General features: G+C 61.7%; 52 protein-coding genes (2 of these 52 cut by a window edge). 34 read left to right on the top strand and 18 right to left on the bottom strand.

Going from position 1 to position 57553, the window contains the following annotated elements:
* The 8 genes from rsmB to O0879_RS27090 all read left to right on the top strand — a co-directional run.
* Positions 1-9: the 3' end of a 16S rRNA (cytosine(967)-C(5))-methyltransferase RsmB gene (rsmB, locus tag O0879_RS27125; protein WP_289919720.1), read on the top strand. It extends 1413 nt beyond the left edge of the window; 9 of the gene's 1422 nt are visible here — the last part of the coding sequence; its start codon lies beyond the left edge, outside the window; the stop codon is at positions 7-9.
* 97 nt (positions 10-106) lie between these two features.
* The gene (locus O0879_RS27120) at positions 107-613 is read left to right on the top strand and encodes a DUF4390 domain-containing protein (RefSeq protein ID WP_251350982.1); all 507 of its coding nucleotides are present in this window, start codon (positions 107-109) and stop codon (positions 611-613) included.
* Positions 613-2910: an ATP-binding protein gene (locus O0879_RS27115; protein WP_099665532.1), complete on the top strand. Its 2298-nt coding sequence runs from the start codon at positions 613-615 to the stop codon at positions 2908-2910. Before O0879_RS27120 ends, O0879_RS27115 begins: the two co-directional genes overlap by 1 nt.
* A gap of 98 nt (positions 2911-3008) precedes the next feature.
* A complete protein-coding gene (locus tag O0879_RS27110; RefSeq protein ID WP_034784724.1) occupies positions 3009-3728 on the top strand; it encodes a response regulator in 720 nt (239 codons plus the stop codon).
* Positions 3725-4126 (top strand): GTPase, encoded by a 402-nt coding sequence (locus tag O0879_RS27105; protein WP_289919718.1) that lies wholly within the window; start codon positions 3725-3727, stop codon positions 4124-4126. Before O0879_RS27110 ends, O0879_RS27105 begins: the two co-directional genes overlap by 4 nt.
* A 153-nt stretch (positions 4127-4279) precedes the next feature.
* Positions 4280-4537 (top strand): DUF3567 domain-containing protein, encoded by a 258-nt coding sequence (locus O0879_RS27100; RefSeq protein WP_077399469.1) that lies wholly within the window; start codon positions 4280-4282, stop codon positions 4535-4537.
* Between the two features lie 77 nt (positions 4538-4614).
* Positions 4615-5394, top strand: coding sequence for a class II glutamine amidotransferase (locus tag O0879_RS27095; protein ID WP_099668254.1), 780 nt, complete (start codon positions 4615-4617; stop codon positions 5392-5394).
* A gap of 137 nt (positions 5395-5531) precedes the next feature.
* Positions 5532-6812, top strand: coding sequence for an EAL domain-containing protein (locus O0879_RS27090; protein ID WP_077399474.1), 1281 nt, complete (start codon positions 5532-5534; stop codon positions 6810-6812).
* Positions 6813-6884: 72 nt separating this feature from the next.
* Here the strand turns inward: O0879_RS27090 and O0879_RS27085 are convergent, their stop codons facing one another.
* Entirely contained in the window at positions 6885-7256 is a 372-nt protein-coding gene (locus O0879_RS27085) for an SPW repeat protein (protein ID WP_099665530.1), read from the bottom strand.
* Positions 7257-7376: 120 nt separating this feature from the next.
* Positions 7377-11171 carry a methionine synthase gene (metH, locus tag O0879_RS27080; RefSeq protein WP_289919717.1) on the bottom strand — a complete coding sequence of 1265 codons (3795 nt, stop codon included), beginning with the start codon at positions 11169-11171 and terminating at the stop codon, positions 7377-7379.
* 641 nt (positions 11172-11812) lie between these two features.
* Here metH and O0879_RS27075 point away from each other — a divergent pair.
* Complete coding sequence (locus O0879_RS27075) at positions 11813-14284, top strand: IPT/TIG domain-containing protein (protein WP_289919715.1); 2472 nt, start codon at positions 11813-11815, stop codon at positions 14282-14284.
* 87 nt (positions 14285-14371) lie between these two features.
* Here the strand turns inward: O0879_RS27075 and fmt are convergent, their stop codons facing one another.
* Positions 14372-15328 (bottom strand): methionyl-tRNA formyltransferase, encoded by a 957-nt coding sequence (gene fmt / locus O0879_RS27070; protein WP_289906774.1) that lies wholly within the window; start codon positions 15326-15328, stop codon positions 14372-14374.
* Positions 15329-15435: 107 nt separating this feature from the next.
* Positions 15436-15978, bottom strand: coding sequence for a peptide deformylase (def, locus tag O0879_RS27065; RefSeq protein WP_034784735.1), 543 nt, complete (start codon positions 15976-15978; stop codon positions 15436-15438).
* 305 nt (positions 15979-16283) lie between these two features.
* On the opposite strand from def, the gene dprA reads away from it, so the two are divergent.
* The 3 genes from dprA (at position 16284) to O0879_RS27050 (ending at position 20906) form a co-directional block, all read left to right on the top strand.
* The gene (gene dprA / locus O0879_RS27060) at positions 16284-17387 is read left to right on the top strand and encodes a DNA-processing protein DprA (RefSeq protein ID WP_289913576.1); all 1104 of its coding nucleotides are present in this window, start codon (positions 16284-16286) and stop codon (positions 17385-17387) included.
* Between the two features lie 94 nt (positions 17388-17481).
* Positions 17482-17946, top strand: a complete 465-nt coding sequence (locus O0879_RS27055) for a DUF494 domain-containing protein (protein ID WP_099665525.1) — start codon at positions 17482-17484, stop codon at positions 17944-17946.
* A 293-nt stretch (positions 17947-18239) separates the two neighbouring features.
* Complete coding sequence (locus O0879_RS27050) at positions 18240-20906, top strand: DNA topoisomerase III (protein WP_077399489.1); 2667 nt, start codon at positions 18240-18242, stop codon at positions 20904-20906.
* A gap of 69 nt (positions 20907-20975) precedes the next feature.
* On the opposite strand, the gene O0879_RS27045 is transcribed toward O0879_RS27050, so the two are convergent.
* From O0879_RS27045 to O0879_RS27035, 3 genes are all read right to left on the bottom strand, one after another.
* On the bottom strand, positions 20976-21704 hold the full coding sequence (locus O0879_RS27045; RefSeq protein ID WP_251350988.1) for a hypothetical protein: 729 nt from the start codon (positions 21702-21704) through the stop codon (positions 20976-20978).
* Between the two features lie 74 nt (positions 21705-21778).
* Positions 21779-23203, bottom strand: a complete 1425-nt coding sequence (locus O0879_RS27040; protein ID WP_289919711.1) for an alkaline phosphatase — start codon at positions 23201-23203, stop codon at positions 21779-21781.
* Between the two features lie 29 nt (positions 23204-23232).
* Positions 23233-24633, bottom strand: a complete 1401-nt coding sequence (locus O0879_RS27035) for an alkaline phosphatase (protein WP_257219058.1) — start codon at positions 24631-24633, stop codon at positions 23233-23235.
* A gap of 320 nt (positions 24634-24953) precedes the next feature.
* Between O0879_RS27035 and O0879_RS27030 the strand changes: the two genes are divergently transcribed.
* The 4 genes from O0879_RS27030 to O0879_RS27015 all read left to right on the top strand — a co-directional run bounded on the left by O0879_RS27030 (position 24954) and on the right by O0879_RS27015 (position 28611).
* A complete protein-coding gene (locus O0879_RS27030; protein ID WP_289919709.1) occupies positions 24954-25823 on the top strand; it encodes an MBL fold metallo-hydrolase in 870 nt (289 codons plus the stop codon).
* A gap of 20 nt (positions 25824-25843) precedes the next feature.
* Positions 25844-26500: a DsbA family protein gene (locus tag O0879_RS27025; protein ID WP_289919707.1), complete on the top strand. Its 657-nt coding sequence runs from the start codon at positions 25844-25846 to the stop codon at positions 26498-26500.
* 93 nt (positions 26501-26593) lie between these two features.
* Positions 26594-28057, top strand: a complete 1464-nt coding sequence (locus O0879_RS27020) for a catalase (protein ID WP_289919706.1) — start codon at positions 26594-26596, stop codon at positions 28055-28057.
* Between the two features lie 170 nt (positions 28058-28227).
* A complete protein-coding gene (locus O0879_RS27015; RefSeq protein ID WP_251350992.1) occupies positions 28228-28611 on the top strand; it encodes a hypothetical protein in 384 nt (127 codons plus the stop codon).
* 52 nt (positions 28612-28663) lie between these two features.
* Here the strand turns inward: O0879_RS27015 and O0879_RS27010 are convergent, their stop codons facing one another.
* The 4 genes from O0879_RS27010 to O0879_RS26995 form a co-directional block, all read right to left on the bottom strand.
* Positions 28664-32242, bottom strand: coding sequence for a M1 family aminopeptidase (locus tag O0879_RS27010; protein ID WP_289919703.1), 3579 nt, complete (start codon positions 32240-32242; stop codon positions 28664-28666).
* Between the two features lie 10 nt (positions 32243-32252).
* A complete protein-coding gene (locus O0879_RS27005; RefSeq protein ID WP_035824559.1) occupies positions 32253-33146 on the bottom strand; it encodes an ABC transporter ATP-binding protein in 894 nt (297 codons plus the stop codon).
* A 203-nt stretch (positions 33147-33349) separates the two neighbouring features.
* Positions 33350-34546, bottom strand: coding sequence for an ABC transporter permease (locus O0879_RS27000; protein WP_289919699.1), 1197 nt, complete (start codon positions 34544-34546; stop codon positions 33350-33352).
* A gap of 3 nt (positions 34547-34549) precedes the next feature.
* The gene (locus O0879_RS26995; RefSeq protein ID WP_289919697.1) at positions 34550-35329 is read right to left on the bottom strand and encodes an ATP-binding cassette domain-containing protein; all 780 of its coding nucleotides are present in this window, start codon (positions 35327-35329) and stop codon (positions 34550-34552) included.
* Between the two features lie 148 nt (positions 35330-35477).
* On the opposite strand from O0879_RS26995, the gene O0879_RS26990 reads away from it, so the two are divergent.
* Positions 35478-35909 (top strand): hypothetical protein, encoded by a 432-nt coding sequence (locus O0879_RS26990; RefSeq protein ID WP_077399521.1) that lies wholly within the window; start codon positions 35478-35480, stop codon positions 35907-35909.
* Positions 35910-35994: 85 nt separating this feature from the next.
* Complete coding sequence (gene coq7 / locus O0879_RS26985) at positions 35995-36639, top strand: 2-polyprenyl-3-methyl-6-methoxy-1,4-benzoquinone monooxygenase (RefSeq protein WP_035824568.1); 645 nt, start codon at positions 35995-35997, stop codon at positions 36637-36639.
* Between the two features lie 160 nt (positions 36640-36799).
* On the opposite strand, the gene O0879_RS26980 is transcribed toward coq7, so the two are convergent.
* Complete coding sequence (locus O0879_RS26980; protein WP_070278278.1) at positions 36800-37228, bottom strand: OsmC family protein; 429 nt, start codon at positions 37226-37228, stop codon at positions 36800-36802.
* A 225-nt stretch (positions 37229-37453) separates the two neighbouring features.
* On the opposite strand from O0879_RS26980, the gene rplM reads away from it, so the two are divergent.
* The 5 genes from rplM to erpA all read left to right on the top strand — a co-directional run bounded on the left by rplM (position 37454) and on the right by erpA (position 40428).
* Positions 37454-37882: a 50S ribosomal protein L13 gene (gene rplM / locus O0879_RS26975; protein ID WP_010393282.1), complete on the top strand. Its 429-nt coding sequence runs from the start codon at positions 37454-37456 to the stop codon at positions 37880-37882.
* A gap of 9 nt (positions 37883-37891) precedes the next feature.
* Entirely contained in the window at positions 37892-38284 is a 393-nt protein-coding gene (gene rpsI / locus O0879_RS26970; RefSeq protein WP_010393285.1) for a 30S ribosomal protein S9, read from the top strand.
* Between the two features lie 169 nt (positions 38285-38453).
* Complete coding sequence (gene argC / locus O0879_RS26965) at positions 38454-39491, top strand: N-acetyl-gamma-glutamyl-phosphate reductase (protein WP_251350997.1); 1038 nt, start codon at positions 38454-38456, stop codon at positions 39489-39491.
* Positions 39492-39581: 90 nt separating this feature from the next.
* Complete coding sequence (locus O0879_RS26960) at positions 39582-39971, top strand: polymer-forming cytoskeletal protein (protein ID WP_077408960.1); 390 nt, start codon at positions 39582-39584, stop codon at positions 39969-39971.
* A 94-nt stretch (positions 39972-40065) separates the two neighbouring features.
* Positions 40066-40428 carry an iron-sulfur cluster insertion protein ErpA gene (erpA, locus tag O0879_RS26955; RefSeq protein ID WP_029496047.1) on the top strand — a complete coding sequence of 121 codons (363 nt, stop codon included), beginning with the start codon at positions 40066-40068 and terminating at the stop codon, positions 40426-40428.
* Between the two features lie 185 nt (positions 40429-40613).
* Here the strand turns inward: erpA and O0879_RS26950 are convergent, their stop codons facing one another.
* Entirely contained in the window at positions 40614-41741 is a 1128-nt protein-coding gene (locus O0879_RS26950) for an anhydro-N-acetylmuramic acid kinase (RefSeq protein WP_289919696.1), read from the bottom strand.
* 120 nt (positions 41742-41861) lie between these two features.
* On the bottom strand, positions 41862-43229 hold the full coding sequence (locus O0879_RS26945) for a M23 family metallopeptidase (protein WP_099403330.1): 1368 nt from the start codon (positions 43227-43229) through the stop codon (positions 41862-41864).
* A 154-nt stretch (positions 43230-43383) separates the two neighbouring features.
* Here O0879_RS26945 and tyrS point away from each other — a divergent pair, with 154 nt between their 5' ends.
* The 11 genes from tyrS to O0879_RS26890 all read left to right on the top strand — a co-directional run bounded on the left by tyrS (position 43384) and on the right by O0879_RS26890 (position 52458).
* On the top strand, positions 43384-44649 hold the full coding sequence (tyrS, locus tag O0879_RS26940; protein ID WP_289919690.1) for a tyrosine--tRNA ligase: 1266 nt from the start codon (positions 43384-43386) through the stop codon (positions 44647-44649).
* Positions 44646-45095 (top strand): D-aminoacyl-tRNA deacylase, encoded by a 450-nt coding sequence (gene dtd, locus O0879_RS26935; protein WP_034784767.1) that lies wholly within the window; start codon positions 44646-44648, stop codon positions 45093-45095. The genes tyrS and dtd overlap by 4 nt, the downstream gene beginning before the upstream one ends.
* 18 nt (positions 45096-45113) lie before the next feature.
* Positions 45114-45746 carry a YbhB/YbcL family Raf kinase inhibitor-like protein gene (locus O0879_RS26930; protein ID WP_289919687.1) on the top strand — a complete coding sequence of 211 codons (633 nt, stop codon included), beginning with the start codon at positions 45114-45116 and terminating at the stop codon, positions 45744-45746.
* Between the two features lie 3 nt (positions 45747-45749).
* The gene (locus O0879_RS26925; protein WP_289919685.1) at positions 45750-46394 is read left to right on the top strand and encodes a histidine phosphatase family protein; all 645 of its coding nucleotides are present in this window, start codon (positions 45750-45752) and stop codon (positions 46392-46394) included.
* A gap of 105 nt (positions 46395-46499) precedes the next feature.
* Positions 46500-47552 (top strand): tRNA dihydrouridine synthase DusB, encoded by a 1053-nt coding sequence (dusB, locus tag O0879_RS26920; RefSeq protein WP_289919683.1) that lies wholly within the window; start codon positions 46500-46502, stop codon positions 47550-47552.
* Positions 47553-47722: 170 nt separating this feature from the next.
* Positions 47723-47956 carry a helix-turn-helix domain-containing protein gene (locus O0879_RS26915; RefSeq protein ID WP_008445162.1) on the top strand — a complete coding sequence of 78 codons (234 nt, stop codon included), beginning with the start codon at positions 47723-47725 and terminating at the stop codon, positions 47954-47956.
* 102 nt (positions 47957-48058) lie between these two features.
* Entirely contained in the window at positions 48059-49645 is a 1587-nt protein-coding gene (gene purH, locus O0879_RS26910; RefSeq protein WP_077399554.1) for a bifunctional phosphoribosylaminoimidazolecarboxamide formyltransferase/IMP cyclohydrolase, read from the top strand.
* A gap of 99 nt (positions 49646-49744) precedes the next feature.
* On the top strand, positions 49745-50284 hold the full coding sequence (ruvC, locus tag O0879_RS26905; protein WP_289919679.1) for a crossover junction endodeoxyribonuclease RuvC: 540 nt from the start codon (positions 49745-49747) through the stop codon (positions 50282-50284).
* Positions 50285-50326: 42 nt separating this feature from the next.
* The gene (gene ruvA / locus O0879_RS26900; RefSeq protein ID WP_034784779.1) at positions 50327-50905 is read left to right on the top strand and encodes a Holliday junction branch migration protein RuvA; all 579 of its coding nucleotides are present in this window, start codon (positions 50327-50329) and stop codon (positions 50903-50905) included.
* Positions 50906-50911: 6 nt separating this feature from the next.
* Positions 50912-51967: a Holliday junction branch migration DNA helicase RuvB gene (gene ruvB, locus O0879_RS26895; RefSeq protein ID WP_034749202.1), complete on the top strand. Its 1056-nt coding sequence runs from the start codon at positions 50912-50914 to the stop codon at positions 51965-51967.
* 32 nt (positions 51968-51999) lie between these two features.
* Positions 52000-52458, top strand: a complete 459-nt coding sequence (locus tag O0879_RS26890) for a YaiI/YqxD family protein (protein ID WP_099668247.1) — start codon at positions 52000-52002, stop codon at positions 52456-52458.
* Positions 52459-52512: 54 nt separating this feature from the next.
* On the opposite strand, the gene O0879_RS26885 is transcribed toward O0879_RS26890, so the two are convergent.
* From O0879_RS26885 to O0879_RS26870, 4 genes are all read right to left on the bottom strand, one after another.
* Positions 52513-53652, bottom strand: coding sequence for an OmpA family protein (locus tag O0879_RS26885; protein WP_289919677.1), 1140 nt, complete (start codon positions 53650-53652; stop codon positions 52513-52515).
* Between the two features lie 13 nt (positions 53653-53665).
* Positions 53666-55183, bottom strand: a complete 1518-nt coding sequence (locus O0879_RS26880) for an ice-binding family protein (protein WP_289919675.1) — start codon at positions 55181-55183, stop codon at positions 53666-53668.
* Between the two features lie 274 nt (positions 55184-55457).
* Positions 55458-55925, bottom strand: a complete 468-nt coding sequence (locus O0879_RS26875; protein WP_099665508.1) for a DUF2147 domain-containing protein — start codon at positions 55923-55925, stop codon at positions 55458-55460.
* A 114-nt stretch (positions 55926-56039) separates the two neighbouring features.
* On the bottom strand, positions 56040-57553 hold the 3' portion of the coding sequence (locus O0879_RS26870; protein ID WP_289919673.1) for a valine--tRNA ligase. Its footprint extends 1294 nt past the window's final position; only the last 1514 of its 2808 coding nucleotides appear in the window; its start codon lies off the right edge, out of view; the stop codon is at positions 56040-56042.

Here is a 57553-nt window from a genome sequence, read left to right as displayed (position 1 = left end):
GCGGCTTGAGCGATTCGTCGAACCTTATCTTACGGACACTACCGGCACACTTGTGACAACACGACTCTTCCGACTCCTGGCCCTGCTGCTGATGCTGGCATGTACCATGCCACGCGCGCATGCCGCCGACATGGTCGAGATCACCCGTGCCTATATCGAGTCGGGCGAAGAGGGCTACAAGCTGGCCGCCACGTATTCCTTCGAGCTCAATCACGACCTCGATGATGCAGTACAGCATGGCGTGCCGCTGTATTTCACGACAGAAATCGAACTGACCCGGCCCCGCTGGTACTGGTTCGATGAAAAAGCCATCGTGGCGCGCCAGACCAGCAAGCTGTCCTATAACGTGCTGACGCGCCAGTATCATGTGTCGGGCGGCGGCTTGCAGCAAAGCTTTCCCACGCTCGATGATGCGCTGTTCCTGATCCGCCGTCCCAGCCGCTGGCTGGTGGCGCGGCGCGGCGAGCTGAAAGTGGGGCAGACGTACAACGTCACCTTGCGCATGGGCATGGACCGCGACTACCTGCCCAAGCCGATACAGGTCAATGCCTTCAATAACAGCGACTGGCGCCTGGCTTCGAATAAAAAAACCTTCTTGTATACGGCGGAGTAGTGAGTCAAGCATTGCGCTATTTGCTGGTGGTGGGCGGCGGCATTGTCAGTATCCTGCTGTTCCTGCTGGCGTCGGCTTCCGACAATTCCGGCTTTTTCGACCGCTATTACACTTGGCTGCTGGGCCTGAACGCGGCCGTCGCCGTGTCCCTGCTGGCGCTGGTGGGCATTTCCCTGGCGCGCCTGTACGCGCGCTACAAGAGCGGCAAGTTCGGCTCCAAGCTGATGACGCGCCTGGTGATGCTGTTCGCCGCCGTCGGCATCCTGCCGGGCCTGGTGATTTTCCTTGTCTCAGTGCAATTCGTCTCCCATTCCATCGAATCCTGGTTCAACGTCAAGATCGAAGCGGCGCTGGAATCGGGGATTGAGCTGGGCCGTGCCGGCCTCGATGCGGCCCTGGTCGAGCTCGACCACCGGGGCCACAAAGCCGTCGAAGAACTGGGCGCCGACCCGGTGGCCGGTCCGGCCGTGCTGACGAGCCTGCTGCGCGAAGAGGGCATGCAAAATGTCATGCTCGTCAGCGGCGACGGCGTGCTGCTGGCCAGCGCCGGGCCGCACAGCGCGGCCGACTTGCCGACGCCGCCCATGCTGGTGCAGGCGGCCTTGCCGGCCGGCTATGCCTCCGCCGAGGGCGGACTGGAGCTGCACGACGATGGCACGGAGTCGGGCGGCGGCGGTTTCCGCTCGGGCCTGCCGGCGTCGCTGGAAACGGCGGCCAGCCTGCGCCTGCGCGTGCTGGTGGCCGTGCCGGGGCCTTCCGTCTCGCCCCGCTATTTGCAACTGCTGCAATCGGTGCCGCCCAAGCTGGCGACGAATGGCGAAGTGCTGCGCGCCGCCTACAGCGAATACAAGGAACGTTTCGTCGCGCGCGTGGGACTGCGCAAGATGTACATGGAAATCCTCACCCTGACCTTGCTGCTGGCCATTTTCGGCGCCATCGGCAGCGCTTTCCTGATCGCCGGCAATTTGGCCCAGCCCCTGCTGCTGCTGGCCGAAGGCACGCGCGCCGTGGCCGAGGGCGATCTGTCGCCGCGGCCCATCGTCGCCACCAAGGATGAACTGGGCACCCTGACGCAGTCGTTCAACATCATGACGCGCCAGTTGCTCGATGCGCGCACGGCCGTGGAAAGCAACCGCGCCGCCTTGCAAAACGCCAAGGCCCACCTGGAATCGGTGCTGGCGAACATGTCGGCCGGCGTGATGGTGCTCGACGGCGACTTTAAACTGGTGACCTGCAATGAGTCGGTCGAGCGCATCCTGCAGCATTCGGGCATGAGCATGGTGGGCCAGCCGCTGGCGAATATTGCTGGAATGGAAGAGTTTGGCGGCGCCATCATCAGCGCCTTCACGGCGCAAAGCGCGCAATCGGCATCGGGCCGCAACCAGCAGCGCCTGCACTGGCAGCGCCAGATCGAGATTCCGCGCCGCCTGGGCAGCAGTGCCGACGAGCATGACATCACCTTGCTGGCGCGCGGTTCGCGCCTGCCGCTGGAGTCCGGCAGCGGCTACATCGTCGTTTTCGACGATATTTCCGACGTGATTTCCGCGCAGCGCTCGATCGCCTGGGGCGAGGTGGCGCGCCGCCTGGCGCATGAAATCAAGAATCCGCTCACGCCCATCCAGCTGTCGGCCGAGCGCCTGCAGATGAAGCTCGAAGGCAAGCTGGAGCAGCCTGATGCCGACCTGCTCAGCCGCGCCACCACCACCATCGTCAAGCAGGTCGATGCGATGAAGCGCATGGTCGACGACTTCCGCGACTATGCGCGCACGCCGCCGGCCGTGCTCACGCCGCTGCGCTTGAACGAGCTGATCGAAGAGATACTGAACCTGTACCTGCGCGGCGACGATGGCGACATCATCCACCCGCTGCTGGCGCCGAACCTGCCGATGGTGATGGGCGATCCGACCCAGTTGCGCCAGGTGATACACAACTTGCTGCAGAACGCGCAGGACGCCATGGCCGACCTGCCGCCGGACTCGCCGCATCCGCGGATTGACGTAAGGACGGAAGCAATTCATTATCGCAGTGCGGACGGCGGCGTGAATATCGCCGTGCGGCTGGCCATCAGCGACAATGGCCCTGGTTTCGCGCCAAAAATCCTGGCGCGGGCCTTCGAGCCGTATGTGACCTCGAAGGCGCGCGGCACGGGATTGGGCCTGGCGATGGTCAAGAAAATTATCGATGAACACGGCGGACGCATCGATATCGAGAACCGGGTCGACGGCAATGGCGCTTCGGTGGTCATTTTGCTGTTAAAGTTAGCTCCCGACACTCCTGCCCAGGAATTCCTGGCGTGAGGGTCTGGTTTAGTATTTAAAACACTAATAAAATCATAGTTGTCCGCCGTGTGCATCTTGTGCGCGACGGCCGGCGAAATGAGGAAGGCAAGACACGAATGGCAAACATACTCGTAGTGGATGATGAAATGGGTATCCGTGAGTTGCTCTCGGAAATTTTGGGCGACGAAGGACATGCTATCCAGCTGGCCGAAAATGCGCAGCAGGCGCGCGAAGCGCGTGCCGCCGGTGCGCCGGATCTGGTATTGCTGGATATCTGGATGCCCGACACCGATGGCGTCACCCTGCTCAAGGAATGGCAGCGCGACGGCTTGCTGACCATGCCGGTGATCATGATGTCGGGCCACGCCACCATCGATACGGCGGTCGAGGCGACGCGCATCGGCGCCATGAACTTCCTGGAGAAACCGATTGCCCTGCAAAAACTGCTGAAGGCAGTCCAGCAAGGCTTGACGCGGGCACAGGAAACCGTGCGCGCGCCGAGCGTGGCGCCGCGTCCCGTGGCGCCCGTGGTGGCCGAGGAAAGCAGCCATCCCGTACCGAGCTTTGGCGGCAGCGCGCCGCAACAGCTGATGGTGCGCCCAGGCATCGCCGTACCGGCGGTGGCCGAAGGCCATGGCTACAACCTGTCGTTCGACTTGCCGCTGCGCGAGGCACGCGACGCGTTCGAGCGCATGTATTTCGAACATCACCTGGGACGCGAAGGCGGCAGCATGACCCGCGTGGCGGAAAAAACGGGCCTCGAGCGCACCCATTTATATCGCAAGCTGAAACAGCTGGGCGTCGAACCGGGCAAGTTGGCCAAGAAAAGCCTGTGACGGCAGCCGTGCGGCGTCCGACGCCGCTGACCCTGGTCAGCGGTGGACGCGCCGCCGGGCGCGAAGCGGCCATCGCGCAAGCCTTGCCGCCTGGCCAGCCGGCCGCCGTGATCCTGGAAGGATTGGCTGACGGCAACGCCATCCTGGCGGACCTGGCCGGGCAAGTTTCTCCTCCTTCATCATTTCCATTGCAACTGTTGCGCATCGCGCCAGGTTGCCTGTGCTGCAGCGGCAATCTCGTATTGCGTGTAACATTGAATCGTCTGCTGCGCCATCCACCCGCACACTTGTTCATCAGCCTGGCCGACGCCACGCACATCGACCAATTGCGCACCTGGCTCACCGCCAGTCCCTACGATGCCCTGCTGGCGCTGCAAGCAGACATGGTGGTTTCCTGACGATTTCTTGATCGCCTTACCGCAGTCGTAGTTTGCATCTCGTTACAACTCTGTAGCCCGCAGGGTGGCATGGCCGCTTGAAATGGCGCCGTGTGAACCCCACCTCTGTTCTGACACCGCAGGAGCTTCTCCTGCTTGAGCGAAGGATGCAAAATGAACCTGATCTATAACAGCGAACAATACAGCGTCGTGGAGTTCGGCGTCGACGGCGACCTCGAAGCCCTGCGCTTTGGCGGCTATGAAATCGTCGACAAGGGGGGCAAGCGGGAAACGTTTATCGCGGGCATCCTTGCGCAACACTTCCGCCGCGACGTCACGGAGCTGATCGCCAGCGAACCCAGCATGGAAGAGATCGATGAATTTTTGGGCAGCTATGATTCCCTCATGAGCCAGCCCGTCCTGTTGCACTGACCGGATGGCTATCGCCACCATACCAATCCGTCTGACGGCATGGTATGGTGGTTGTGTTATCCAGCTGCAAACAGACCATGTGCCAACTTCTCGGAATGAATTGCAATGTCCCCACGGACATTGTCTTTAGTTTTACCGGCTTCGCCATGCGCGGCGGCCATACCGATACCCACCATGACGGCTGGGGTATCGCCTTTTTCGAAGGCGCCGGCGTGCGCCATTTCGTCGACCACCAGGCGGCCATCGCCTCGCCCGTGGCCGAACTGATCAAACGCTACCCGATCAAGTCGCGCAATGTCATCGCGCATATCCGCAAGGCGACGCAAGGCCAGGTGGCACTGGAAAATTGCCACCCCTTCGTGCGCGAACTGTGGGGCCGCTACTGGGTCTTTGCCCACAATGGCGATTTGAAGGATTTCAACCCCGTGCTGACGGGCAGTTACCGCCCCGTCGGCTGCACGGACAGCGAACGGGCTTTCTGCTACCTGCTGCAGGAACTGCACGCGCGCTTTGGCGATGCCCCGCCGGCATTGCCGCAACTGCATGCGGCCCTGGCGGAGTTGCTGCCCAGCATCGCGGCCCACGGCACTTTCAACATGATGCTGTCGAGCGGCGAGGCGCTGTTTGCCCATTGCTCGACCAGCTTGCACTATCTGGTGCGACAACATCCGTTTCCAACTGCTAAACTCTCCGATGAAGACCTGAGCGTGGACTTTTCCCAGGTGACGACACCCCAGGACCGCGTGGCCGTGATTGTTACCCAGCCGCTGACGACGAATGAGCAATGGACGGCGTTTGCGCCGGGTGAATTGAAATTATTTGTCGACGGGATGGTGCAAGACACGCCAGTCGCCTAATTTGTTGACGACAATAAACTGGATTGCTGCCAAAATACCCACAGCGCGGGCGGAATTCAGCTAAAGTATTGTCAATAGTGAACCTTGATGCGGGCGCGGCGCGGCCGGTGTCACTCGACGTGATTGATGAAGAGTTAATGATCGATATTTCCAGCAACGACATCACCCCGAAACCCTTGCGCGTGCGCGAGTTCTATCTGGGGCGACAACCTATCCTTGACCGCAATCAAGCCCTGTTTGGCTATGAGTTGCTATTCCGCAACGCTCCGGTCGGTCCCGCCAACATTACCAGCGATCTGTCCGCCACGGCCTCCGTCATCGCCCACGCTTCCCAGCTGGGCATGGAAAAGGTCATCGGCGACGCGCTTGGCTTCGTCAACGTCGATGCCGACGTGATCATGAGCGACATCTTCGTGTTCCTGCCGCGTGAAAAAGTCGTGCTGGAAATCGTCGAATCGATGCCCGTCACGCCGGAAGTGCGCGCGCGCATCAGCGAGCTGGTGGGTCATGGCTTCACTTTCGCGCTGGAAAACGTCGTGTCCGACACGGCGCAAGTGCAGGAACTGCTGCCGCTGGTGCAGTACGTCAAGATGGACATGAGCACGGTCGACCCGAAAGTGCTGGCAGCCTTGGCGCCCCGTTTCAAGCAGGAAAACAAGAAACTGGTGGCGGAAAAGGTCGAGACGCGCGAAGAATTCAAGTCGGGCCTGGACCTGGGCTTCGATTACTTCCAAGGTTATTACTTTGCCAAGCCCGCCATCATGACGGGCAAGAAACTGTCGCCGTCGCAACTGGCCGTCATGGAATTGATGACCCTGGTGACGTCGGATGCCGACAATATGGACATCGAGCGCGCCATCAAGCGCGACGTGTCGCTGGCCCTGAACTTGCTGCGCCTGGTCAATACACCTGCCGTGGGCGCGCGCCAGCGCATCGATTCGCTGAGCCAGGCCGTGACCGTGCTGGGCCGCCGCCAATTGCAGCGCTGGCTGCAAATCATGCTGTACGCGGAACCAAGCAAGCGCGGCCATAGCATGACGCCGCTGCTGATGCTGGCCACCACGCGCGGCCGCCTGCTGGAATTGCTCGCGCACAAACTGCGCCCGAACCACGCCCATTCGGCCGATATCGCCTTTACGGTCGGCATCATGTCGCTGATGGATACCCTGTTCGGCGTGCCGATGTCGGAAATCCTCGGCCAGATCGAAGTGATCGACGAAGTGGCCGAAGCGCTGCTGTCGCGCGAAGGCTTCTACGGCGACCTGCTGCGCCTGGCCGAGTGCATCGAGCGCATCGAAGACATGGAAGGCGAGATCGTGCCAACCTTGCGCGACCTGGCCATGTCGCCGGACGACCTGGTGGAGCTGGAAATGGCCGCCTACGAATGGAGCGATAACGTTGTCAGATACGCCCTGTAATTGGCATAGCTAGCCATATCAAGAACCCCGCCCGGCAGTGCCCGGCGGGGTTTTTTTACGCCGGTAGCTGCACTACGCCGCGGCGCCGGGCCAGTGCTTGTGCAGTTCGGGGTCGGTGCGCAGTTCCCACAGGGCCAGCACGACGACGGCGATACCGACGACGAGCTCGTTCCACAGGACGACGCGCTGTTCGGCCAGCCGCAGTATCCACGGCGAGGCGGCGACCCAGACGCCCACCAGCAGGTTGACGACGACGGCCCAGAAATACGTCTTGTACAGGTCGAAGGCGGCCAGGATGGCGATCACGAGGCCCGAGACAAAGGCGTTGATCATCTGCGGCGAGCCTTCGGGGTAGGAAAACGCCCAGGGCGAGACGACGAGCCACAGGCCCAGCAACAGGATCACCTGATCCTGCCAGCGTTTCAGTTTGAAATTGGTTGCCATATATCCTCCTTGCCGGTTGGGAACGGGCCGGAGCGGGCATGCAGCATGCCGGCCGGCATACTGCGTTAGTGCGCTTCGGCGCGCGATAAGTTCCGCGCGCCTTGTGCTTATATTATGGCATTACGACAGGTTCGGCGCCAGCCAGCGTTCCACGTCCTCGATGCTGACGCCACGGCGCTTGGCCATGTCTTCCACCTGGTCCATGCCGATCTTGCCGACGACGAAGTATTTCGACTCCGGGTGGGCAAAATAGAAGCCGGACACGGCCGCGCCGGGGAACATGGCATACGATTCCGTCAACTGCATGCCGATTTCCTCGGCTTGCATGACTTCGAACATCTCTTTCTTGACGGTATGCTCGGGGCAGGCAGGGTAGCCGGGCGCCGGACGGATGCCGACGTATTTCTCCGCGATCATGTCGTCGTTGCCCAGGTGCTCGTCCGGCACATAGCCCCACAAATCCTTGCGTACGCGCTCGTGCAGGTATTCGGCGAACGCTTCGGCCAGGCGGTCGGCCAGGGATTTGAGCATGATGGACGAGTAATCGTCGTGCGCATCCTCGAAGCGTTTTTCGTATTTCTCGATGCCCAGGCCGGACGTCACGGCGAACATGCCGATGTAATCCTTCACGCCCGATGCCTTCGGCGCGATGAAGTCGGCCAGGCACTGGTTCGGACGCTGCACGCCGTCGACCACGGGTTTCACGCCCTGCTGACGCATGCCGTAATACGTGAACGCCACGTTACTGCGCGTATCGTCGGTGTACACCTCGATATCGTCGTCATTGACGCTGTTGGCTGGCAGCAAGGATACGACGCCGTTGGCCGTCAGCCAGCGTCCGTCGATGAGTTTTTTCAGCAAGGCCTGGCCTTCCGCGTAGACCTTGGTGGCCGCGTCGCCCACCACTTCATCCGTCAGGATGGCGGGGAAGGGGCCGGCCAGGTCCCAGGTCTGGAAGAACGGGCCCCAGTCGATGTAGTTGGCCAGGGTGGCCAGGTCGACGTTTTTAAAGACGCGGCGGCCGATGAACTTCGGTTTCACGGGCGTGCACGGGCCGTCGAAGGGCACGAACATCTTGTTGGCGCGCGCCTGCGCCAGCGGCAAAATCGGCAGCGCCTTTTTGTTGGCGTGCTGTTCGCGGATGCGCGCGTAGTCGAGTTCGATGTCTTCCACGTATTTGTCGCGCTGTTCCGGCGTCAGCAAGGATTGCGCCACGGACACGGAACGCGAGGCGTCCGGCACGTAGATCACGGGGCCTTCGTAGTTGTGGGCGATTTTCACGGCTGTGTGGGCGCGGCTGGTGGTGGCGCCGCCGATCAGCAGGGGAATCTTCAGCATGCGGAAGTGTTCGTCGCGCTGCATTTCCTTGGCGACATAGGCCATTTCTTCCAGCGATGGCGTGATCAGGCCCGACAGGCCGATGATGTCGGCGTTTTCCACCTTGGCGCGGGCGAGGATTTCCGAGCACGGCACCATCACGCCCATGTTGACCACTTCGAAGTTATTGCATTGCAGAACGACGGTGACGATGTTCTTGCCGATGTCATGCACGTCGCCTTTCACGGTTGCCATGATGATCTTGCCTTTCGGCTTGGCGACGATGCCCGTGCGCTTTTCTTCCAGCAGCTTTTCTTCCTCGATGAACGGGATCAGATGGGCCACGGCCTGTTTCATGACGCGCGCCGATTTCACCACTTGCGGCAGGAACATCTTGCCCTGGCCAAACAGGTCGCCGACCACGTCCATGCCGGCCATCAGCGGGCCCTCGATCACGTGGATGGGACGTCCGCCATTGTGCAGCAGTTCCTGGCGCGCTTCTTCCGTGTCTTCCACGATGAATTGCGTGATGCCGTGCACCAGCGCATGCGACAGGCGCTCCTGCACCGTGCCTTCGCGCCAGGCCAGGGTTTGCGCCTCGGCCTTGCCGCCCGCCTTCAGGGTGCCGGCAAATTCGATCATGCGCTCGGTCGAGTCTTCGCGGCGGTTCAGCACCACGTCTTCCACGCGCTCGCGCAATTCCGGGTCCAGATTGTCGTACACGCCCACCATGCCGGCGTTGACGATGCCCATGGTCATGCCAGCCTTGATGGCGTGGTACAGGAATACGGTATGGATGGCTTCGCGGGCTGGATCGTTGCCGCGGAAACTGAAGGACACGTTCGACACGCCGCCCGAGATCTTCGCGTACGGCAGGTTTTCCTTGATCCAGCGCGTGGCGTTGATGAAGTCGACGGCGTAATTATTGTGCTCTTCGATGCCGGTGGCGACGGCAAAGATGTTCGGATCGAAAATGATGTCTTCCGGCGGGAAGTCCAGCGCATCGATCAATAAATGGTATGCGCGCGCGCAAATTTCGATCTTGCGCTCGAAGGTGTCGGCTTGGCCCTTCTCATCGAAGGCCATGACGATGACGGCCGCGCCGTAGCGGCGGCACAGCTTTGCCTGGCGCAGGAATTCCTCTTCGCCTTCCTTCATGGAAATCGAGTTGACGATGGCCTTGCCCTGCACGCATTTCAGGCCCGCTTCGATGACCGACCATTTCGACGAGTCGACCATGATGGGCACGCGCGAAATGTCGGGTTCCGAGGCGATCAGGTTCAGGAAGCGCGTCATGGCCGCCAGCGAATCGAGCATCGCTTCATCCATGTTGATATCGATCACTTGCGCGCCGTTTTCCACTTGCTGGCGCGCCACGGATAGCGCCTCGTCATATTGCTCGTTGAGAATCATGCGCGCGAACGCCTTCGAGCCCGTGACGTTGGTGCGCTCGCCCACGTTGACGAACAGTGACTCGTCATTGACGACGAACGGTTCCAGGCCCGCAAGGCGCAGGTCATGCGATGGGGCCGGCACGGTGCGCGGGGTGTTTTTCGACAGCAACTCGCCAATGGCGGCGATGTGTTCGGGCGTGGTACCGCAGCAGCCGCCCGCCATGTTCAGGAAGCCCGCGTCGGCAAATTCGCGCAGCAGGGCGGACGTGTCGGCTGGCAACTCGTCGAAACCCGTGTCGCTCATGGGGTTGGGCAAGCCCGCGTTCGGGTAGATGCACACGAAGGTGTCGGCGATCTTGGCCAGCTCTTCCGCGTACGGGCGCATCAGGGCGGCGCCCAGCGCGCAGTTCAGGCCGATGGTCAGCGGTTTCGCGTGGCGCACGGAATTCCAGAAGGCGGGCACGGTCTGGCCCGACAAGATGCGTCCCGACGCGTCCGTGACGGTGCCCGAAATCATCAGCGGCAGGCGCACGACATCCGGGTTTTGCTCGTAGAACAGGTCGATGGCGAACAGGGCCGCCTTGCAGTTCAAGGTATCGAAGATGGTTTCCACCAGCAATACGTCGGCGCCGCCTTCCACCAGGCCCTGCGTCTGCTGCAGGTAGGCGGCCACCAGTTGGTCGAAGGTGACGTTGCGCGCGGCCGGGTCGTTCACGTCGGGCGAGATCGACGCCGTCTTCGGCGTGGGCCCCAGGGCGCCGGCGACGAAGCGCGGCTTGTCCGGCGTGGAATATTTATCGCAGGCGGCGCGCGCCAGCTTGGCCGCCTGAACGTTCATTTCATAGGCCAGGTGGGCCATGTGGTAATCGTCTTGCGCGATCGTCGTGGCGCCGAAGGTATTCGTTTCGATCAGGTCGGCGCCGGCCGCCAGATAGCGCTCGTGGATTTCCTGGATGATGTGCGGCTGCGTCAGGGTCAGCAACTCATTATTGCCCTTGACGAACAGTTCGCGCGCGCCACTGTCGGCCGGCGCGGCGAAATCGATGAAGCGGCCGGCGGGGCCGCCGCGGTACGCTTCTTCGTCGAGCTTGTATTGCTGGATGATCGTGCCCATGGCGCCGTCGAGAATCATGATCCGCTGCGCCAGAATGGCGCGCAAGGTGGCTTCGGTCGGGGACATGGCGGGGATCACGGTATCGTTCATTTCATGCTTTCAATAGGCAAACGGGCGGCGGCGCGGCGACAAGACGTTACGAGGCGGATGCGGGTCAGCAGGATCAGCTGACGGAGAGTTGCCGGCCGGGTAGGGCAGGCAGAAGGTGGCAATCGCCTGATTTCACCGGGTCTAAAATTATACGGCATCAGACTGCTTTGGTTTTAAGCAAAAGCGGCCGTTCGCCCCACGGCAGGCCTTCTTGCAACACATCGCCTGCCGCCACGCCTGCTTCTGAAAATTACATTCCTGAAAATCTTACTCAAAACGTTAATTCTTCCAGCAAAGTTGGCAGAACGATATGGCGTCTAGGCTGTGGAAAAATTTCCACATTATTTACGCCGCATCAGCATATTTTTAATGAGTCGAATGGCAATAGCTGCAAAGGAAAGTAATTTTGATTTTAGCCAACACAGAGTGAGGGGAATAATGCTCAGAATAAAGTTTGCCAAGCAGATATTTTAATTATTATCAAAACCAATTGAATCAAAAGCATTAATAGTTGTCTTTGGGAATCGAACTAAACCATAATATTGGTTCTTCGAAATTAAATTCTCACCAAAAGTCACCAATATGTCACATTTATCTCGTGTCCTTCCCGGCATCGCGCTGCATCAACATGGTTGCCAGCCATGAAAAACCATCTGCTTGTCGCATTGTTTGTCATGCTGGGCCTGTCCGCCTGCGGCGGTGGCGGCGGTGGGGGCGGCGACACGGTGGTGGCGACCACGTCGGGTACGCCCGTGCTGCTGCCTGCCGTGACGGCCGTTTCGGCGGCGAATGTCGCCGTCGGTGGCAGCCTGGTGCTTACAGGCACGAATCTGAGTCGCGTGACGGCTTTCCAGGTGGGCGGCGTGACCGTTGCCACCAGCGCCGCCAGCGACACCAGCATCACCCTGACCATGCCGGGCGTGCCCGTATCGGGCGCCTTGAGCCTCGTCAGCGCCAGCGGCACGGCGTCCACCAGCTATAACGTCAATGTGTACCTGCCATTGAGCGTGGGCAGCGTCGCACCGGCGACGGGCGGCGTCGGTTCCAGCGTGACGATCACGGGCGGCGGCATGGGCGCCGTGACGGCGGTGCAGTTTGGCAATGGTGCGGCGGCAACGCCGCAAAGCCAGACGGCCGGCAGCGTGACGGTGCTGGTGCCTGCGGGCGCGGCGACAGGCGCGCTGACGGTGCGCGGTCCCTACAACGATGTGCTCAGCGGCGACACGTACACGGTGCTGGCCAGCGTGACGGTGACGTCGATCACCTCGGCCGTCAACAGCGGGGGCTTGTCCGTGACGGTGCAGGGCAGCAATCTCGACCAGGTCACTTCGGCGTCGGTGGGCAATACGCCGGCCGTCATCGTCAGTGCCAGTGCCAGTCAGCTGGTATTGTCTGCACCAGACTCGGCAACGGGCAACGTGATGCTGGCGGCTGCGTCGCGCATCGCCGTGAATGCGGGCACGGTGTCGGCCTTTACCCTGGGCAGCATTGATTTCGCGCAAGTACTGAATTTGAATGCCAGCAATACGGCCTTGCGCCTGACGCGCGGCAAGCCGGCCGCCGTGCGCGTGTCCGTGCTGGCCGGGCAGGCGGGCCAGTCCAGCCCGGCGGTCACCTTGAATGCGACCGCCGCCAATGGCAGCAATCTGGGCAGCATCGCGATGACGGGGCCGGCGCTCTTGCCGACGACGAAGAACGATGACAGTTTCAGCGGCAATTTCAGTGCCGTCCTGCCTGCAGGCTGGATCTTGCCCGGCGTGCGCGTGCGCGTGACGGCCGTCGGCAATGACGGCGTGCAAGTGAGCCAGGAAGCGGCGCCCGTGGTGGCCAGCCTGGCCAAGATCCGTCTGGTGCTCGTGCCCTTGAGCACCGATGATGGCGTGGCGCAACTGCCTGATGCCGAGGTGATCCGCGCCGCGCTGCTGCGCGTGTATCCGTATGCGACGGAAAATATCAGCATCACGACGCGCGCCGCACTGAGCATGCCGGGCAGCAGCACGGCCGACAGCTGGTGGAGCGATGCCCTGGGCAAGCTGGAAAACCGGCGCGCGCTGGAAGACAGCGGCGCCTACTATTATGGTTTCGTGCCGAAGATGTCCGTCACCAACGCCGCCGGCCTGGCCTACATCAACGAGCGCAGCAGCGGCAACGACTTTACGTCGGCCATCGGCCTCGATGCCCAGTCCAATAGCATCGCGGCGGTCGACCCATTCTCCAATCAATGGCCTCTGTGGCTGACTACGCTCGTGCATGAGCTGGGCCACAATCACTCGCTGCAGCACGTTCCCTGCGGCGGTCCGGCTGGCGCTGCTGTCGACTACCCATATGCGAATGGCAATCTGGGCCCGCAACCGCTGTACAACAGCAACTATGCAGGCAGCATCGGCCAGCTGAGCAAGGCAGTCTATGGCAATACGCCGATGAAGGACGTGATGAGCTATTGCAGCGGCGCCTGGTTCTCCGACTACAGCTATGCGCGGGTGCAGCAATTCCTGGAAAAACGCAGCACGCAGATTACGGGCAGCAATGTGCTGGCCGCCAGCATGGCCGTGGCCGAGAACGGCTACCTGACCATTTCCGGTCGCATCACGCCTGGCGGCGTGGCCCTGCGCCCGGCTGTTGCCTCGTCGGCGCGCATCGGCGCCGCTGCCAGCGGCCATGCTTATACCTTGCGCGTGTTGACGGCGTCCGGACAGACTATCGACTTGCCCTTCGATGGCGTCTCCGTGGCCGACCATGGCGGCAACGCCATGAGCCACTTCCGCGTCAGCTTCGCCAATCCGGGCGAAATCAGTGATGTGCAAGTGTTGGCAAATGGCAAGGCTTTGGCCAAGCTGGAACGCCCGGCGCGCCGCAGCAAGGCTGCCGCCAACGATGCCACGTTTGATGCGACGCAAAGCGGCGGCCAACTGGTGCTGGTCTGGAATGCCGAGGCGGAACCGTATGCCGCCGTCATGCACGTGGCTGCCGATGGCCGCAAGACGGTGGTCGCCAGTGACTTGACGGGTGGCAAAGCCAATGTCGACGTGAGCGCCTTGCCGGCCGGCGGCCGTTTCGAGGTCAGCCTGTCGTCGTCTCTGGGCGCACGCCTGATGAAGGTGCAGCGCCGCTAAGCTCGCGGGGCGGATGCAAAAAAGGCTTGCCGCGGCAAGCCTTTTTTTATGGCCATCGGGATGATGGCGCGGTGCAATCCGGTGAAGTCAGGCGAAGCGCTTGCCTTCGAGGGGGAAGCCCTTGATGAATTCGGCCGCAGGCAGGCGCTTGCCGCCCGGTTTTTGCAGTTCCGTCAGGCGCAGCGAGCCATTGCCGCAGGCCACGACGATGCCGTGCTGGGCGTCGGCCGCCAGCACCTGGCCCGGCGCTTCCTTGCTGTCCGCTTCGAGCACGTCGGCGGCCCAGATCTTGATGGTGGTGCCATCGACCTGGCCGCAGGCGCCGGGAAACGGATTGAAGGCGCGGATTTTCAGGCCCAGTTCCAGCGCCGGCAGGCTGAAATCGAGCGCCGCTTCTTCCTTGGCGATCTTTGCCGCATAGGTGACGCCCGCTTCCGGCTGCGGCACGGCTTCCAGCGCTTGCAGCTGCATCTTGCGCAGGGTCTCGACGATCATCTTGCCGCCCAGGGTGGCAAGCTTGTCGTGCAGGCTGGCGGTGGAATCGCCCGCTTCGATGGGCGTGCGCTCGATGGCCAGCATGGGGCCCGTATCGAGGCCTTCTTCCATCTGCATGATGGTCACGCCCGTTTCATCGTCGCCGGCTTCGATGGCGCGGTGGATGGGCGCGGCGCCGCGCCAGCGCGGCAGCAGGGAACCGTGGATATTGATGCAGGGTTTGATGTCGAGGGTGCTGCGCGGCAAGATCAAGCCGTAAGCCGCCACCACCATCACATCGTAGTCGGTGGTCAGCAGGCGCTCGTGCGCCGCTTTCGCTTCGGCGGCGCGCTGCGGATCCTTGCTGTCCATGCGCAGCGACAAGGGCTGCAGCACCTCGATGCCGTGCTGCTGTGCATATTGCTTGACGGCCGAGGCGTGCAATTGCATGCCGCGTCCGGCAGGGCGGTCGGGCTGGGTCAGCACCAGCGGAATCTCGAATCCCGCTTCGTGCAAGTCTTTCAGGGCCGTGGCGGCAAATTCAGGCGTGCCTGCGAAGATCACTTTCATATGGTTCCTTGACGTGAGGTGCGCAGGCCCGCGCCGGAGGCGCCAGGCTGGCGTGGTGTTACGGTCAGTCTTTGCGGTCAGTCTATCAGCACAGCTGCAAAAGCGGCTTAGAAACGGCGATTCTGCGCGCGCAGGCTCGCTTCGCGTTCGAGACCACGGATTTCCTTGATCATCTTGGTCTTGATGCGGTTGCGCTTGAGCGGCGACAGGTATTCGACGAATACCTTGCCCAGCAAGTGATCCATCTCATGCTGGATGCAGACGGCCAGCAAGCCATCGGCTTCCAGTTCGAACTGCTTGCCGTGGCGGTCCAGGGCGCGCACCTTGATGCGGGCCGGACGCTCGACGCCGTCGTAGACGCCAGGCACGGACAAACAGCCTTCGTCGTAGACCTGTTTTTCCTCGCTGGCCCAGGTGATTTCCGGGTTGATGAACACTTGCAGCTGGTTTTTTTCTTCGGTGATGTCGATCACCATCATCTGGATATGCTCGTCCACTTGCGACGCGGCCAGGCCGACGCCCGGGGCGTCGTACATGGTTTCAGCCATGTCGTCGATCAGGGTTTGCAGGCGCGCGTCAAATTCGGTGACGGGCTTGGCGATCGTGTGCAGGCGAGGATCGGGGTAACGCAGGATATTTAATATGGACATACGGATTCGACTGGTTAAGGTGGGCGCCGGTGCGCCGGATTATTCATGCCTGGGCCATGCGAACGATGGCAGGGCTATTTTCTGTTGGGTACGCCATGCTTGGGCGCGTATGGCACAACGGCGCGGCAGATGCGTTTGCCAGTGCGCTAATCGTTTGCTGCAAAGGGAAATTTTATCACAGACGCCCATGCTCCTGTGGATGGGGGGCCGTTTTGCACGCGCATTGCACGCATCCTTGCGCGCGTCGGTATCGCGTGCGCGCCATCGCGCTAGCATGGGAGGGCACAGTACACAGCGAGGTGGTCATGCATGCACTTGCAACGACGGCAGACACGGCCACGGAATTGGCAGGCTGGCTGCGCCTGCAGCATCTGCCCGGCGTGGGGCCGGTGGCGGCGCGCGCCTTGCTGGCCCGCTTCGGCTTGCCGCCGGAGATCTTCGCCACACCCTTCGAGACCTTGCGCGAAGCGGTGCCGGCCAGCGTGGCGCGCGCCATCGTGCAGCCGCCCAAGCCCGTGGCCAACAGCCAGCTGGAACTCACCCTGCAGTGGCTGCAGCGGCCCGGCAACGCCGTGCTGACCCTGGCCGATGCCGCGTATCCGCCCCTGCTGCTGGAAATCGCCGATCCGCCGCTGTTGTTATATGTACGGGGGCGGGCGGAACTGCTGTCGCGTCCCGGCGTGGCCATCATCGGCAGCCGCAATGCCAGCGCGCAAGGCATGCAGAATGCGGCCGCTTTCGCGCAAGCGCTGAGCATGGCGGGTCTGACCATCATTTCCGGGCTGGCGCTGGGCATCGATACGCACGCACACGAGGGCGGCTTGCGCGGCGCGGGCGCTACCGTCGCCGTGATCGGCACGGGCGCCGATCTGGTGTATCCGCGACGTAACCTTGATCTAGCGCAAAGAATTGCCGAACAGGGTTGCATCGTCAGCGAGTACGCGCTGGGCTTGCCCGCCATGCCAGCTAACTTTCCGCGCCGCAACCGCCTGATCAGCGGCCTGGCGCGCGGCGTGCTGGTGATCGAGGCGGCCGCGCAATCGGGTTCATTGATCACGGCGCGCCTGGCCGGCGAGCAGGGGCGCGATGTGTATGCCTTGCCCGGTTCCATCCATGCGACCCTGGCCAAGGGTTGCCATGCATTGATCAAGCAGGGTGCCAAGCTGGTCGAGTCGGCTGATGACGTGCTGCAAGAGTTGCAATGGCTGGGCGGCGTGCCCCAAGTGCCGCCAGCGGTGGAAGACGAAGCGCCGCTGCTGGCCGCGTTGGGCCACGATCCCCTCGATGCCGATACCCTGGCCGCGCGCAGCGGCCTGGCCATGGGCGTGCTGATGGGCGAATTGCTGGCGCTGGAGCTGGCGGGCCGGGTGGAACGCTTGCCGGGAGGACTGTTTCAACGCTGTAAATGACAGCTTGTCACTTGTGTGGCGGCCTTGCCGCACGGGGGCGCTTTGTCGGCGCGCACCCTTGTGTCGCAGCGAACTTAGCTGATAGAGTAGAGCCATGTTCGATATCCTGGTGTACCTCTACGAGACTTACTATCGCCCCGATGCCTGCCCCGAGCCGGCAGTCCTGGCGCGCAAACTGTCGGCCGTCGGTTTCGACGACGTGGAGATTTCCGAAGCGCTCGTCTGGCTGACAGACTTGAACGCCATGGCCGGCGTCGAACAAACCCTGACGGCCAGCTCCACGGGCACGCGCTTCTATGTGCAGCAGGAAAGCGACGTGCTGGGCACGGCCGCCGTCGGCTTCATCCAGTTCCTGGAAAGCGCCAAGGTGCTGTCGCCGCTGCAGCGCGAAATCGTCATCGAACGGGCGCTGGCGCTCGACGAGGCACCCGTTTCGCTGGGCAAGCTGAAAGTCATCGTGCTGATGCTGCTGTGGAGCCAGGGCAAGGAACCGGACGCCCTGATGTTCGACGATCTGTTTGTCGACGACGAAGACCTCCCGCCGCGCTTATTGCACTAATATATAGGCGTCGCTGGCGGCCGCTGTCGCTGCCTGCCTGACCCTGGCGCCGCTGCCGCGCCATCCCCATTACCATGTGCTGCACCAGCGCGCCCGCCAGCCTGTTGTGTTTGCGCTTGCGCATTCTTGCTTGCAGATAACTTGCCGAATTCTTCAATAGGCGCTTATCATTGGCCGCTTGACAAGACCACAAGTCACAAGGCCTTGCGCAGACAAAAGCGTCGGCGCCTGGCAATGCACTGTATGATGCGCATGCTGAAACTATCCTAGAGCATTTTTCGAGACTAAAAAATATGACAAAAACCCTCATCATCGCCGAGAAGCCTTCTGTCGCGAACGATATCGCGAAGACGCTTGGCGGCTTTACCAAGCACGATGAGTACTTTGAATCGGATGAATACGTCCTGTCGTCGGCGGTCGGCCACTTGCTGGAGATCGCCGTGCCGGAAGAGTTCGACGTGAAGCGCGGCAAATGGAGTTTCGCGCACTTGCCGATGATTCCACCGTATTTCGCGCTGAACCCGATCGCCAAGACGGAAGCGCGCCTCAAAGTATTAAACAAGCTGATCAAACGCAAAGACGTCACCACCCTCATCAACGCATGCGATGCGGGGCGCGAAGGCGAGCTGATTTTCCGCCTGATCGCGCAAAACGCGAAAGCCAAGCAACCGGTCAAGCGCCTGTGGCTGCAGTCGATGACGCCGGGCGCCATCCGCGACGGTTTCTCGCACCTGCGCAGCGACGAAGAAATGCTGCCGCTGGCCGATGCGGCCCGCTGCCGTTCGGAAGCCGATTGGTTGATCGGTATCAATGGCACGCGCGCCATGACGGCGTTTAATTCGAAAGAAGGCGGTTTTTATCTGACCACCGTGGGCCGCGTGCAAACGCCGACCCTGTCCATCGTGGTCGAACGCGAAGACAAGATCAAAAAATTCGTGCCGCGCGACTTCTGGGAAGTGCGCGCCGAATTCGTTTGCGCGGCCGGTATCTATGAAGGCCGCTGGCTCGATACGAAGTTCAAGAAGGACGAGAACGACCCCGAGAAGCGCGCCGAGCGCCTGTGGAGCAAGACGGCTGCCGACTCGATCGCCACCGCCTGCCGCGGCCGCCAAGGCAATGTCACGGAAGAATCGAAACCGACCACCTCGATGGCGCCGGGCCTGTTCGACCTGACCAGCCTGCAGCGCGAAGCGAACTCGCGTTTCGGCTTCTCGGCCAAGAACACCCTGGGCCTGGCCCAGGCGCTGTATGAAAAGCACAAGGTGCTGACGTATCCGCGTACCGATTCGCGCCACTTGCCGGAAGACTACATGCCGACCGTGCTGCAGGCGCTGGAAACGGTCAAGGACAACAGCAACTACCACCAGTTCGCCAAGCAGATCATCGACAAGGGCTGGGTCAAACCGAACAAGCGCATTTTCGACAACACCAAGATCTCGGATCACTTCGCGATCATCCCGACGACGATCGCGCCGAAGAACCTGTCCGAGCCGGAACAGAAGCTGTACGACCTCGTCACGCGCCGCTTCATGGCCGTGTTCTTCCCGCCTGCGGAATTCCAGGTCACCACGCGCTACACGGAAGTGTCCGGCCATCAGTTCAAGACTGAAGGCAAGGTCATGACCAATCCGGGCTGGCTCGCCATCTACGGCAAGGAAGCGTCGACGGACGCCGACAAGGAAAGCAATGGCAACGGCAACCTGGTGCCAGTGGCCAAGGGCGAGAAAGTGCAGACGGAAAGCGTCAATGCCAACGGCCTGGTGACGAAGCCGCCTGCGCGCTTCACGGAGGCGACCTTGCTGTCGGCCATGGAAGGCGCCGGCAAGCTGATCGACGACGACGAGCTGCGCGATGCGATGGCCGGCAAGGGTCTCGGTACCCCGGCGACGCGCGCGGCCACCATCGAGGGCTTGCTGACGGAGCGCTATCTGATCCGCGAAGGCCGCGAATTGATTCCGACGGCCAAGGCATCGCAGCTGATGACTTTGCTCAAAGGCCTGGGTGTCAACGAATTGACGGCGCCGGAGCTGACGGGCGAGTGGGAATACAAGCTGTCGCAGATGGAAAAAGGCAAGATTTCGCGCGAAGAATTCATGCGCGAAATCGCGCAGATGACGCAGATCATCGTCAAGCGCGCCAAGGAATACGATAATGACACCATTCCCGGCGACTATGCGACCCTGGAAACGCCCTGCCCGAATTGCAGCGGCGTGGTAAAGGAAAACTACCGTCGTTTCGCCTGCACCAAGTGCGAATTCTCGATGAGCAAGACACCGGGTTCGCGCCAGTTCGAAATTGCCGAAGTGGAACAATTGCTGAAGGACCGCACCATCGGCCCGCTGCAAGGCTTCCGCTCGAAGATGGGCCGTCCGTTCGCCGCCATCCTGCGCATCGTGCGCGATGAAGAGATCAAGAATTTCAAGCTGGAATTCGATTTCGGCCAGAACGACGAGAGCGAAGATGGCGAAGGCGTCGATTTCACGGGCCAGACGCCCGTGGGACCGTGCCCCAAGTGCAACGCCGGCGTGTACGAAATGGGCCTGGCCTATGTGTGCGAACACAGCGTGGCCAAGCCGAAGACGTGCGACTTCCGCAGCGGCCGTATCATCTTGCAGCAGGAAATCTTGCCGGAACAAATGGCAAAACTGCTCAACGATGGCAAGACGGACTTGTTGCCAGGCTTTGTTTCGCAGCGTACCCGCCGTCCGTTCAAGGCATTCCTCGTGCGCGGCAAGGATGGCAAGGTGAGCTTCGAGTTTGAAGAGCGCAAGGCCAAGCCGGGCGCCAAGACGAAGGCGGCAGCGGCCGAGGCCGAGGGCGAAGAAGGCGCGGCGCCAGCAAAGAAAACGGCCGTCAAGAAAGCGGCAGCCGTCAAAAAAGCGCCGGCCAAGAAAGCTGCGGCCGTGAAAAAGCCGGCCGCCAAGAAGGCGCCGGCGAAGAAGGCGGCAGCGGCGGAGTAATCCGGCGCCCGCCGGTCAGGCAAACAAAAGCCAGGGATTTCCCTGGCTTTTTTTACGTCCCGAGGACTCTTAGTCCAGGTAGTCCGAATACTCGCGCTGCGCGTAGTTCTGCAAGTTGGCCCACGGCTGCGCCTTGCTGACGGTGGGTTGCAGCTTGACGTCGACCCGGCGATAGAAGGTATTCGCGCGGTCGCCGCTCTCGATGATCAGCGGAATCTGTTTTTGCTCATCCCACAGGATGCGCTGGAACACGCCATTCTTTTCCACTTCGCGCCAGCGCGCGCCCGTCACGTTCGACGCCTGTTTCGACAGCGGCATGGCGGCCACCAGTTTCGGGTCCAGCAGATAAAAACTGTTTTCCCAGGAACCGTCGAAATTGACGTTTTCGTACTCGGCCTTGGGGATGGCGACGACGATCTTGTCATGCGCATCGATGTATTCCACGCGCACGGTGTTCTTTTCCAGCATCACGTGGCGCGGTATCAGCACGGGATTGAAGTGCTTGTGCTCATGCTGCGTGGCCGCGGTCGACGTTTTCAATGCCACTTTCTTGTTTTCACCGTGGCTGTGGCCCGCATGCGCATCGGTCGACGGCGCCAGCACGCGTTCGACCCACACGTGGCCGGGGCGGCGCAGCATCTTTTCTTCGTAGCGGCTTTCGCGCGTCACGCCTTCGGGCGTCAGGACGCGGCTGTAATAGGTGATGCCCAGGTCCAGGTCGGCAGGCGTGGCAGGAGCGGCTTGCGCGCTGGCGGCAAAGCCGGCGGCGAGGAGGACGGCGATCAGGGACGATTTCATGGTGTTGCCTTTACGTGCAGAGGGGCGGAGGGCATACGCCATCCGCCCCGGTGGGGTTACCGTGTTGATGTGGATCAGAAGCCGAAGGCCGCCTTCAGCAGGTCGAACACCTTGGTGTTGTCCAGGGTGCCCTTGAAGGCCTTCGCGCCGGCGCCCGTGGCGAGCAGCTTGACGTCGCCGCCGCCGTGGGTTTCGCTGGCCAGGCGCACGCCTGTTTCTTGCAGGTAGTTGTCTTTCAGGGCCGTGGCGCTGTCGACGTTGCTGCGCAGAGCAGGGCGGTTCGGGCCGTTGCCGAACACCAGGGTGGTGTAGGTATTGCCATCGGCATCCTTGCTCGGCTGGTTATCCTTGTAGCCGCGGTTGATGTCGAGGATGTGGTTGCCGCGCTTGCCGTAGCCGTTGAAGGCCAGGGTGTGGTCATGGTCGGCTGTGACGACGATCAGGGTATTTTCTAGCTTCGGATCGGTTTCCTTGATCTTGGCGATGGCCGCCTTGATGGCGTTGTCGAAGGCGATGGTGTCCGTCAGCGCGCGCTTGGCGTTGATGCCGTGCAAGGCGTGGTCGATGCGGCCGCCTTCGACCATCAGGAAGTAGCCGTTCGCATTTTTCGACAGCAAGTCGATGGCTTTCAGCGTCATTTCCGACAGGCTAGGCTGGGTCGCGCCTTCGCCCAGCGGCGGCGTGGCGGTGCGGTCCAGTTCATATTCCAGGTGGCTGCGGGTGCTGTACAGGCCGATGAATTTCTTGCCGCTCTGCGCCGCCGCCATTTCCGCCTTGTTGGCGGCCACGGTGTAGCCCTTGGCGGCAAATTCCGTCAACAGGTTGCGGCCATCGGCGCGGCCATACTTGTTGCTGGCCGACCAAGGCGTAAAGTGGTTGCGGCCGCCACCCATCAGCACGTCGACGCCGTCGCCCAGGGCAGTGTTGTAACCCGTGCCGCCCGGCACCGTTTGTGCAGCGATCGCGTATTGCGCATTGCGGTTGCAGATGTGCGAGAAAGTCGTCGCCGGCGTGGCGTGCGTCAGTTCCGTGGTGGTGATGGCGCCCACGGCCTTGCCCTTGGCTTTCGCCAGTTCCAGGATGGTCGGCGCGCTCTTGCCGCCGGCCGGGCAGTTGTCCACGCCCAGGTTGCCGTTGACGTCGCGGCTCGGTTCCTTGGCGATGGTGTCCTGCGCCATCGAGATGACTTCATTGTTCATCTTGACGCCGGTCATGTAGGCGGCCATCGATGGCGCGCTGTCCGTCGTTTGCGCATCGTTCGAGAACGTCTTGATGCGCGCCGTGCGCTCCAGCGTGTCCATCGTCAGGTTGCCGTCTTCCTGGTACTGGTAGATGCGCGCTGCCGTCACGACGGACGGGCCCATGCCGTCGCCGAGGAAGAAGATGACGTTCTTGGCGTCGGCGGCGTAGGCGCTAGCGACGCTGGCGGCCACGAGCGTGGTCAGCAAGGAGAGTTTCAGGGCCGATTTCAGTGCGGCGGGTGTCGATGCAAGTTTCATGTGCTTGTCCAATTCTTGTCTCTTGGGGATTACAGACCGCCGGCGGTCTTGACCAGGCCGAATACTTTGGTGTTTTCGATGGTGCCAAGGAAGGTTTCCGAACCCTTGCCGATGGCGCCCAGGAAGACGTCGGTGCCGCCGTGGGTTTCATTGCCGACCGCGGTGCGGATCACTGCTTCCTGGTGGTAATTATTGGCGCTGGTGACGGTTTCATCGAGGCTGGCCATGGCGGCGCGGCTCGATTGCGTGCGGTTTTCGCCATTGCCGAAGCCGATGATCGAATACGGTGCGCCGTCCAGGTCTTTCTCGACCGCGCCGGTCACGTAGTTCTTCACCACGCCCAGCACGCCAGGGTTGCCGGCAGCCGTCTTGCCCGTGCGCTTGGCGTAGCCGTTCAGCACCAGCGTGTGGTCATGGTCGGCCGTGACGACGATCAGGGTATTGGCCAGGGTCGGATCGGTCAGCTTGGCTTTTTCGATGGCGGCCTTGATGGCGTTGTCGAACGCGACGGTGTCTTGCAGCGCTTTCTTGGCGGTCGTTTCGTGCAGCGCATGGTCGATGCGGCCGCCTTCGACCATCAGGAAGTAACCCTTCTTGTTCTTGGCCAGCACGTCCATGGCCTTGGTGGTCATTTCCGCCAGGCTAGGTTCCTTCGCTGCATCGCGGTCCAGGTCGTAGCTCATGTGGCTGGACGTGAACACGCCGAACAAACGGTCCGTCTTGGCCGCATCGACGGCCTTGAAGTCGGTGGCGTTGTTTGCGACCGTGTAGCTTTTGGCTTTCAATTCGGCGATCAGGTCGCGGCCGTCGGAACGCTTGCCGCCATCCTTGAACTGCGTGAAGAATTGCGCGCCGCCACCGAGGACCACTTCCAGGCCGGTGGTGCCCAGGGCGCTGTTGTAGCCCGTGCCGCCCGGCACCAGGGCCGCGGCGATATCGTTTTCCAGGTCGCGGTGGCAGATGTGCGAGTAGGTTGCGGCCGGCGTGGCGTGCGTCACGCGCGCCGTGCTGACGACGCCGGCGGCGAAGCCCTTGGCCTTGGCCAGTTCCAGCAAGGTGGTGGCGGGCGTGCCGTTGCCGGTGCCGCATTTGTTGACCAGCTTGTTGTTATTCGCATCCGTGCCCGGATCGATGGCGACCGTGTTGGCCGACATGGAGATGACTTCATTGTTCATCTTGACGCCGGTCATGTAGGCGGCCATCGATGGCGCGCTGTCCGTCACTTGCGCGTCGTTCGAGTACGTTTTCACGAAGGCCGTTTCCGGCAGGGTGTCCATGGTCAGCGCACCCTCTTCGCCCACGGAATAGATGCGCGCGGCCGTCATGGTGGTCAGGCCCATGCCATCGCCAAGGAAGAAGATGACGTTTTTCGGCGGCGCTTCAGCCACTGCCTCTTCTTTTTTTGCGTCGCTGCCGCAGGCGGCCAGCATCAGGGTGATGGCGACGCTGCAGCCAGCGACGGAAATTTTTCTGCGTGTCATGTGGTTCATCCGGCTAGGTTTGAAAGAGCTAGCAAGATAACAATCCAATGTGACACCCTCATGACGCTGTGACACATTTTGTGACGGCACTACGCCGCCGCAGTGGCGTGGCTTTGGCGCGCGCCGTCGTTGGAAAAATACGCCGTAGCGTGTTCGTCATCGCGTGATTGCATCGATATAAGCAACAAACTATTGCGCTTTACCTGGTTTTTCTACCGCTTTGAGCAACGTAAGATGCAGTCATCCCAATCATCTTGTGAAGGCGCATCATGTTCTCCAAATCCATCAGCAGCGTTCTTGTCTCCACCCTGTTTGCCGCCGGCGCCGCCTCGGCCGCCGCCAGCGCACCCCTGACCCTGGAAGTCTTCAATCCGGGCGAAGCGGCCATCTTTCCCGTCGCTTCCGTGCTGGTCGCGGGCAAGCATGACGCCGTGTTGATCGATGCGCAATTCTCGCGCGCCGAAGCGCAAAAACTGGTGGAAAAGATCCGCGCCAGCGGCAAGAAACTGACGACCGTGTACATCAGCCACAGCGATCCCGATTTTTACTTTGGCCTCGACGTGATCAAGGCAGCGTTCCCGCAGGCGAAAATCGTTGCCACGCCGGAAACCGTCGCGGAAATCCGCCGCAAGGCTGACGCCAAGGTCGCCTACTGGGGCCCGATCCTGAAAGACAATGCGCCGTACGGCATCGTCATTCCCGACGCGCTGAAGGGCAAGCGCATCAGCCTGGAAGGCCAGTCGCTGGACATCGCCGGCCCGACGCCAGCGCGCACCTATGTGTGGATTCCATCGATCAAGGCCGTCGTCGGCGGCGTGGTGCTGTTTGGCAACTTGCACGTGTGGACGGCCGATACGCAAAGCCTGCAATCGCGCCAGGACTGGCTCAAGACCCTGGACGGCATCGCCGCCCTGAAACCCGTCACCGTCGTGCCGGGCCACTTCAAGGTCGGTTCGCCCCTGACGCCGGACAGCATCGGTTTTACGCGTGACTACCTGGTGACGTTCGAAGCGGAAACGGCCAAGGCCGCCAATTCGGCCGCCCTGATCGAAGCGATGAAACAGCATTACCCGAAGCTGGGCCTCGATGGCGCGCTGGAGACCAGCGCGAAGGTCGCCAAAGGCGAAATGAAATGGTAAGCGGCAACAAGGAGTCAAGCATGCCCACACTGCACTACATTTTCGACCCCCTGTGCGGCTGGTGCTACGGCGCCGCGCCGCTGGTCGAGGCGGCACGCGCCGTGCCCGGACTGACGCTGGCCTTCCACGCCGGCGGCATGATGACGGGCAGCAATCGCCGCCAGATCACGCCCGCCTGGCGCGGCTATGTGCTGCCGCACGACCGGCGCATCGAGCAATTGTCGGGCCAGCCGTTTGGCGATGCCTATGTCAACGGCTTGCTGAACGACACGACGGCCATGATGGATTCCGAACCGCCGATCACGGCCATCCTGGCGGCGGAAATGCTGGCTGGCAAGGGCCTGGACATGCTGCAGCGCGTGCAACGCGCCCATTACGTGGACGGCTTGCGCATCGCCGACTTGCCCGTGCTGGTGGCGCTGGCGCAAGAACTGGGCATGGACGGCGCCGCCTTCCAGGCCGCGTATGCGCAACAGGCGGGCGCCGCCGCGCAGCGGCATATCGAGGCCAGCCGCGCCTTGCTGGCGCAGGTGGGCGGCCAGGGCTTTCCTACCTTCGTGCTCGACGATGGCAGCGGCAAGCTGTCCGTGATCGATATCGGCGGTTTCCTGGGCCAGCCGGCGAAACTGCAGGCGCAACTGGGCGGCGTGTGCGATGCACACGGTTGTGCATTGTAAATATCTATCGGTTCGATAAAATCAATTAGCTTTTCCTTTGTTGTTGACCTCGTTACACTAGTTCTATTAGTCAACAACGAAGGAAAAGCAGCCATGAGCCAACAGCCGCCATTCAGTACCGCCTCGGGCATCCCCGTCGCCGACAACCAGAATTCCCTCAGCGCCGGCCCCCGTGGCCCCTTGCTGCTGCAAGACTTCCACCTGATCGAAAAACTCCAGCATTTCAACCGCGAGCGCATTCCCGAGCGCGTGGTGCACGCGAAAGGTTCGGGCGCCTACGGCACCTTTACCGTCACGCACGACATTTCACGCCATACCAAGGCCAAGCTGTTCAGTGAAGTGGGCAAGCAGACGGCCACCTTCGCGCGCTTTTCCACCGTCGGTGGCGAACGCGGCAGCGCCGACACGGAACGCGACCCGCGCGGTTTCGCCGTGCGCTTCTATACGGAAGAGGGCAACTGGGACCTCGTCGGCAACAACACGCCCATGTTCTTCATCAAGGACCCGATCAAGTTCCCCGATTTTGTCCACACGCAAAAGCGCGATCCGCAAAGCAATTTGAAATCGGCCGAAATGATGTTCGATTTCTGGAGCCATGCGCCGGAAAGCTTGCACCAGGTCACCATGCTGTTCTCGGACCGGGGCACGCCGGACGGCTACCGCCACATGGATGGCTTCGGCAGCCACACGTATAGCCTGATCAATGCCGACGGCCAGCGCGTGTATGTGAAATGGCACTTCAAGACGCGCCAGGGCATCAAGAACCTGCCTGCCGCGGAAGCGGGCCGCCTGGCCGGTGCCGACCCCGACTACGCCCAGCGCGACCTGTTCGGCGCCATCGAACGCGGCGATTTTCCCCAGTGGGAAGTCAAGCTGCAGGTGGCGACGCAGGAGCAACTCGATGCATGGGAGCAGCGCACGGGCTGGAACCCGTTCGATTTGACGAAAGTGTGGCCGCATGCGGACTTCCCGCTGCTGCCCGTGGGTATTTTCGAGTTGAACCGTAACCCGGACAATTACCACGCGGAAGTCGAGCAAGCGGCCTTTTCACCGGCCAACGCCGTGCCCGGCATGGGTTACTCGCCGGACAAGATGCTGCAAGGCCGATTGTTCGCCTACCATGACGCCCAGCTGTACCGGGTCGGCACGAACCACCAGCACTTGCCCGTGAATGCGGCCCGCTGCCCCTTCCACAACCAGCAGCGCGACGGCGGCATGGCGATCAACAATGGCGGCGCGGCGCGCAACTATGCGAACGTGGCGGCGGCAGGCACGCAGCCGCAAGGGCTGGGCCAAGGCGAGCCGGCGTTGGACCTGGCCGGCGGCGCGGCGCGCTACGATGGCCGCGGCGTGGAAGATGACTTTACGCAAGCCGGCAATCTGTTCCGCTTGATGTCGGTGCAGGCGAAGCAAAACCTGTTCGACAACCTGGCCGGTCCCTTGAGCCAGGTGCGGCCGGAAACCCTGCAGCGTCAGCTGGGCCACTTCGACCGGGCCGATGCCGCGTATGGCGCCGGCGTGCGGGCCGCCTTGCAGGCGCGCGGCGTGGCGCTGTAATTATGTGTTGCAGGCGGAACAAGCTTGTTCCGCCTGTTGTTGATACAGCACAAATTAGAGGGAGATACCAAATATTGCCGTATGGACATATTTGTCGCCCATGCGTAGACTTGTCGGTCTGATGATCGCGCCGCCTTCCTGGCAGCGTCCTGACTAGAAAGTCTTGTAATATGAATATGGCGAAGCTGTCGGTGCATGGGGACGACCCCACGCTCAAATCCATCCTCGAAGTCTTGCCCACGGATCCCGAACGGCAATGGCGCAAGGGCGAGGCGAAGGGCGCGGGCCGCGTGCATCTCGATTCCGGCTTCGAGGTGCTGATCGCGCAGGCATCCAAATCGCAAGTGTTGCCCTCGCGCATACGCAGCTACCTGGCCGAATGCCGCTCGCGCGGCGTCAGCTTCACCATGCCGCGTATCGTTGCTGAACTGCAACTGGAGCTGAATGGCGACGACACGGTCGACTCTCCGCTGGATCTGACCCTGGCCGACATGCAGCACCTGACGGAAATGGGTATCAGCCTGAGCCTGGTGACGCGTTGCGCCGAGGCTTGAGCAGCGCCTGAGAATAAAAAAATGGCCACCTTTCCAGGGTGGCCATTTTTTGTCATGGTTCGGCGATGTCGACGGTGACCATATTGTCATCGGGTTTGCGGTCGATCAGCTTGTTGTCGGGATCGATGCCCGCCTTGCCGGGACGGCTGCCCACGATGACGGTATAGCTCGCTTCGCGCGCCGTCATGCGCAGGCGTTCGCGCAGCAGCGGATGGCCGTTCGCGTCGTCGACGCCGATCTCGATCCAGTCGTGCAGGGGCGCGTCGTGTTCCTCTCCCTGTTCGCCGGCCGTCAACTTGCTCGCCTGCACTTTCACGGTGACGGCGTACTTGCCGTCGCTGCGTTTCGTGGCCGTGGCCGACAGGGCGCGGTTGTCGAACAACACGATTTTCTCGAACAGATCGTCGATCAGGTAAGCCTGCTCGGGCGGCGTGACCTGGCGCAAGCCCTGGATCAGGGCCGTCACGCTGGCATACGGCGGGCCTTTCTGGCCATGCGTCTTCAGCAACTCGCGCAGCACGCCGTTGACCTTGTCTTCGCCGATGATGTCTTGCAGCAGATACATGGCCAGGCTGCCCTTGTTGTAGTGGATGTAGGGCTGGTTTTCATTCTCGGCCAGCGGCAATTCCTTCTTGCGTTCCTCGCTGCGTCCCATCAGGTATTGATTCAGGTCATAGCGCAGGAAGCGGCGCATCTTGGCCGGCCCCGCGGTTTTCTTCATCACCATCAGGGCCGAATATTCGGCCAGGGTTTCGCTGAGCACGGTAGCGCCCCGTGTATTGCCGCCCACCAATTGATGCGCCCACCACTGGTGCGCCACTTCATGCGCCGTCACGTAGAACGGATAATCGATATCCTTGGGATTCTTGTCATCGACCCTGGCGATGAAGCCCAGCCCTTCCGAGTACGGTATCGTGTTCGGGAACGATTGCGCAAACGTGGCGTAGCGGGGGAATTCGACGATGCGCAGGATCTTGTGCTGATAGGGGCCGAAGTTTTTCGTGTAGTACTCGAGCGCTTCCTTGCTGCCGCGCACGAAGCGATCGAGGTTGTATTCATGGCCCGGGTGGTAATACACGTCGATGGCCACGTCTTGCCAGCGCTCGTGCTTGACGGCGTAGCGGGCCGACTGGAACGCGTAGAAATTCAGGATCGGCTGTTCCATCGTGTAATGGAAGTAATGGCGGCCCTTGGCGATCCAGTCGTTGTCCAGCATGCCCGGCGCGATGGCCGTCTGGCCGTCGACGGTACTGACGGTGGCGTCGAAGTTGATGCGGTCGGCGTCGTTGCTGATGTAATTGTCGGCCAGCCCCCGTGCATCGTCGCGCGGCAAGGCCCGTTCGCGCGCCGGCAAGCCGTGTTTCTTGCGGTCGCGCGGGTCCGTCAATTCCTGCTGCGGCTGGTAGCCGATGTGGGGCAGCACGGCATTCGTGAAGAAGGTGCCGTTGGCCACCACGGGCGTGTCCTGGCCCAGGCCGAGGATGCCGCGCGGCGCAAAGCGGACGTCGAAATCGAGGCCCAGGGTGGCGCCCGGCGCCAGCGGCGCGGCCAGGCGGTAGCTGTAAAAGCCCAGCTTGCCGTCATCGAGACCGGGATGCACGCGTGCGTCAAAACGCAGGCGCATGGTGGAGCTCGGGTCTTGCTGCACAAAAATATGGCTGATCGGCAGGCTGGTCTTGTTTTGCAGCACATAGCGGCCCGTGACGGCCAGGGTGCGCTGCGCCGGGTAGATGGCCACGTCGAGTTTCACGTCGGTGATTCTCGGCTGTGGCGTGGCGGCAAACTTGCGGTACTGGCGCTCGACTGTGGCGCGGTCCGCATCGCGGGCGAATTCGGACTTGTAATCGTTGGCCACGTGGTAGACGTAGAACAGCACCGCGCCGGCGCCGACGAAGATCAGGGCGCCGCCGGCAAAGCTGGCCAGCACACCCTGCGTCAGGCCGTGGCGCGCCAGGCGCAGGCGGATGCGCCAGCTGTCCTGCGCGCCGCGGGGCCAGAACAGCAGCGACAGCACCGTCAGCATGACGGCCGCGCCGCTCCAGTACAGCAAGTACCAGCGTTCGCGCAACAGATAGTGGCCGGCGCCGTTCATGGCCGAATACACGAAGTCCGGCGTGTTGCCGTACAGTAGCAGCGGATCGCCCAGGCCCAGCGAGGAAAAGCTGATGCTGGCGATGTGGTACAGGATCATGGCGAAATACGCCAAATACTTGTGATTGATCAACACCTGCAAAAAGATGGCCAGCACGGCGATCAGCGCGTAGGACGGCAGGTGCGACAGGAACAGCGATTCCAGGTACAGGCCGGGGTCGAGGCGGTAATAACCCTTGAAGACCTGGATCGACATGCCGCACAGCATGATTACCAGGCTCAGCAAGGCCTGCAGGCCGATCAGCGCAAACAGCTTCGACAGCAGAGGCAGCCAGTTCGGCACGGGCAGGGCGTCGAGCATCAAGTGCGTGCCCGCTTCGCGTTCGCGCCACACCAGTTCGCCCGCATAGAAGGTGGTAATGATCAGCATGAACAGGGCGAACGAGGCGCTGACCATGTCCAGCACCCTTTCCGTCACGGGATAGGTATTCGTGCCATAGATGGAGCCCATGTCGAGCGCGCCGCCATACATGGTCAGCACGCCGGCCAGCACGATGACGACAAAATAGATGTTCTTGATGGTTTCGCGCAAGTTCAGCCAGCTCATCTTGAGGAGCAGGGCGGCCAGGTTGCGCTGCGCGAAGTCCGGTGTTTCCTGCGTGGACAGCGAAGCGTTCGACAGGCGCAGCGGCACGTCGCCCTCGCTGCGGCGCTTGCCGGCGCCCGCATCCGTCGTGGCGTGGAACTGGAAGCGCCAGTAGCCGAGCAGCAATGCCACCAGGGCGAAGCCGGACCAGATGGCGCGGTTCAGCAAATACACGCCTTCCAGGGTCACCAGGCGCGTGTTGCGCTCCGCGTTCGGCCAGTATTCCGTCAGGCGTATCAGCGCCGTGGTGCCGAAGGGGTCGATCAGGGCGGCCAGGGTCTTGTAGTCGAGGTCGCGCGCGAGGGACGGGGCCACCAGGTAGCCGATCAGCATGACCACCGAGCTGATGTAGACGGGCAGCATGCGCCGCGTCAGGGCCGCGATGACGAAGAAGATGGCGCCAAAGATGAACAGGTTCGGCAGCAGGGTAAACACATACGGCATCAGGTAGGCCAGCGCCCGTTGCGGCCCCAGCCGTTCCGGGTCGATGCCGGGCAGCCAGGCGCCCAGCCAGGCACCGATGACGATGCTGGAAAACACGACAGCCAGCACCAGCCAGGCGCCGAGGAAGCGGCCGAACACGTACTGGTATTTCCGGATCGGCGCGCTGAAGAAGAAATGCTGCATGCCGTATTCGAAATCCTGCTGCACCGAACGGCCCATCATGGCGGCCACCACGACGGCGCCGAAACAGCCCAGCAGGCTGCAGGTAAACGCCAGCGAGCGGGGCGCGTTGATCAGGAACTTGCCGCCGAAACTGATGCTCGCTTCCTTGAAGACGCCGCCGGCGGCGGCCATCCACAGCATGGCCAGCGCCAGGAACATGGCGAAATACACCCAGGTGGACAGCAGCTTGAGCCGCTGTCGCGCTTCAAAGCGGGCGATGGCAAACATGGCGCGCCCCTCAGTCGCACTGCGGGGCGACGCGGTGGCGCCCGGCAATGGTGGCGAAGTACAGGTCTTCCAGGTCGCCGATGGCTTCCTCGAAGCCGTCGCCCGGGTCGTCGTCGCTGTAGACGTGGATCAAGGTACGGCCCGACAGCAAGCGCGTGGAAATGACGGCGTGGCGCTGCTGGAAGCTGGCCAGCTCTTTCTTCTCGACGAAGCGCGCCCAGATCTTGCAGCTGACTTCGTCGATCAGTTCCTGGGTCTTGCCGCAAAGCAGCAAATGGCCCTTGTTGATGATGGCCATGTTGGCGCACAGGTCGGCCACGTCGGACACGATGTGGGTCGACAGGATCACCGTCTTGTCTTCGCCGATGTCGGACAGCAAGTTATGGAAGCGGACTCTTTCCTGCGGGTCGAGGCCGGCCGTCGGCTCGTCGACGATGATCAGTTTCGGGTCGCCCAGCAGGGCTTGCGCGATGCCGAAGCGCTGGCGCATGCCGCCGGAAAAGCTGCCCAGGCGCTGGTGGCGCACGTCGAACAGGTTGGTTTGCTGCAACAGGCCATCGACGACCTCGCGCCGGCGCGCCCGCTGCGACAGGCCTTTCAAGGTGGCGAAGTGGTCGAGCAGCTCGTAGGCCGTCACTTTCGGGTACAGGCCGAAGTCTTGCGGCAGATAGCCGAGCATGCGGCGGATCTCGTCCTTGTCGTCGAGCACGTCGTAGTCGCCGAAGAAAATGGAGCCGGAATCGCATTCCTGCAAGGTGGCCAGGGTGCGCATCAGGGTCGACTTGCCGGCGCCATTCGGGCCCAGCAAGCCAAACATCCCGGGCGGTATCGTCAGCGACACGTTATCCAGCGCCACCACGCCATTCGCGTAGGTCTTCGACAATTTGCGAATCTGCAATTCCATACAACTCCTAACTCATGCGTTGCAGCCCGATGGTGCAGGGCTTCTGTATGCTGGCATTGTATTGAATTTAAGACGTACTGGGCAGTTGCATGCGATACACGGCATTTTCGCGTGACCAGAGTGCAATTGGGCGGGGTGGACGGCGCGCCCGTATGGGGCTTCCGTGGGGGCCTGTTTCGCCCCGCTGGCGCGCCGCGTGACTATCAATTACGGAATAGCACCGATTCACGGTTAAACCACCAGCGGCACAGCATCAGCAGGGCGCCTGCGATTACCGTGGTCGAGGCGAGGATCACGCCGAACATGCGGTAATCCATGGTGCCCTTGACCAATTCCTTCATGGCCAGCGACACGTTGGTCAGCGGCACCATGGCCCACATCCAGTTCAGTTCGACGCCGGGCAGCATGGCCGCTACCGTGGGCAGGATGACGAACAGCATCAATGGCGTGATCATGCCGGCCGCTTCCTTGTAGCTTTTCGCGTAGATCGAGATCGACAGCAGCAGCGAGGCAAAGATGGCGGCCGTGGGCACCAGCATCAGGGTCACCATGGCCAGGTCGGGCAAGCCGATGCTGCGCACCATCACGGCCATGTTGCCTTCCAGCGAACTGCCGAAGATGGCCAGCAGGGCGCCCATGCTGCCCACCATCAGCACGGCCGAGGTCATGCCCACCGTAAACAGCACGAAGAACTTGGCCAGCACGATGGCGCTGCGCGGCACGGGTGCCAGCAGCAGGGTTTCCAGCGTGCCCCGCTCCTTTTCGCCGGCGCCCAGGTCGATGGCCGGATACATGGCCGCCGTCAGGCACACCATCAGCAGCAGATAGGGCAGCATGCCGCCGACGATGGCGCCCATCTGCTCGCGCTCGTTGGCCGTCGACTGTTTGTCGAGCACGATGGGGTGCAGGGCAAAAGCCAGCTGGGCCGGGCTCAGGTTCAGGGCCGACAGCGCGCTTTCGCGCAGGCTGGCGTTGTACGCCTCGACGATCTCGCGCACCCGCTGCTGGGTCACGTCGACCGTGCTGGCGCTGTTGTAGTGCAGCACTACCTTCGTTTGCTGCTGTTGCTGCAGCGATGCTTCAAAATGCGGCGGAATGACGACGGCGAACTTGATGGTGTCGTCGCCGATGGCGCGGCGGATGTCGCCCTCGCTGGCCAGCGGCACTTCGCGCAGGTTGTGCTGTTGGGCAAAACGCCCGCTCAAGCCCGGCGAATGGTCCTTGCCGAACAGGGCGTAGCGCATTTCCGCCGTCTTCGCGTTCTTGAACATATTGCTTGAGACATAAGCGAAGCCGCCAAAGATCAGCGGCATGGCAAAGATGGGGATGAGGATGGTGAAGATCAGCGTCTTGCGGTCGCGCGTGAGTTCCAGCAACTCTTTCACATAAATGGTCCACATGGCTCAGGCTCCCTGGTTGATGACGCTGACAAAGGCGTCGTACAGATCGGCACTGCCGCCCAGGTGGCGCAGTTCGCTGACCGTGCCATTGAAGGCGGTGGTGCCGCGGTTGATGATGCAGACGCGGTCGCACAGCTTTTCCACCTCGTGCAGGTGGTGCGTGGAAAAGATCAGCGGCACGCGCAGCGCCTTGTAGCTGGCGATGAAGTCGAGCAAGATCTTGGCCGACATCACGTCCAGGCCCGTCGTCGGTTCGTCGAGGATCACCACCTGCGGTTCGTGCACGACGGTGCGGGCGATCGCGCACTTCTGTTTCATGCCCGTCGACAATTGATCGGCCCGCTTACCGCCGTATTCCTCCATTTGCAGCAGTGAAAACAGTTCGTCGCAGCGGCGTTTCAGCTTGTCGGCCGGCATGCCATGCAGGCGGCCGAAATACTCCACGTTCTCGCGCGCCGTCAGGCGGCCATACAAGCCTGTCGAGCCGGACAGGAAGCCGATGCTCTGGCGCGCCACCAGCGGCTGGCGCAGCACGTCGACGCCGTTGACGAGGGCGCTGCCCGCGTCCGCCTGCAAGGCCGTCGACAGCAGGCGCAGGGTGGTGGTCTTGCCGGCGCCATTCGGGCCCAGCAGGCCCAGCACTTCGCCGGGGGCGCAGCTGAAACTGACATCGCGCACGGCGTGAAACCAGCCCTCGTGTTCGCGCGGATCGCTGACGTGCACGGCCTTGCCCTTGTGGGGCGGCATGCGGAAACGTTTTGCCAGGTGCTTGACCTCAATCATGTGCTTCATCCATTTAACGGTGAAGAATGAGAGTAGCATGCAAAAAATGTAACTTGCAAGGTGGAAATATCGTTTGGTCTATTGAAAAAAACAGCATCTTCATGCAAGCTGGCCCGGTGGGCGCCGGCGGACGGCGCGGGAGAGCGCAATGCAAACGATCGATCAGGCGATGCAGGACAAGGTACTGGCCGTGGCGCGCGCCGGCATGACCAGTGCCGAAGCCATCGGTTTCTTCCGCGTCAGCCTGGGGCTGTACTACCTGGCGGGCCTGATGACGGAGGAAACCCTCGATTTCAAGCAGATCGACGCGAAATACAACCGTTTTATCTACCACTCGATCGGTGGCGGGCACAGCATCGCCAGCGTGCTGCAATTCATGAGCGGCGAGAAAGTCTTGCGCGTGCTGCAAGCGGAGCGTTTTCGCGCCGCGTTTGCCGAACATTGCCCGGACATCCCCGTCGACAGCATTTCTTTCCTGATCTCACTGAATCTGGGCGTGGCGAAAAGCCTGTCCGGCCTGGACGCCGTCGGCCCCGTGGTGGACTGGATCGAGCGGGAAAAAGCGCGCACAAGTCAATAAAGCCCCGTTCACCCTGCGCGCGGCGTGGGTACGGCAGGCCCTGATCGTCCTATAATCCATGTTTTCCCTTACATGAATAGCCACGATGACCGCGAACCGCCACTTTGACCCCCTGGATCGTTTGATTGTTGGCGCCGACAAGGCCCTGCGCGTCATGGCGGGCGTGGCTTCGGCCTCGCGCCCCACGCCGGCCGCGCATGCGCCCGATGCGGAACTGAGCCCGGCCGAACAGCGCCACAGCGCCGGCTTGATGCGCGTCAATCATGTGGGCGAAGTGTGCGCGCAAGCCTTGTACAACTCGCAGGCGCGCTATGCGCACAGCCCGGCCATCCGCGCCCAGTTCGACGAAGCGGGACGCGAAGAGGAAGACCATCTGGCCTGGACGGCGCAGCGCCTGACGGAGCTGGGCTCGCGTCTGAGCCTGCTCAATCCCCTGTGGTATGCGGGTTCGTTTGCGCTGGGCACCATCGCCGCGCGCATGGGCGACGGCCGCAGCCTGGGTTTCGTGGTGGAAACGGAACGCCAGGTGGAAGCGCACCTGGCCAGCCACTTGCAGGAATTGCCGCCGCAGGACGCCAAGTCGCGCGCCATTGTGAAACAGATGGCCATCGATGAAGTGGAACACGGCGCCGCCGCCCAGCGACTGGGCGCCATCGACACCCCGGCGCCCGTGAAGGCGTTGATGGGCATCATGGGCAAAGTGATGACAAAAACCGCGTATTACATTTAAAACAAAGGCGCTCTGAAGAGCGCCTTTTTTATGCATGCCTGAGCCGTGAAACGCCTGACAAAACCGTAGCGAGCGGAAGGGAGAGGTGGTCGAGAAGCGCAACCGTGCTGGAGCACGGTGAGCATCGCAGGCCGCCTATACCGACGCGCAGTAGGTTTGGTCAGGCGCTTTCTTCGATGATCTCGAAGGAATGCGTGATCTCCGCCGTCTTGGCCAGCATGATCGACGCCGAGCAATATTTATCATGCGACAAGGCCACGGCCCGTTCGACGGCGGTGGGTTTCAGGGCCTTGCCGCGCACGGTGAAGTGGAAGTGGATCTTGGTAAATACTTTCGGATCGGTGTCGGCGCGGTCGGCCTTCAGGGTGACTTCGCAGCCACTGACGGCTTCGCGCCCTCGTTTCAGGATCAGCACCACGTCATAGGCGGTGCAGCCGCCGGTGCCCAGCAAGACCATTTCCATGGGGCGCGGCGCCAGGTTGTGGCCGCCGCCGTCGGGCGCGCCATCCATGGTCACCAGGTGGCCGGAACCCGTTTCTGCCCGAAAACTCATGCCCGACGGGCCATTCCAGCTGACTTTGCATTCCATCGTACTCTCCGAAAATTGTAAGCGTTTTGTATTGTAATAGAGGAATGCCCATCCATGTGCCGCCCGCCGGGCCGCAGCCGGCCTCGATTGCAGCTTGACGCGGCAAGGCAAAGCCGCTTATACTTGTCGGCTTTCCGTTCGCTCAGGAAAAGTAAATAAGGCAGAGTCCGCATAGCAGCATCGGCGGAACCACCATTTGAGCGTGTAATCTATTAGGAAGTCAACATGAAAACATTTTCCGCTAAAGGACATGAAGTCCAGCGCGATTGGTTCGTGGTTGACGCGACGGACAAAGTCCTCGGACGTGTTGCCAGCGAAGTGGCACTCCGACTGCGCGGCAAACACAAACCAGAATTTACTCCTCACGTCGATACCGGCGACTTCATCGTCGTCATCAACGCAGGCAAACTGCGTGTGACCGGTACCAAAGCTACTGAGAAAATTTACTACCGTCACTCTGGCTATCCAGGCGGCATCTACGAAACCAACTTCCAGAAAATGCAACAGCGTTTTCCAGGTCGCGCGCTTGAGAAAGCGGTCAAAGGCATGCTGCCTAAAGGCCCACTCGGCTACGCAATGATCAAGAAGCTGAAAGTGTACGCGGAAGGTTCCCATCCGCACGCTGCTCAGCAACCTAAAGCACTTGTTCTCTAAGGAACTGACATGATCGGTAATTACAATTATGGAACCGGCCGTCGCAAAAGTGCAGTGGCTCGGGTTTTTATCAAAGTTGGCACAGGCTTGATCGTTGTTAACGGCAAACCAGCAAACGAATACTTTTCGCGCGAAACGGGTCTGATGGTCATCCGTCAACCACTGGAACTGACCGGCAATGTTGAGCGTTTCGACATCAAAGTCAACGTCCATGGCGGCGGTGAGTCGGGCCAGGCTGGTGCAGTTCGTCACGGCATCACCCGCGCTCTGATCGACTACGATGCAGCGTTGAAACCGGAACTGGCGAAAGCCGGCTTCGTTACCCGCGATGCACGTGAAGTCGAGCGTAAAAAAGTTGGTCTGCGCAAAGCACGTCGCGCAAAGCAATTCTCGAAGCGTTAATTTCTACGCTACAGCACCTTCCGGGGTGCTGGTCGAAAAGCCGCTGGACTTCGGTCTCGCGGCTTTTTTGCATTTCAGCGTGACTCGGCGTTGCGCTGTAAAATACGCGGAAATCCCGTGGGGACTGTCTCCCCTCCATCTCTATGCAATATATACACAAGGAAAGAACATGATCAAAGTTGGCATCGTCGGCGGCACTGGATACACGGGCGTGGAATTGCTGCGTTTGCTCGCTACCCATCCAGATGTCGAGTTGACGGCGATTACTTCGCGCAAGGAAGATGGCTTGCCCGTTGCTGACATGTATCCTTCCCTGCGTGGCCACGTGAAACTGGCGTTTTCCTCGCCCGATAAAGCCAACCTGGAGCAGTGCGACGTGGTCTTCTTTGCCACCCCGCACGGTGTTGCGATGGCGCAAGCTCCAGCGCTGCTGGCCGCCGGCGTGAAGGTCATCGACCTGGCTGCCGACTTCCGCCTGAAAGACCAGGCCAAGTTCGAGCAGTGGTACAAGATTCCCCACACGGCGCCGGAGCTGATCGAACAGGCCGTGTACGGCTTGCCGGAACTGAACCGCGAAGACATCAAGCAAGCGAAGCTGATCGCCAACCCCGGTTGCTACCCGACCACCATGCAGCTGGGCTTTTACCCGCTGCTCAAGGCAGGCCTGGTCAATGCGGGCGGCTTGATCGCCGACTGCAAGTCGGGCGTGTCCGGCGCCGGCCGCAAGGCGGAAATCGGCATCCTGTTCTCGGAGGCAAGCGACAGCTTCAAGGCCTACGGCGTGGCCGGCCACCGCCACCTGCCGGAAACGACGGCGCAATTGCAGCGTTTCACGGACGAGAAAGTGGCGCTGACCTTCACGCCGCACCTGGTGCCGATGATCCGCGGCATGCATTCGACCCTGTACGCGCAGCTGAACAAGGATGTCAGCAATGAAGAATTGCAATCCTTGTTCGAAGAGCAATACAAGGATGAGCCTTTCGTCGACGTGATGCCGTTCGGCTCGCACCCGGAAACCCGCTCCACGCGCGGCTCGAACATGCTGCGCCTGGCCTTGCACCGTCCCGAAGGCGGCAATACCGTCGTCGTGCTGGTGGTGCAGGACAACCTGGTCAAGGGTGCAGCGGGCCAGGCCGTGCAATGCATGAACTTGATGTTTGGCCTGAAAGAAACGGCCGGTTTGCAACATATCGCCGTGATGCCTTAAATATAGGCACAGGCGTTTGCGCAGGTCTGGCGCCTTTTTGCCGGACCTGTGATAAATTGGACTGCCACGTACCCCGACAGGATGACGTTCATGTTCGAGCGCAACGCGAAAAACCCCATCGATACCCTGATCGGCGCTTCCACGCGGATCGAGGGCGACTTGCTGTTTTGCGGCGGTCTGCGCATCGACGGCCATGTGCGCGGCAACGTCACGGGCGAGCCGGGCGACCCCACCTATGTGGTGCTGGGCGAGGCGGGCCGCATTGATGGCGAGGTGCGCTGCTCGAGCCTGGTCGTCAGCGGCGAGATCAACGGCCCCGTGTATGTGTCCGAAATGCTTGAAATCCAGCCAAAAGCCCGCATTGTAGGAGAGGTCTATTACAAGGTGCTGGAAATGCACAGCGGCGCGCAAGTCCAGGGCAAGCTCAGCCGCCACGACAGCGCCGACCCCGTGCTGCACCTGGCCGTGTCGGAAATGTGAGCAGGAACAACACCCGCCAGCCGCGCCAGCGGCGGCCGCAGCGTGACTTGCGCCAACAGTCTATAATGAGGCTATGTTTTCTGAGGAGTCTGAAATGAATGCAGTCGCTGAAATGCAAGATGTGATCCCTTCGCCTATCATCTTTACCGATAGCGCCGCCGAAAAAGTCGCGCAACTGATCGAGGAAGAAGGCAATCCCGACCTGAAATTGCGCGTGTTCGTGCAGGGTGGCGGCTGTTCCGGCTTCCAGTACGGCTTCACCTTCGACGAAATCGTCAACGAAGATGACACCACCATGGTCAAGAACGGCGTCCAGCTGTTGATCGATTCCATGAGCTACCAGTACCTGGTCGGCGCGGAAATCGACTACAAGGATGACCTGGAAGGCGCGCAGTTCGTGATCAAGAATCCGACAGCGACGTCCACCTGCGGTTGCGGTTCGTCTTTCTCGGTATAAGCACACCCGAGAAAACGCCCATGGCGGCGTTGCATTGCCTCGCCGTACTATTTGTACTGTCTTCGGCAATGCGCCTTGCCCTGAACGTTTTTCAGGCGCGCCGGTTTACAGGCGCAGCGTAAAAATAGCGGATCATCGATCCGCTATTTGTGTTTCTGAAACACTTGTTCTTGATCAATGCGGTATCAACGCGGGTATAGCGCGCCCAGTACCCGCAAGCCCTGCGCACCCGTTACCGCCGGCAAGTTGCCAGGCTTGCGCTGCGTAAAGCGCCAGGCCAGCCACGCAAAGGCCAGCGCCTCGACCTGGCTGGGCGCCACGCCCAATGCTTGCGTGGACTCCACCGCCATGCCCGGCAATTCGGCGGCCAGCGCCGCCATCAGGCTGGCGTTCTGCGCCCCCCCGCCGCACACATACACGGTTTCCGCCTGCGCCCCGTCGCGCAGGATGGCGCGCGCCAGGCTGGCGGCCGTCAGCTGGGTCAGCGTCGCCTGCACGTCGGTGGGCAGGGCGGTGGGGTAATTGGCCAGCTTGGCGCTCAGCCAGTCGGCATGGAACAGGTCGCGGCCCGTGCTTTTCGGCGCCGGCAAGTCAAAATAGGGCTCGTCGAGCAAATCCGCCAGCAGGGCGGGGATGAGCTGGCCCGTGGCGGCCCAGGCGCCGTTGGCGTCGTAGGGCTGGCCCAGGTGCCGCAAGACCCAGCCATCCATCAGCGCATTGCCGGGGCCCGTGTCGTAGCCCGTCACCGTGCCATCCGCATGCAGCACGCTGATATTGCTGATGCCGCCGATATTGGCCAGCACGCGCGTGTGGCCCGGCAGATTGAAGATGGCCTGGTGAAAGGCCGGCACCAGCGGCGCACCCTGGCCGCCGGCCGCCACGTCGCGGCTGCGCAAGTCCGCGATGACGTCGATGCCCGTCAATTCGGCCAGCAGGGCCGGATTGTTCAACTGGCGCGTAAAACCCAGCTCCGGGCGGTGGCGGATGGTCTGGCCATGCGCGCCGATGGCGGCGATGGCGTCCGCGACGATGCCCGCGTTGCTTAAAAGCATGGCGACGCAATTGGCGTAATGGCGCACGAGTTGATTGGCCGCCAGTGCTTCGCGTTCGATTTCATTCTGGCCGGCACTTTGCAAGGCCATCAGGTCGGCGCGCAGGCTGGCGGGGAAGGGAATGTACGCATCGCCCAGGCTGCGCGTGCCCTCGTCGGAAAAGTCGACCAGCGCGCCGTCGACGCCATCGAGGCTGGTACCCGACATTAAACCGATATACAGCATGGGGTTTTCCTTGAATACGTAAGTGGTGAGGTGCATTGTGCCGCATTTGTGCCGCACGCAAAAGCGCGCAGGAAAAACAAAAGCGCGCGGGAAAAAACAAAGGCACCGGCCATTTGCATGGGCGGTGCCTTTATTGTTGCCCGAAGGCAGTGTTGCTTAACGCGACGCCAGGGCCGTGTCGTTCGGACGCAGCAGGGTGAAGCGGTGCATCATGTCGGCCGACACCATGCGGAAGCGGCTCAGCTCGGCGGCCGTCAATGGCGCCTGGGCTTGCACATTCAGCTTGCTTGGGTCTTGCGCCACGCCGCCAACGCGGAATTCATAGTGCAAATGGGCGCCCGTGGACCAGCCGGTGGTGCCGACGTAGCCGATCACATCGCCCTGGCTCACTTTTTGACCTTTTTTCAGGCCCGAAGCGAAACGGCTCATGTGCGCATAGGCGGTCGTGTAGTTGGCCCAATGTTTCAGGACAACAACATTGCCGTAGCCGTTTTGGCTGCCGACGGAATCGACCACGCCGTCGCCCGAAGCGCGGATAGGCGTGCCCGTTGCTGCAGCGAAATCGATGCCTTTGTGCGCTTTCCAGTTGCCGGAAATCGGGTGCACGCGCATGGAGAAGCCGGACGAGATGCGGGAGAATTCGAGGGGGGATTTCAGGAAGGCTTTTTTGAGGGACTTGCCGTCGAAACTGTAGTAACCGCCGCCTTGCTTGCTGGCTGGGTCTTCGAACCAAACGGACTGGTAAGTCGTGCCGCGGTTGGTGAATTCACCGGCCAGGATGCGGCCCGCTCGGACAAATTCGCCATCTTGCCAGAATGTTTCATAGACAACATTGAACGAGTCGCCGCGTTTCAGGTCGGAGCGGAAGTCGATATTGGTGGAGAACATTTCCACGATTTGCGCGGAAATCGAGTCTGGCAGGCGGGTGCCGTCCAGGCTGGAGTCGGTGGCGGCGAACAGGGTGGAGGTAATCTTGCGCGCGTGCATTTCAACGCGGCGTTCCAGCTGGGCTGCCACTTCCGTGGCCACGAACTTGTCGCCCTTGCGGGTGATCAGGATATTCTTGACCGATTTGTCCGTGCCGTCGACGAGGGTGGCGCGCATCCAGTTGAGGTCGCCGTTTTCGGACGTTTGCGCTTGCACGCGCTTGCCCGATTTCAGCAACATCACGCCGCGCGCGATCTTGTCGGTTTTGATGAAATTGGCGGCCACCGGATCATCCACGCCGAGACGGGTCAGCAGGGTGGCGAGGGTATCGCCGGCGCGGACTTTTTCTTCGTGGGTGAAATTCTGGTCTACCTGTTCCATCGCGGAAATTTGCGAGGCGAGATCAGGCATTTCCAGGTTTTGGGCGATGGACGTCACCGGCAGATCGGATGCGTCGGGCGCCATGGGCGACACAGCGACCGCGCCGAAGGCGGCCACGGCGAGCAGCACTGCGGAGGCACCGATAATGCGTGCCTTGCGTGTCGTCGTCAGCTGTGTGTACAAGCGTGAGCCTGTGATTTTATGTATAGGGTTCATGCAATCAGTTAAAATTTGCCCTTGAACGATTCGTGAACTAGTGCTCTTTGTTATTGTTATTTTGGTTCGTTTTCATACGGCAAGATTGATGGGATCGAGCATTATAGCAAACTCCGCAAACCTACTACCATTTTGAGATCTACAGTCAAATTTTATGGAAATCAACACCACCGCATCGCCTACAAAGGCTAACGCCGCTCAGACCGCGCTTCCGCTGTCGGACAGAGTACAAGAAGCCCTCGCGATTACCAAGCGTGGCGTCGACGAACTCTTGATCGAAAGCGAATTTGCGCAAAAATTAGCACGCTCCGAGAAAACCGGTGTTCCACTGCGCATCAAACTGGGCCTGGACCCGACCGCACCCGACTTGCATCTGGGTCATACTGTCGTCCTGAACAAGATGCGCCAGCTGCAAAACCTCGGCCATCAAGTCATTTTCCTCATCGGCGACTTCACGTCCATGATCGGCGACCCGTCGGGCCGCAACGTCACGCGTCCGCCCCTGACCAAGGAACAGATCGAGATTAACGCGATGACGTATTTCGCGCAAGCATCTTTAGTGTTGGACGCCAGCAAGACCGAAATCCGCTATAACTCCGAGTGGTGCGATCCGCTGGGCGCGCGCGGCATCATCCAGCTCGCTTCCCACTACACGGTGGCGCGCATGATCGAGCGCGACGACTTCACCAAGCGCTTCCAGGGCGGCATTCCTATTTCCGTACACGAATTCCTGTACCCGCTGATGCAGGGCTACGACTCGGTGGCCCTGAAATCGGACCTGGAACTGGGCGGCACGGACCAGAAGTTCAACCTGCTGGTGGGCCGCGAACTGCAAAAGCAGTACGGACAGGAGCAGCAGTGTATTTTGACCATGCCTCTGCTGGAAGGTTTGGACGGCGTGGAAAAAATGTCCAAGTCGAAGAATAACTACATCGGCATCACGGAACCGGGCAATACCATGTTCGCCAAGCTGATGAGCATTTCCGACGTCATGATGTGGCGCTACTACGAGCTGCTGTCGTGGCGCTCGATCGCCGAACTGGCGCAGCTGAAGCGCGAAGTCGAGGAAGGCCGCAATCCGCGCGATGCCAAGGTTGCACTGGCGCAAGAAATCGTCGCCCGCTTCCACTCGCAGCAGGCGGCGGAAGATGCGCTGGCCGACTTCGTCAACCGCTCGAAGGGCGGCATCCCCGACGATATCCCGGAAGTGACCTTGGCCGGCGCGCCGCTGGGCATTCCGCAGCTGCTGAAACAGGCGGGCCTGTGCCCGTCGACGTCGGAAGCCATGCGCAAGATCGACCAGGGCGGCGTGCGCATCGACGGCACCGTCATCAGCGACAAGGGCTTGCAAGTGGCAGCCGGTCAGTTCGTGTTGCAAGTTGGCAAGCGCAGCTTTGCGCGCGTCACCTTGACGGCATGATCGCGCTGCTGCAGCGCGTCACGCAGGCAAAGGTCGACGTTGCCGGCGCCACCATCGGCGCCATCGACGCCGGCCTGATGGTGCTGGTGTGCGCGGAGCGGGGCGATACGGAGAAGGAAGCGGACGCCCTGCTGGCTAAGTTGCTCGGCTATCGCGTGTTTGCCGACGAGGCGGGCAAGATGAACCGCAGCGTGACGGACGTGGCCGGCGGCTTGCTGCTGGTGCCGCAGTTCACCTTGGCGGCCGACACCAAGTCCGGCACGCGCCCGTCGTTTACGCCGGCCGCCGCGCCGCAGGACGGCTTGCGCCTGTTCACGCATTTCGTGGACCAGGCGCGCAGCCGCCATGCGACTGTGCAGACGGGACAGTTTGGCGCCGACATGCAGGTGTCGCTGACGAATGACGGCCCCGTCACGTTCTGGCTGCAAGTGAACGCCAAACAATAACTAAAAGAGGAGCAAGCGATGAAATTGTGGAGCGAGACGTTTCGTGATGGCGGCCTGATGCCGGCCGACCATGCCTTTGCCGAGATCGATCCGGCCAGCCGCGTGCGCCTCGCCGGCAACCGCAATCCCCATCTGGCCTGGGACGAGGTGCCGAACGGCACCGAGTCGCTGGCCCTGTTCTGCATCGACCCCGATGCGCCGCAAGACGCCAGCCTGGTCAATGTTGAAGGCCAGGCCCTGCCGCTGACGGCGCCGCGCGGCGACTTTTATCACTGGAGCTTGCTCGACTTGCCGCCTGCCATGCGGGTTATTGCCGCCGGAGAATTTTCCAGCGGCATCACGCCGCGCGGCAAGCCTGCCGGTATTGGGCTGCGTCAGGGCTTGAACGACTACACGGGCTGGTTTGCCGCCGACCCGGACATGGCCGGCGACTATTACGGCTACGATGGCCCGTGCCCGCCGTGGAATGACGAGCGCATCCACCACTACATTTTCCGCCTGTATGCGCTCGACGTGCCGCAGCTGACCTTGCCCGAGCGTTTTACGGGGCAGCAAGCCCACGCCGCCCTGTACGGCCACATCCTCGACGAAGCCCAGCTCGTCGTTGCCTATTCGCTCAACCCCGAATTGGCACTTACCCTGAAGAAATAACGCATGAGCACCACGATTTTACTGATACGCCATGGCGAAACGGCCTGGAATGCGGGCCGCCGCCTGCAAGGCCATATCGACATCGCCCTGAACGAGGCGGGCCTGGCGCAAGCGGGGGCGCTGGGGCAGGCGCTGGCGGACGAACCGCTGGCCGCCATCATCGCCAGCGACTTGCAACGCGCGCAGCAGACGGCGCAAGCCGTGGCCGACGTGAAAGATTTACCCGTGCAAACGGATCCCTTGCTGCGCGAGCGCTGCTACGGCGCTTTCGAAGGCTTGCTGTATGCGGACATCGCCGCGCGCTATCCGCACGAGTATGCGCAGTGGCAATCGCGCCAGATCGACGCCGTGATGCCGTCGGGCGAGCGCCAGGCCGAAAGCTTCCGCCAGTTCTATGCGCGCGCAAATGGCGCCATCGCCCGCTGGGCCGGGCAATATGACGGCCAGACGATCGCCATCGTGGCCCACGGCGGCGTGCTCGAGTGCGCCTACCGTGAGGCGGTCGGCATGACGCTCGACAGTCCGCGCGACTTCCAGGTCAAAAATGCCAGCGTCAACCGTTTTTCTTACGCGGACGGCAAACTGCATTTAGTGCACTGGGGAAATATCGAACACCTGAGCGCGCCCGCGATGGACGAGCTGGGCTAAGCGGCCCCTCTTCACTCTGACGCACTGAGCAAAAAAATAGTGCTTATTAATTAGGCAGGGAATCGGTTAAAATAGCAGGTTCCTCCGTCCATTCCAGGTTCTTCAGTGCAAATCGGCCCTCACATTCTGCGCAACAACGTTTTCGTCGCTCCCATGGCGGGCGTGACGGATCGGCCTTTCCGCCAGTTGTGCAAGCAGTTGGGCGCCGGTTACGCTGTGTCGGAGATGGCGGCGTCGAATCCGCGCCTGTGGGCGACGGAAAAAAGCTCGCGCCGCACGGACCATGCGGGCGAAATGGAGCCGAAGGCCGTGCAGATCGCCGGCGCCGATCCGCAAGACCTGGCCGACTGCGCCAAGTTCAACGTGGACCGGGGCGCGCAGATCATCGACATCAACATGGGTTGCCCCGTCAAAAAGGTGTGCAACAGCTGGTGCGGTTCGGCCTTGCTGCAAAACGAAAGCCTGGTCGAAAAGATCTTGCACGCCGTCGTCAACGCCGTCGACGTGCCCGTCACCTTGAAATTTCGCACGGGCTGGAACCGCGAAAACAAGAATGCCCTGAAAATCGCCCGCATCGCCGAGCAAGCCGGCATCCAGATGCTGACCTTGCACGGCCGCACGCGCGCCGATGGCTACAAGGGCGATGCCGAATATGAAACTATTGCCGCCGTGAAAGCATCGGTGGGCATTCCCGTGGTGGCCAACGGCGACATTACCAGTCCTGAGAAGGCCCGCTTTGTGCTGGATCAAACTGGCGCCGATGCCGTCATGATCGGCCGCGCGGCGCAGGGGCGGCCGTGGATTTGCCGCGAGATCGACCACTTTTTGCGCACCGGCACCTTGTTGCCGGCGCCTTACGTGGATGAAGTCCGCACCCTGATGGATGAGCATTTGCGCGCCCATTACGCGTTTTATGGCGAATTCCTCGGCGTGCGCACGGCGCGCAAGCACATCGGCTGGTATGTCAAGGATCTGGAAGGCGGCGAAGCGTTCCGGCAGCAAATGAACTTGCTGGAGTCGACGGAAGCCCAGTTGCTGGCCGTCGATCAATTTTTTGAGTCGCAATGGAAATTTGGCGAACGGTTACAATACCGCCTCTCCGAATCCAGTGAAAGTGGCCTGATCGATGTGATCGAACCTGTGGCCACGGCAGCATGAGCAGATAGCAGCAAGCAGCATAAATCAGTGACCAGCAGTACAAGGGCGAGCGCCTATATACAGAGCGTCATGCAATATTAATTACAACACCGAGGCAAGAGGGCAGCACGCGGACCGCATGAGCGACGCGGCACCGGATAGCCAGGTGTTCAGCCGGTTGAAGCATACAAATGAGTAAAGAAAGCATTCAGGAAGTCGTACAGAAAAGTCTAGAAGATTACTTCAATGACCTGGGCGAACAGCAAGCATCGAATATCTATGACATGGTCGTGCTGACCGTGGAAAAGCCCATCCTGGAAGTCGTGATGACACGCGCCGATGGCAACCAGTCGCACGCCGCGCAGATGCTGGGCATCAACCGCAATACCCTGCGCAAGAAATTGCAGGAGCACGGTTTGCTGTAATGCCGGCATGCAAGTGACGCCAAGATTTGAATCCGCCGCCGCCTCAGCCAGACGACTGAGCGGCGCCATTCGCCAAGAACACTTAACCACCTAGCCACAGCCATGATCAAACAAGCTCTCCTCTCCGTTTCCGACAAGACCGGCGTTCTCGAATTCGCCCGCGCCCTGTCCGCCCTCGGCGTCAACCTCCTGTCCACGGGCGGTACCGCAAAATTGCTGGCAGACAACGGTGTTCCCGTCACGGAAGTTGCCGATTACACGGGTTTCCCGGAGATGCTCGATGGCCGTGTGAAGACCCTGCACCCGAAAGTGCACGGCGGTATCCTGGCGCGCCGCGATTTCCCTGAGCACATGTCGAAGCTGGTCGAGCACGACATGCCGACCATCGACATGGTGGTGGTCAACCTGTACCCGTTCCAGGGCACGGTCGCCAAGGCCGATTGCACCCTGGAAGACGCTATCGAGAACATCGATATCGGCGGCCCGACCATGCTGCGTTCGGCGGCCAAGAACCACAAGGACGTGGTCGTCATCTGCGACCCGAGCGACTACGACGCCGTGCTGGCGGAAATGCGCTCGGCCGACGGCAAGGCCGGCGACGTCAGCTACGACACCAAGTTCATGCTGGCGAAAAAAGTCTTTGCGCACACGGCGCAATACGATGGCGCCATCACCAATTACCTGACCAGCCTGGGCCCGACGAAAGTGCACGCCGAGCGCGGCGCCTACCCGCAAATCCTCAACGTTGCATTTGAGAAAGTGCAAGACATGCGCTACGGTGAAAACCCGCACCAGAGCGCCGCCTTCTACCGCGACCTGGTCACCACCGATGGCGCGCTGGCCAACTACCGCCAGCTGCAAGGCAAGGAATTGTCGTACAACAACATCGCCGATGCGGATGCGGCCTGGGAATGCGTGAAGAGCATGGGCGGCTTCGAGCAAAGCGCCGCTTGCGTCATCGTCAAGCACGCGAACCCATGCGGCGTAGCGCTGGGCAAGAATGCGGCGGAAGCGTATGCGCGCGCCCTGCAGACGGACCCGACCTCGGCATTCGGCGGCATCATCGCGTTTAATACCGAACTCGACGGCGCCACCGCCGGCGAAATCGCCAAGCTGTTCGTCGAAGTGCTGATCGCCCCATCGTTCTCCGCCGAAGCGAAACAGATTCTGTCGAGCAAGCAAAACGTGCGCATGCTGGAAATCCCGCTGGGCGGCGGCGTGCACGCCATGGACTTCAAGCGCGTCGGTGGCGGCTTGCTGGTGCAGTCGCCGGACGCGAAAAACGTCGGTATCGGCGACTTGCGCGTGGTCAGCAAGCTGCAGCCAACGCCGCAACAACTGGCCGACCTGATGTTCGCCTGGAAAGTGGCGAAATTCGTCAAGTCGAACGCCATCGTCTTCTGCGGCAATAACATGACCCTGGGCGTGGGCGCAGGCCAGATGAGCCGTATCGACTCGGCCCGTATCGCGTCCATCAAGGCGCAAAACGCTGGCCTGTCGCTGACGGGCTCCGTGGTGGCGTCGGACGCCTTCTTCCCGTTCCGTGACGGCCTCGACGTCGTCGTCGACGCGGGCGCGACCTGCGTCATCCACCCGGGCGGCTCCATGCGCGACCAGGAAGTGATCGATGCGGCGGACGAGCGCGGCGTTGTCATGTTGTATACCGGAACCCGTCACTTCCGTCATTGATCTGGAACAGGCCGGGATTCAATACCCCGGCTGGCAGTAACTCAGCGGCAGGCACCGGTTATTCACCGGTGCCTGCCGTATTCATTATAGAATCTGGCGATGATTATTCTTGGCATCGATCCTGGCCTGCGCACGACCGGCTTTGGGGTCATTGAAAAACACGGCAACAAGCTGCGCTATATCGCTTCGGGTACCGTCAAGACGGGTTCCGAAGGGGAATTGCCGCCGCGCCTGAAGGTCATCCTGCAAGGCGTGGGCGAAATCGTCGGCACCTACCAGCCCGATTGCGCGGCCATCGAAAAAGTGTTTGTCAACGTCAATCCCCAATCGACCCTGCTGCTGGGCCAGGCGCGTGGCGCGGCCATCTGCGCGCTCGTCAACGCCGACCTGTCGGTGGCCGAATACACGGCGCTGCAAGTGAAGCAGGCCGTCACGGGCCACGGCAAGGCGGCCAAGGAGCAGGTGCAGGACATGGTTTCCCGCTTGTTGTCACTGCCGGGCTTGCCGGGCACGGATGCGGCCGATGCCCTGGGCGTGGCCATTTGCCATGCCAACAGCATCGATGCGCTGGCCATGCTGGGCGCGCTGGCGCCCCAGCTGCAGGGGCTGCGCATGAAGCGCGGCCGTTTAGTGGGATAGCTGCATGGCCCTCATATATATACACAACATTAGGAACACGCGATGATAGGCCGTCTCTCCGGTATTTTGCTTGAAAAGAATCCGCCACAATTGCTGGTCGATTGCCAGGGCGTCGGCTATGAAGTCGACGTGCCGATGAGCACTTTTTATAACTTGCCCCACGTGGGTGAAAAAGTCGTGCTGTTCACGCACCAGGCCATCCGCGAAGATGCGCATTTGCTGTTTGGCTTTGGCAATGCGGCCGAGCGTGCCGTATTTCGCCAGCTGATCAAGATCACGGGCGTGGGCGCGCGCATGGCCCTGTCGATACTGTCCGGCATGACGATTGCCGACCTGGCCCAAGCCATTACCCTGCAGGATTCCGGCCGCCTCGTGAAAGTGCCGGGTATCGGCAAGAAGACGGCCGAACGTTTATTACTGGAATTGAAGGGCAAGATCGGTGCGGATCTCGGTCCGCTGGGCGCGCATGCGGCGCCGGATGCCCAATCGGATATCCTCAACGCGCTGGTGGCGCTCGGCTATTCGGACAAGGAAGCGCTGGCGGCCGTGAAGAACGTGCCGGCCGGCAGCGGCGTGTCCGACGGCATCAAACTGGCGCTGAAAGCGCTGTCGAAAGGCTGATAGGGCATGAGCATCCAGACCGACAGCTTCACGGAACAGCGCATCATCGATGCGGCGCCCATTTCGCACAACGAAGAGGCGATCGAACGGGCCTTGCGCCCGAAGCAACTCGATGAATATGTGGGGCAGGAAAAGATCCGCGACCAGCTGGAAATTTTTATTACGGCCGCACGCCAGCGCAAGGAAGCGCTCGACCACACTTTATTGTTCGGCCCGCCTGGCCTGGGCAAGACGACCCTGGCGCACATCATCGCGCGCGAAATGGGTGTCAACCTGCGCCAGACCTCCGGCCCCGTGCTGGAGCGTCCGGGCGACCTGGCGGCGATCCTGACGAACCTGGAAGCGAACGATGTCCTGTTCATCGATGAAATCCACCGCCTGTCGCCCGTCGTGGAAGAGATTTTGTATCCGGCGCTTGAGGATTATCAAATCGATATCATGATCGGCGAAGGCCCGGCCGCCCGTTCCGTAAAACTCGATCTGCAACCGTTTACATTAGTGGGCGCCACCACGCGCGCCGGCATGCTGACCAATCCGCTGCGCGACCGCTTCGGCATCGTTGCCCGCCTGGAGTTCTACAACACGGGCGAATTGACGAAGATCGTCACGCGCAGCGCCGCCTTGCTGAAGGCGCCCATCGATCCGGAAGGCGCGCATGAAATCGCCCAGCGCGCGCGCGGCACGCCCCGCATCGCCAACCGCCTGCTGCGCCGCGTGCGCGATTTCGCGGAAGTCAAAAGCAATGGCGAGATCACCAAGGTGGTGGCCGACCGCGCGCTGGCCATGCTCGACGTCGATTCCGCCGGCTTTGATGTGATGGACCGCAAGCTGCTCGAAGCCGTGCTGTTCAAGTTCGGCGGCGGCCCCGTCGGCATCGGCAACCTGGCGGCGGCCATCGGCGAAGCGGCCGATACCATCGAAGATGTGCTGGAACCGTACCTGATACAGCAAGGTTTCTTGCAGCGCACGCCCCGTGGCCGTGTCGCCACGCCGGCCGCGTACCTGCACTTCGGCGTCAGTGCGCCGCGCATGGGTCCCGGCGGCGAAGCGTGGGAATTGTGATGGCGGAAGGCAGCCAACAGACTGCGCCGGGCATGCAGATCTGGATCGACGCCGATGCCTGTCCCGTCGTCATCAAGGAAATTTTGTACAGAGTCGCCGACCGCCTGGAGTTGCCGCTCACCCTGGTGGCCAACCAGGGCTTGCGCGTGCCGCCTTCGCGTTTCATCCGCACCGTGCAAGTGCCGTCCGGCGCCGACGTGGCCGACCAGGAAATCGTGCGCCTGCTCAATCCCGGCGACCTCGTCATCACGGGCGACATCCCGCTGGCCGCCGACGTGCTGACGAAGGGCGGTTTTGCGCTGAACCCGCGTGGCGAGTTTTACACGAAGGATAATATCGCCCAGCAACTGACGATGCGCGCCTTCATGGAAGAATTGCGCAGCGGCGGCGTCGACACGGGCGGCCCGGCCGCCTTCAGCCAGTCGGACCGGCAACAGTTCGCCAATAGCCTGGACCGGCATTTGAGCAAGCATCACCGCAAGCCGGCGTAAAGCGGCAGGCGAAAAAAAACCGGCGCAAGCCGGTTTTTTTAAAGCCAGTTTGATCTAGCGCACAACTTTTCTCGTACCCACCACTTCCACCGTCACGCGGCGGTTCTTGGCGCGCCCGGCGGCGCTCGTGTTGTCGGCCACGGGCTGCGTTTCTCCCTTGCCTTCCGTGTAGACGCGGTTCGTTTCCACGCCTTGCGCCACCAGGTAAGCCTTGACGGCTTCGGCGCGGCGCTGCGACAGTTTCTGGTTGTAGGCATCCGGACCGACGGCATCCGTATGGCCTACCGTGACGATGACTTCCAGGTCCATGCCGTTCAACTGGCCCAGCAACTGGTCCAACGCCGCCTTGCCTTGCGGCTTGAGCGTCGATTGATCGAAATCAAACAATGCCTCCGAAGCAAACGACACTTTTTCCGCTACCGGTGTTGGCGCCGGCGCGGCCACGATGACAGGCGCCGGCATGGCGACGACAGGGGCGACTTCGGGCGCCGGCTGGTAGGCGGGCGTGGCGCTGGCCGGGCGGCCCAGTTTATACACGAGGCTGATGGAATACAGGTCCGCATCGCCGCGGTTGCCCACGGCGTCGTTCAAGCGATAGCGCTCGACTTCGCCGCGCAGGGCCAGCGCTTCGCTGAACTTGTATTCCAGGCCCAGGCCCAGCTTGGCGTTGAGCTTGCGCTCGCTGGCATGCGTATTGGCCGAACCCAGCAGGCGGTTGCCGCTGAACTCCGTATTCGTCTTGGTGTAGTGCATGCCGACCCGGCCCAGCAGGGATAGGCGCTGCGACAGCGGCAGCTGGCCCAGCAAGTCCAGGTTCACGCCGCGAAAGCCCGCTTGCCCGTTCAGCACGCCGTTGTCGCTGGTGGTCGACTGGAAATCGAACTTGCCCAGGTCAAAGTAGCCCGCTTCCACGGCGACATACTGGTTCAGTTGCCGGCCGACAAACAATTTATAGCCCGTGTCGCGCTGGTCCTTGGAAAAACCGGTGACGGTTTCGCCGTTGGCGGCCAGGCTGGCGCGCAGGCGCGGTTCGTCGATGGTGGCGCGCGACTGGCCCACGCCCGCGCCGAGGTACCAGGCGCTGTTGGCCCAGTCCGGGTTGATGAAAGTGTTGTCCTGCGCCTGCGCCGATTGCGCCGCCAGCAAGGCGCCGGCCATCACGCTCAGGGCGCCCAGTGTGTGTGCGATAGTCATGGTCATGTCCCGGTTATTTGGTGATCTGGTTGTTGCGCAGGGTAACGGCGGCAGCCGTCAGCACGCGGCCGTTGAGCAGGGTCGTGTTGTCGCCCACCGTGATGGCGGCCGACTGGCCCAGGATATTGCCCTTGAAGACGCTGTTAGCGGCCAGGGTGGTCGGGCCGACGGGCAGCCAGCTGACGTTGTCGGCCGTGGCGCCATTGTTCAGGGCAACCACCGAATTGACGGTCGAATTCAAGGTCAGCGCCGTGCGGAAGATATACACGCCGGGACCGTTCAGGGTCAGCGTACCCGTGATGCTGATGGCGCCCGCATAGCAATACACGCCGGGGCCGAAGGTCTGGCCACCCAGGTCGATGCCGCCGGCAAAGCTGACGTCGCAAGTGCGGCTGTTGCCGTCCGTGATCGCCGCTTGCAAATCCGTCATGGCGCCGGCCAGGATGGCGCCCGATTTGTAGTTGGTAAAACCTGCCGCCTGGGTCGGATCGACCGTTTGCGAAGGCGCGCCGACGTCGCCCGTGATCAAGGTGGTGCCGCCCGAATTATTCGTGATCGAAGTGCCGGCCAGCACGCCGAATGGCGCCGCGCGGCCCAGGATGATCGGGTTCAGGACGGGCGGGATGGCGACGGCGGTGACGGTCAGCAGCGCGCTGCCCGACTGGCCGCCGGCCGTGGCCGTGATATTGCTGGTGCCGACGGCGATGCCCGTGGCGACGCCCGTGTTCAATACCGTGGCATTGGCGACGGTGCCCGAGGTCCAGGCGGCGCTATTGGTGATGATGGCGTTCGAGCTGTCCGAATACGTTGCCGTGGCAATGAATTGTTGCTGGGTGCCGACCGCGATGCTGGCGGTGGCCGGCGTGACGGCGATGCTGACGATGGTGGCAGCAGGCACGGTGACGGTGGTGCTGGCCGTCTTGCCGTTGAAGCTGGCATTCATGACGCTGCTACCAAAGGCAACGCCGGTGACGAGGCCATTGCTGGCGACACTGGCGAAAGCGGGCGTGGCGGCAACGAAGCTGCTGCCGGCCGTGACGTCGGCGGTGCTGCCATCCGAATACGTGGCGAGGACGGCCAGCTGGCGCGTCGCGGCGACGGGGATGATGGGGTTTTGCGGCGTGACGGCAATAGCCAGCAAGGTCGCTGGCGTGACGGTCAGCACGGTGCTGGCGCTCTTGCCGCCAAATGCGGCAGCGATAGCCGAGGTGCCGGCAGCAATGCCGGTGCTCAAGCCCGTGGCGGCATTGACGGTGGCGCTGGCCGGCGTGGCCGACGTCCAGGCCGCCTTGGCGCTGACGTCTTGCGCCGAGCCGTCGCTGTACGTGGCGATGGCCGTGAATTGCTGGCCCGCACCGATGGCGACGGTGGCCGTGGCGGGCGTGACTGCCAGGCTGGACAGGGTGGCGCCCGGCAAGCCGAGGATGGGATCGCGCCCCTGGTCGCCGCCGCCGCAGCCGGCGAGGGCGGTCATGGCCAACAAACCTGCCGAGACGAGCAGCGGGGTCAGATATCGCTTGAAGAGATTCATATAGTTCCTTTGTGCATGGCAGTCATTGCCGGGCATCCGCGGATGGGGTCATCCGGCAGAGCCATGCCGCCTTTCGCTACAGGGCGATGGCGTCACAGGCATGCACTATTTCATTTAGGAAACTTCAAGTATGTTCGGTGGCGCGCATAGCTTGCCCGCACGTGGAAATACGCCAGAATGGGAGGAATTTGGCCTGGAAAACAACAGGTTTGCCGCAGGGGGGCGCAAAAAAGCCGACGCAGGGCCGGCTTCATCAGGACAGGGCGTGCGTTGATTACTCTTCGCGCACCCACGTTTGCGAGCGGCCAAACATCGGCACGCCGACATAGCCGCGCACTTGCAGCTTGGTGCCGCCTTCGATCAGCTCGGCCTTGCTCTTGTAGACCTTGCCGCTGGCCGGGTCCGTGATTTCGCCGCCCGTCCATTCCTTGCCGTCATATTTCAGGCCGGACAGGATCACCAGGCCGATGATGGGCTGGTCCTTGTTGGCGCCCGTGCACTTGTCGCACTTGGGATTTTGCTCTTCATTCGGGCCGCGGAACAGCTTTTCGATCTTGCCTTGCAAGACGCCATTGCTTTCCGTGATGACGACGAGGGATTTCGGCTTGCCGCTGGCGTCGTCGATGGTTTTCCACGTGCCGACAGGGGTGTAGTTGCCGTCGCGCGCGGCGGCGCTGCCGGCGATGGCCAGGGCGGCCATCATGATGCTTGCTGTGACGCTTGCTTTGAAAATTTTATGCATTGCTAGTCTCCAATGGTTTTTTTGATCGGGTCACGAACAGTGTATATACCAAGGCAAGACCAGCCATCCTGCGCGGCGTCACGGATGACGCCGCGCAATCTTTCCAAACTTGCCTTATGCGCTGGCTAGTTTAGCAAACTGTTCGCGCAGTTTTTCAATTGTCGCCGAAAAACTGAGCAAACGCTCGTTTTCTTGCGCAACGATGGCGGCAGGGGCGCGCGCGACGAAACTTTCATTGCCCAACTTGCTGTTGACCTTGGCAATTTCCGCTTCGATGCGGGCGATTTCCTTGCCCAGGCGCTCGCGTTCGGCGGCCACGTCGATTTCCACTTTCAGCATCAGCTTGGTGGTGCCGACGATGGCGACGGCCGCTGGCGAGTCCGGCAACGCATCGACGATCTGCACTTCGGCCAGCTTGCCCAGCGACTGGATGTACGGCGCGTACGACGCCAGCGCTTCTTTCTCGCTGGCATTGCCTGCCTCGACGATCAGCGGCACGCGCACGGATGGCGAGATCTGCATTTCGCCGCGCAGGTTGCGCGTCGCGTCCGTCAAGGCTTTCAGCTGCTGCATCCACGCTTCGGCCGACTCGTCGATCTTGTCGGTGTTGGCGATCGGATACGGCTGCATCATGATCGAATCGCCCTCTGGCTTAAGCGTCTTGCCGGCCAGTGGCGCCACTGTCTGCCACAGGGCTTCCGTGACGAAGGGGATGATCGGATGGGCCAGGCGCAGCACCACTTCCAGCACGCGCAGCAGGGTGTGGCGGGTGGCGCGCTGCTGGCCTTCCGTACCTTGCTGTACTTGCACCTTGGCGACTTCCAGGTACCAGTCGCAATACTCGTCCCACACGAATTTGTAGATCGATGCGGCGATATTGTCGAAACGGAAGTCTTCGAAGCCCTTGGCCACGTCCAGTTCGGCCTTTTGCAGCAGGGAAATAATCCACTTGTCCGCTTGCGACAGATCAACATCATTTGCCGTGCAATCCTTGCCTTCCGTGTTCATCATGACGAAACGAGTGGCGTTCCACATCTTGTTGCAGAAGTTGCGGTAGCCTTCGCAGCGGCCCAGGTCGAAATTGATGTTGCGGCCCAGCGAGGCATAGCTGGCCATGGTGAAGCGCACGGCGTCCGTGCCGTAGGCCGAAATGCCTTCCGGGAATTCCTTGCGCGTGGCCTTGGTGATCTTTTCCGCGTCGCGCGGGTTCATCAGACCCGTGGTGCGCTTGACGATCAAGCCTTCCAGGTCGATGCCGTCGATCAAGTCGATCGGGTCCAGCGTGTTGCCCTTCGACTTGGACATCTTCTGCCCCGTCGAATCGCGCACGAGGCCGTGCACGTAGACGGTTTCAAACGGCACTTTGCCCGTGAAGTGCGCCGTCATCATGACCATGCGCGCAACCCAGAAGAAGATGATGTCGAAACCCGTCACCAGCACGGACGACGGCAGGAAGGCCTTCATGTCCGGGGTTTCTTCAGGCCAACCCATGGTCGAGAACGGCACCAGCGCCGACGAGAACCACGTGTCGAGCACGTCGTCGTCGCGCTTCAAGGGGCCCGTGCTGCCGGCGGCCAGCGCCTTGGCTTCCGCTTCGGCTTGCGTTTTCGCAACAAAGATATTGCCGG

The sequence above is a fragment of the Janthinobacterium sp. SUN120 genome (genome assembly GCF_030397735.1).
In the GTDB taxonomy this organism is placed as follows: Bacteria; Pseudomonadota; Gammaproteobacteria; order Burkholderiales; family Burkholderiaceae_D; genus Janthinobacterium; species Janthinobacterium kumbetense.
This window is presented reverse-complemented; position numbering and strand designations above follow the sequence as displayed.

Bases quoted from the DNA above. Each gene is read 5' to 3' on its own strand.
- O0879_RS27120 (WP_251350982.1), top strand. From the start codon at position 107: ATGCCACGCGCGCATGCCGCCGACATGGTCGAGATCACCCGTGCCTAT.
- O0879_RS27110 (WP_034784724.1), top strand. From the start codon at position 3,009: ATGGCAAACATACTCGTAGTGGATGATGAAATGGGTATCCGTGAGTTG.
- O0879_RS27100 (WP_077399469.1), top strand. From the start codon at position 4,280: ATGAACCTGATCTATAACAGCGAACAATACAGCGTCGTGGAGTTCGGC.
- O0879_RS27095 (WP_099668254.1), top strand. From the start codon at position 4,615: ATGTGCCAACTTCTCGGAATGAATTGCAATGTCCCCACGGACATTGTC.
- O0879_RS27090 (WP_077399474.1), top strand. From the start codon at position 5,532: ATGATCGATATTTCCAGCAACGACATCACCCCGAAACCCTTGCGCGTG.
- O0879_RS27085 (WP_099665530.1), bottom strand. From the start codon at position 7,256: ATGGCAACCAATTTCAAACTGAAACGCTGGCAGGATCAGGTGATCCTG.
- metH (WP_289919717.1), bottom strand. From the start codon at position 11,171: ATGAACGATACCGTGATCCCCGCCATGTCCCCGACCGAAGCCACCTTG.
- O0879_RS27075 (WP_289919715.1), top strand. From the start codon at position 11,813: ATGAAAAACCATCTGCTTGTCGCATTGTTTGTCATGCTGGGCCTGTCC.
- fmt (WP_289906774.1), bottom strand. From the start codon at position 15,328: ATGAAAGTGATCTTCGCAGGCACGCCTGAATTTGCCGCCACGGCCCTG.
- def (WP_034784735.1), bottom strand. From the start codon at position 15,978: ATGTCCATATTAAATATCCTGCGTTACCCCGATCCTCGCCTGCACACG.
- dprA (WP_289913576.1), top strand. From the start codon at position 16,284: ATGCATGCACTTGCAACGACGGCAGACACGGCCACGGAATTGGCAGGC.
- O0879_RS27055 (WP_099665525.1), top strand. From the start codon at position 17,482: ATGTTCGATATCCTGGTGTACCTCTACGAGACTTACTATCGCCCCGAT.
- O0879_RS27050 (WP_077399489.1), top strand. From the start codon at position 18,240: ATGACAAAAACCCTCATCATCGCCGAGAAGCCTTCTGTCGCGAACGAT.
- O0879_RS27045 (WP_251350988.1), bottom strand. From the start codon at position 21,704: ATGAAATCGTCCCTGATCGCCGTCCTCCTCGCCGCCGGCTTTGCCGCC.
- O0879_RS27040 (WP_289919711.1), bottom strand. From the start codon at position 23,203: ATGAAACTTGCATCGACACCCGCCGCACTGAAATCGGCCCTGAAACTC.
- O0879_RS27035 (WP_257219058.1), bottom strand. From the start codon at position 24,633: ATGCTGGCCGCCTGCGGCAGCGACGCAAAAAAAGAAGAGGCAGTGGCT.
- O0879_RS27030 (WP_289919709.1), top strand. From the start codon at position 24,954: ATGTTCTCCAAATCCATCAGCAGCGTTCTTGTCTCCACCCTGTTTGCC.
- O0879_RS27025 (WP_289919707.1), top strand. From the start codon at position 25,844: ATGCCCACACTGCACTACATTTTCGACCCCCTGTGCGGCTGGTGCTAC.
- O0879_RS27020 (WP_289919706.1), top strand. From the start codon at position 26,594: ATGAGCCAACAGCCGCCATTCAGTACCGCCTCGGGCATCCCCGTCGCC.
- O0879_RS27015 (WP_251350992.1), top strand. From the start codon at position 28,228: ATGAATATGGCGAAGCTGTCGGTGCATGGGGACGACCCCACGCTCAAA.
- O0879_RS27010 (WP_289919703.1), bottom strand. From the start codon at position 32,242: ATGTTTGCCATCGCCCGCTTTGAAGCGCGACAGCGGCTCAAGCTGCTG.
- O0879_RS27005 (WP_035824559.1), bottom strand. From the start codon at position 33,146: ATGGAATTGCAGATTCGCAAATTGTCGAAGACCTACGCGAATGGCGTG.
- O0879_RS27000 (WP_289919699.1), bottom strand. From the start codon at position 34,546: ATGTGGACCATTTATGTGAAAGAGTTGCTGGAACTCACGCGCGACCGC.
- O0879_RS26995 (WP_289919697.1), bottom strand. From the start codon at position 35,329: ATGATTGAGGTCAAGCACCTGGCAAAACGTTTCCGCATGCCGCCCCAC.
- O0879_RS26990 (WP_077399521.1), top strand. From the start codon at position 35,478: ATGCAAACGATCGATCAGGCGATGCAGGACAAGGTACTGGCCGTGGCG.
- coq7 (WP_035824568.1), top strand. From the start codon at position 35,995: ATGACCGCGAACCGCCACTTTGACCCCCTGGATCGTTTGATTGTTGGC.
- O0879_RS26980 (WP_070278278.1), bottom strand. From the start codon at position 37,228: ATGGAATGCAAAGTCAGCTGGAATGGCCCGTCGGGCATGAGTTTTCGG.
- rplM (WP_010393282.1), top strand. From the start codon at position 37,454: ATGAAAACATTTTCCGCTAAAGGACATGAAGTCCAGCGCGATTGGTTC.
- rpsI (WP_010393285.1), top strand. From the start codon at position 37,892: ATGATCGGTAATTACAATTATGGAACCGGCCGTCGCAAAAGTGCAGTG.
- argC (WP_251350997.1), top strand. From the start codon at position 38,454: ATGATCAAAGTTGGCATCGTCGGCGGCACTGGATACACGGGCGTGGAA.
- O0879_RS26960 (WP_077408960.1), top strand. From the start codon at position 39,582: ATGTTCGAGCGCAACGCGAAAAACCCCATCGATACCCTGATCGGCGCT.
- erpA (WP_029496047.1), top strand. From the start codon at position 40,066: ATGAATGCAGTCGCTGAAATGCAAGATGTGATCCCTTCGCCTATCATC.
- O0879_RS26950 (WP_289919696.1), bottom strand. From the start codon at position 41,741: ATGCACCTCACCACTTACGTATTCAAGGAAAACCCCATGCTGTATATC.
- O0879_RS26945 (WP_099403330.1), bottom strand. From the start codon at position 43,229: ATGAACCCTATACATAAAATCACAGGCTCACGCTTGTACACACAGCTG.
- tyrS (WP_289919690.1), top strand. From the start codon at position 43,384: ATGGAAATCAACACCACCGCATCGCCTACAAAGGCTAACGCCGCTCAG.
- dtd (WP_034784767.1), top strand. From the start codon at position 44,646: ATGATCGCGCTGCTGCAGCGCGTCACGCAGGCAAAGGTCGACGTTGCC.
- O0879_RS26930 (WP_289919687.1), top strand. From the start codon at position 45,114: ATGAAATTGTGGAGCGAGACGTTTCGTGATGGCGGCCTGATGCCGGCC.
- O0879_RS26925 (WP_289919685.1), top strand. From the start codon at position 45,750: ATGAGCACCACGATTTTACTGATACGCCATGGCGAAACGGCCTGGAAT.
- O0879_RS26915 (WP_008445162.1), top strand. From the start codon at position 47,723: ATGAGTAAAGAAAGCATTCAGGAAGTCGTACAGAAAAGTCTAGAAGAT.
- purH (WP_077399554.1), top strand. From the start codon at position 48,059: ATGATCAAACAAGCTCTCCTCTCCGTTTCCGACAAGACCGGCGTTCTC.
- ruvC (WP_289919679.1), top strand. From the start codon at position 49,745: ATGATTATTCTTGGCATCGATCCTGGCCTGCGCACGACCGGCTTTGGG.
- ruvA (WP_034784779.1), top strand. From the start codon at position 50,327: ATGATAGGCCGTCTCTCCGGTATTTTGCTTGAAAAGAATCCGCCACAA.
- ruvB (WP_034749202.1), top strand. From the start codon at position 50,912: ATGAGCATCCAGACCGACAGCTTCACGGAACAGCGCATCATCGATGCG.
- O0879_RS26890 (WP_099668247.1), top strand. From the start codon at position 52,000: ATGCAGATCTGGATCGACGCCGATGCCTGTCCCGTCGTCATCAAGGAA.
- O0879_RS26885 (WP_289919677.1), bottom strand. From the start codon at position 53,652: ATGACTATCGCACACACACTGGGCGCCCTGAGCGTGATGGCCGGCGCC.
- O0879_RS26880 (WP_289919675.1), bottom strand. From the start codon at position 55,183: ATGAATCTCTTCAAGCGATATCTGACCCCGCTGCTCGTCTCGGCAGGT.
- O0879_RS26875 (WP_099665508.1), bottom strand. From the start codon at position 55,925: ATGCATAAAATTTTCAAAGCAAGCGTCACAGCAAGCATCATGATGGCC.